The organism is Faecalimonas canis, assembly GCF_054601575.1.
In genome coordinates, this window is the sequence record NZ_BAAHSI010000004.1 from 1 (window position 1) to 57,671 (window position 57,671).

The following is a 57,671-nucleotide window of genomic DNA, read 5'->3' on the forward strand; positions in this document are numbered from 1 at the left end:
GTAGATACAGCAGCGAAGGCTCTCCAAGAAGCGATGGAAGAATTGCGGAAGAAACCGGCAAAAGTTCCGGAGGAAGAAAGCGGAACAACAAAACCCGACGGCAGTACAAATATAAATCCGGATAGTAATACGAATGTGAAACCGGATAAAAATCAGCCTGTAAAAACAGGAGATGCACAGATGCCGTTTGTATTTGTTCTTGCAATGATGGCTTCAGCAGCAGGAGTTTTTGTGATAAAACGTAGAAGAAAAGAAGATGAATAGAGATTAATATAAAAACAGGGACTTGAAGCCCCTGTTTTTATATTGGAAGAAAATATATTGTATTCATCTGTGGAAACTCAAGTCTAACCGAATCACGATTTTTTTAAAGAAACATATAATACAGTAGATAAAGTGTGAAGGGAAGAGGAGTAATGGATTATAAATTACCTTATTATATGGCGTACCCAATGCCTTTTGAATATGACGATGAAAGAAAAGAAAGGCAGGATATGGAATATATGAAAAGTCTATATCCAAATGCAGTAAAAAGGATACTTCCGTTTGTGGAAGATGAGTGTGAGAGAATGGAATATGAGGGAAGTATGATTTATGATGAATATCCCGATATGCTTGGCATACGTTTGATGTGCAATCGCATTTGTGAACGGGTGAAAGCAATGGATAGGAGAGAGGATATTGAAGACGAGTTAGAAATGCAGCAGAAAAGACAAAATAATCGGGGAAATATTAGAGATATAGTAGAAGTTTTATTGTTAAATGAACTGATGAAGAGAAGAAATGAACATCGAAGACGCAGAAGAAGGTTTTATTGATATGGACGATTGGTATGCAGTGTGCTAGAATAAAAAAGACAGTAAGCGATAGAATTATGGAGATTACTGTCGAATTTCTTTTTTTATTCATTTTGAAAAAGATTTTACAAATAAAGATTTTGTGTTATAATAAAAACATACTATGCTTAAAATTAGAAAAGAACTAGAAGAGAAGAAAATTAACATAGAAACAGGAATAAATATCCAGTAATCGAGGTGCAATATGGAGCAATATATTATAAAGGGAGGAACACCGCTGGTTGGGGAGGTACAAATCGGTGGTGCTAAAAATGCAGCGCTCGCAATACTTGCGGCTGCAATTATGACAGATGAAACAGTAACAATTGATAATTTACCTGATGTAAACGATATTAACGTATTGTTGGAAGCAATGTCAGGAATAGGTGCAACAATCCAAAGAATCGACCGTCATACAGTGAAGATTAACGGTAGTGGAGTAAGAGATTTCAGTATTGAATATGATTATATTAAGAAGATTCGTGCATCTTACTATCTCTTAGGAGCATTATTAGGTAAATATAATAAGGCAGAGGTTGCCCTTCCGGGTGGTTGTAATATCGGAAGCAGACCGATAGATCAACATTTGAAAGGATTTAAGGCAATTGGAGCCGATGTTATTATTGAGCATGGGAAGATTATTGCTGAGGCAGAACAGTTGAAAGGAACACATCTTTACTTTGACGTGGTAAGTGTGGGAGCGACAATTAATGTGATGATGGCAGCAGCGATGGCTGAGGGAACAACAATTATGGAAAATGTGGCGAAAGAACCTCATGTAGTAGATGTTGCAAACTTTTTGAACAGTATGGGTGCGAATATTAGAGGTGCAGGGACGGATGTGATTAAAATTAAAGGGGTTCCGAAACTTCACAAGACGGAATATTCTATTATTCCGGATCAGATAGAAGCGGGAACATTTATGATGGCAGCGGCAGCGACAAGAGGAGATGTCACGGTTATGAATGTTATTCCGAAACATTTGGAGGCAACTACGGCAAAATTAGTAGAAATCGGTTGTGAAGTGGAAGAGTTTGACGATGCAGTTCGTGTTGTTTCAAAGGGAAGACTGAAACATACACAGGTGAAAACATTGCCATATCCGGGATTTCCTACAGATATGCAGCCACAAATGGGAGTGACATTGGCATTATGTTCAGGGACAAGTACGATTACAGAAAGTATTTTTGAAAATCGTTTTAAATATTTAGATGAACTGGCGAGAATGGGTGCAAATATTAAAGTAGAAGGTAATTCGGCGACAATTGAAGGTGTAGAGAAATTCTCGGGAGCAAGAGTGAGTGCACCGGATTTAAGAGCGGGAGCGGCGCTTTGTATAGCAGGACTTGCAGCGGAAGGAATTACAATTGTAGACGATATTGTTTACATTGAAAGAGGATATGAAAGATTTGAGGAGAAATTAAGAAGTCTTGGCGGTGTAATTGAAAGAGTTGCAAGTGAAAAAGAAATTCAAAAATTCAAATTTAAAGTAGGGTAGAAAGTTAGGGAGATACTTCATAGTATCTTCCTTTTGTTATTATGCACAAAAAATATGCGGAGTATAAAATAAAATTGGTTTTTTTATCGAATATCTGCTATAATGAAGAAAATATTGCGAAAGTGAGAAAAATAATGAAAAGAAAAAAAAATTGGCTCAAATTAGGTGTTTTAGTATCGATAATAAGCATTTCGATTTCAACTGTACCTTATCAAAAACAGGTGCAGGCAAAGACAGAATATGTATATGCACAGAAGAAAGAAACTCAAAAAGTCTCTGCAAAGGAATATAATACAATTGCATTAGACTTTGTTACTTCATTAAAACCTGAAGATTTTCAAACTTGGGATCAGTCACTTGGCGAGATGACGGAGAAAGAGGCGGCTGAAATCAAAACATTTTTGGAAACAACAGTTATCAAAGATGAGAAAGACGATTACCGGAAAGCAAAGAAAATTTATGAATGGATTACCAAAAATATTCGTTATGCAAGACCACAGGATCCAAATGTAGGATTGCGACCATATGACGTATTTAAGTATAAAGTGGCTGTCTGCGGAGGGTACTCAAACCTTTATAAAGCGATGCTGAACCTTGTGGGAATTCCGGCAATCTTAGTTACAGGAGATACAACATCGGGAGCGCATGCGTGGAATATGGTCTATACTGACGGAAAATGGTTTTTCTCAGATAGTACATGGGGAACTTCCGATCCCAAAAACTTTGATTATGGGTTAGAAGAATTTTCTAAAAGCCATACATCCGTTGATTTACAAGGAGTATCTGCTGTTGATGAGAATGGAGTTATTTTAGGATTTCATAAAGGACTTGCAGTTTTGGGGATAACAGGAGGAGAGAAGACGATTACTGTTCCGGAGAAGTTCAATGGAATGGATGTGACCTCTGTCTCTGAGTCAGTATTCTCAAGCAAATATGGAATGGAACATCTTGTTGTAACAGAAAAAGTAAATAATATAGAAGATGTAAATCAGTCAACGACATTGAAAAGTATAACTGTGGCTAAGGAAAATCAAAACTATACATCTAAAGACGGAGTGTTATTTACAAAAGATTTGTCTAAAATTTTAATTTATCCATATCAGAAAGAGGATATAAGTTTTGTTATTCCAAAAGAAGTGCAGCACTATGATGAGAAAGAAACTTTTCAAAATCCATATGTAAAGGAACTTTTGGTGGAAGAAGGAAATACAAAATTTTCTTCTTATGATGGAGCAGTTTATAATACGGATCAAACTATACTGTTTACAGTTCCGGAAGGAAAAGAAAAAATTTATGTGGCAGGGACAGTAAAACTGGATAATATTGCTTTGAATGGAAAGAAAAATTTAAAAGAAATTGTGTTAGAAGATGGTATTACCAATATTCCTTCGTATGCATTGAATGGTTGTGGTAGTCTTACTAAAATTTATATCCCGAAATCTGTAGAAGAGATTATGCAGGACTCTTTTACAGGAGTAAATATGGGAGGACTTACAATTCTCGGTGAGAAAGGAAGCGCAGCAGAAAAATTTGCGAAGGAACATCAAATTCGATTTATAGATGTCAGAGAAATTGAAATTAAGATAGAAGAAACAAAAGAGTTAATTCAGAAGGCAAAAGAGTATGACGATTCTTCCGTATATACAGAAGAAAGTATAAAAGTACTTCGTGATGCGATTGATGAGGCAGAACAGATAGTAGGACAGAGTGATGTGACGGTTGAACAGTTGAATAAGGCAATTGAAAATCTGAACAGTGCTATCACAAACATGGAAAAGATAAAAGAAGAGCCGGAAGAACCGGATGTGCCGGTTGTTCCTGAAGCGGTAATTGCCAAGAAGAAAGAGGCAAAGGAATTGGTTGTGAAAGCAAAAACATATGACAATCTGACAATATACACAGAGGAGAGCGTGAAAGAACTTCGCAGTGCAATACGCAGTGTGGAAGACTTACTTGAAAAAGATAATGTGACAGTAGAAGAGTTGGAAGAAGCAATGGACAACTTAAATTCTGTTATTGACGGTATGAAAAAACTGGAAGAACCAAAGAAACCTGAAGATACTGAAGAGCCGAAGAAACCGGAAAACCCTTCAAAAGAAGAAACATCGGAGCAAGCCAGTTCAGAAGTTCCAAAGACATCAGATGTATCAACACCGGCAACGGCAGGGCTGGGAGCAATGCTCAGTATGGCAGTTATTGCATTTTTGCAGAGAAGAAAGAAATAATTAAAAGTTGCTATATTTGAAGGAGAGGAAAAGTAAATGAAAAAGAAAAGAGTGATGGCACTCTTGCTTGCAGCCACATTGACTATGGGAAACATATCTTCTATAAACACAGTGCAGGCGGCAGGCGGAGAAACTGTACAAACGCAGGAATTTTCAGAAAAACGAGGAGTAGAAACAAACCTTGCACTAAACCGTCCCGCAAGAGCATCAAAGTATTTAGAGGCGACAGATGGAAATCCTGCAAGATTACCGAATCTTGCATTTGACGGAAAAGGAGATAATACAACAACCGATGGATTGAATAGCCGCTGGCAGAGTGGAGATGATGATACATTTACAGAACAGTGGATAGAAGTGGATTTAGGAAATTCGGCAAAAGTATCCGATGTGACAGTGAAATTTTTTGCAAAATTATATGGAAGTTTTGTTATTGAAACTTCAGACAATAATGGAAGTAATGCGAAGTGGACAGAAGTTGGAAAGTTAGATATTCCTTCAGGTAACGATGCAAATATTACAAGAAAAGTAGATCTGACGAAAAATGGACAGCCTACAGAAGTTTCAAGATATATTCGTCTTCGTTTTACTTCTGCTAATCAGAATGCGGCGAAAAGAAGTATCGGTGTTTATGAATGTGAAGTGCATGGAGAATTAGATAGTCCTGATAAACCGAATACAGTGACGGGAAATATTGCCAGAGGGAAAAAAGTAACTGCATCAGGTGTAGAGGCAGAAGCACCACAGTTTAAACCGGAATTGGCTGTAGATGGAGATAAAACAACAGATACATCAAGGTGGTCTGCACCGAAAATGAAAAATGGAACAACTGCGAACCAAAATCAGACAATGCAATGGTTTGAAATTAACCTTGGAAATGAAGTGACAGATATTACAAGTATTGATTTAACGTTCTTTAAAAAAGTATTTGCAACAGATTTTGTGATTAAGACAAAAGAGAATAAAAATGATGCTTGGAGAGAGCCTGTCGCAACGTTTAAATGTGACCCTTCAAGTGATGCTAAGGAAGAAAATAAAAAAGTAAGTATTACAATTGTAAAAAATCTGAAGAAATATGTACGTTTTGAATTTAATAAGGTAAATACAAGTGCGGGAGGAAACAGTGTTTCAGTACGAGAAATTGAAATTAACGGAACGCAGGTGCAAGTGCCATCTACACCGGAATCCGCACAGGAAGTTATGGATACGGTAAAAGGCTTAGATGCAATTACGACAGATATGACAGAAGTGCCGCTTCCTGCTGTTTCGGAAGGATATGAAATTCGTGTAGTTGGAAGTGAATTTCCACAGGTTATTACAGAGGATGGGAAAATTACAAACTATAATATTTACGATTACAATAACATGGAAATTATGTTGGAGGTTGTAAATAAGGAAGATGAAAATGACAAGGCACAGAAAACGTTCCAAGTATCTGTACCAAAAAAGACACAGAAACATACGAATCTTTTTCCACAGGTAGCCAAACAAAATGCAGAACCGAAAGTTATTCCAAGTATTCAAGAATGGTACGGTTACAATGGTGATGTGAAATTAGGGGAAGATTCCCGCATTATTGTAAAAGATAATGCAAACTTAAATGTTAATAAGATTGCAAAACAGTTCCAAAAAGATATGAAAGAAATCACAGGAATGGAACTTGCTATTTCCAATGAACACAGTGGAGATGCAAACGACATTGTTATTGAATCGATGAAGGAAGATACCTATTGCCTCGGTGAAGAAGGATATTTATTGCGTGCAGATGATAATGGAATTCATATTATGGCAAACGGCTACAACGGTTGTCTATACGGTGCGATAACATTAGAACAGGTATTATATACGCAAAAAGGAGAGTTTACTTTCCCGAAAGGTGTGGCTAGAGATTTTTCAAAATATGAAGTGCGTGGTGTTATGATTGATATTGCTAGAACACCATACCGTATGGATGCGTTGGAAGATATTGTAAAAGCATTGTCATTCTATAAAATTAATGAAGTGCAATTCCATTTAAATGATAACCGTCATGTGCCGGGAGATAAAGATAGGGATAAATATGAGCATTGGAAAGATGTGGAGGGTATGTTCCGTCTGGAAAGCGATACATTTCCAGGGTTAGAAACAACTCCGAAAAAAGATGAGTATTATAATGAAGTGTATGGAGGCGCTCCACAATATTCAAAAGAGGAATATAAAAATCTGCAGAAAATGGCTATGGATTATGGGATTAACCCGATTTCCGAGATTGATGCACCGGGACATTCACTCCTTTTTACAAAATATGTGAAGAACAATTTGGATGAACTCAAGAAAAAGGTTCCGGGAATTACAACAAACATTAATGCAGATAAAGATTGGGAACTTTTGGCAATGACAGGTCCGAAAAAGGATTCTGCGTTTGCGTTTATGGATGCGTTGTTTGATGAATATTTAGATGAAAATGTATTTTTAGGAGATACAGTCAACATAGGTGCGGATGAATACTGGAACATAACGAATGAAGAAAGAAAAGGTGTACAGGAATATATCCGACAGACAGCGGACAATGTTAAAAAGCATAACAAAAAAGTGCGTATGTGGGGTTCAACAAAACAATTTTTTGCAAATCAAGAAGATAAAGCAAAGGAATATAACGATATTGAAATTGATTTTTGGTCAAACTCTTGGGAAAATGCACAGAATCGAATTAAACAAGGATACAAAGTTGTAAATGTAGACTCTTTCCACTTATACGGAAATCCGGGTCGAGATAAAAGAGATGTGGTTAATGTAGAACATATTTTTAATAATTGGAATCCAACCATCATGACGGGAAGCAATGACGTAAAAAAATCTGAACCAAATCTTCTCGGTGCCAAAACTGCTCTTTGGGCAGACATTAGTGATATGGGGGTTACGGAAAGAGATAATTTTGAACGTATTTTACGTCAGGCAGCCGTACTCAGTGAAAAAACATGGGGTGGAACAGATGCAACACAGACATTTGAAGATTATAGTTTTAAATATGAAAGATTACAACAGGGACCGGGCGTGTCTTTAGGAGGAGATATAAAGAGCGAAACAGGACTTGTTTTAGACTATGATTTTGAAAATGTAAAAGACGGAAAAGTGTATGATGCCAGTGGAAATGCTTATAATGGAAAAATTATAGGAGCAAAAGTAGAAAAAGAAGACGGAAAAACATGGTTAAAATTAGATGGAAACGGAAAAGTGGAAACAGGACTTCGCTCAGTAGATTACCCATATACAGTGCAATTTGATTTGAAACTTCCGAAAGATGCAGCAGGTCAAAAGGATATTTGTCTTTTTGATGGAAGAGATGGACGCCTGACTGTAAAAGAAAAAGGAAATTTAGGATTAAATCGTTCTTACTTTAATCAGGACTTTGGATTTAAACTTCCAAAAGGGGAAGATGTACAGTTGACGGTTGTAGGTACACAACAGGTAACGAAGTTATATGTAAATGGAAAGTTTTCTAAGGCGTTACTGAGAACTTCCAATTCAGAAACAGATTATGCACATCTTCTTTCTACATTTGTATTCCCTCTTTCTACAATCGGGGAAGGACTAAATGGTAAAATTGCAGATATTAAAGTGTATAACAAAGCGTTGTCACCTGAGAAAATTGACGAGATTTCAAAAGGAAATGCTGTAAAAGAATTGAATGTATCACAGGCAACAGCAGTAGCGGGAACAGCACAACACAAAGGAGACACAGGTCAGGACGTAGACTGGAAAAAACTACGTGTGGGTTGGAAAGCGATTGACGGTGATGGAAATACATTAGACGGGAAGCATGATACAACAGTTAGTGAAAAAGATTCTTATTTTGAAGGTGCTTATGCAGACAGTTCTTTTGCAGTGGATATGTTAAAAGAACAACGGATAAGTAAACTTGTATTGCAATGGGACAGAGCACCTCAGAGTTTCAAGATTCAAACATCAATAGACGGAACAACGTGGACAGATGTGAAGACGCTTACAGGAGAGAGTGTAAATACAATTGTATTTGAAATGCCGTTAAACACACGTTATCTGAAGATGCAGGGAGTAAGTCTTCGTAATAATGAAACATTTAAGTTAAGAGAGTTTGAGGCATATGAGTCTGTAGACAAAATAGAGTTGGGCAAACTGGTAAAGGATGCAGAGAAAAAACTTGCAGAACTTGGTGTGACATTTGCTGACAGAAAAGGCTATGATGCTTTGGTTGAGGCATATGCGGAAGGAAAATCTTTATATAAAAATGCTCTTGCAGAACAAGAAAATGTAAAGGCAGCAGAAGAATTATTGGCAGATGCTTTGACAAATATTCCTGAAAAAGAAGAAAAAGTAACAGTTACATTTGATGTCGATGGAGAAGAAACATCAGTAGAACTGGAAAAAGGTAAGGTGTTAGGTGACAATTTGCCGGAAAATCCAGTAAAAGAAGGATTTACATTCAAAGGCTGGAATACGGAAAAAGACGGTACAGGGGTAGAAGTGACGGCAGACACGGTTGTCGGAGGAAATATGACAGTGTATGCAGTATTTGAAAAAAATTCTGAACCAACTGATCCGGAAAATCCAGACAAGCCAGATCCGGAAAATCCAGATAAGCCGGATTCGGAAAAACCGGTCAAACCAGACCAAAATAAACCTTCAGGAGAGAAACCGACAGTGAAACCGGATGAACAGAAGCCTGTTAAAACAGGAGATACACAGTCACCGGTATGGTATTTGGGACTTATGGCGGCAGCAGGCGCTGTTGTAATTAGCAGAAGAAAGAAAAAAGAAGACTAAAATTCTTCTAAAAATACAGGTTGACGTAACCTGTAAGTAGTGTTATGATAGTCAGCGTAACAAACATATGTATTATATAGAAACTTTCTCTTATTCAGAGTGGTGGAGGTAAAAGGACTGATGAAGCCACGGCAACCCCTTGTTACAGACAGGAAGGTGCCAACCTGAGCGAGTAATCGAACAATAAGAGGATTGATTTATAAAAATATAAACAGTCCACTTTTGTGGGCTGTTTTTTTGCGGAAAAATGTAAAAATGCGATGCTCCGCGAAGAAATCCCGAAAAGAGAAAGTAAAAAAGAAAGGAAATGGAAATGGAAAGATTATTATTTACATCAGAATCGGTAACAGAAGGACATCCGGATAAGATTTGTGATCAAATTTCAGATGCTGTTTTGGACGCATTAATGGAACAAGATCCAAACAGCCGTGTAGCCTGCGAAACAGCAATCACAACAGGGCTTGTTTTAGTTATGGGAGAAATTACAACAAATGCCTATGTAGATATTCAGAAAATTGTAAGAGAAACAATTAACGAAATCGGTTATAATCGTGGAAAATACGGATTTGATGCGTATACTTGCGGTGTTATTACAGCGATTGATGAACAGTCATCAGATATTGCAATGGGTGTTGATAAAGCATTGGAAGCAAAAGAAAATAAAATGACAGATGAAGAAATCGAAGCAATCGGTGCAGGCGATCAGGGAATGATGTTCGGATATGCGTCAAACGAAACAGAAGAACTTATGCCATATCCAATTTCATTAGCTCATAAAATGGCATTACAGTTGACAAAAATCCGTAAAGACGGAACACTCACATATTTACGTCCGGACGGAAAAACACAGGTTTCCGTAGAATATAATGAAGAAGGAAAGCCGGAAAGATTAGACGCAGTCGTGCTTTCTACACAGCATGATCCGGATGTAACACAGGAACAGATTCATGAAGACATCAAAAAACACGTATTTGATGTAATTCTTCCGAAAGAAATGATTGATGAAAACACAAAATTCTTCATCAATCCTACAGGACGTTTTGTAATTGGCGGACCACACGGTGATAGCGGTGTTACAGGACGTAAAATTATCGTAGACACTTATGGCGGAATGGCTCGTCATGGCGGCGGAGCATTCTCGGGAAAAGACTGTACAAAAGTAGACCGTTCAGCAGCATACGCAGCACGTTATGTAGCGAAAAACATTGTTGCAGCAGGAATTGCAGATAAATGTGAAATTCAGTTATCATATGCAATTGGAGTTGCACAGCCGACTTCAATCATGGTAGATACATTTGGAACAGGGAAACTTTCAGAAGAAAAATTAGTAGAAATTATCAGAGAAAACTTCGATTTAAGACCGGCAGGAATTATTAAAATGTTAGACTTACGCCGTCCGATTTATAAACAGACAGCAGCGTACGGACATTTTGGTCGTAATGACTTAGACTTGCCATGGGAAAAATTAGATAAAGTAGAAGACTTGAAAAAATATTTATAAATGTGTCGAAACTGTGAAAGGGGACGTAGTAAAATTAGAAAATACTACGTCCCCTTTCACAGTTTATAAGAATTTTATAAATGTTTATAAGCGTTTTGGTGTAGAACGGAAAATACCATGATATAATGTACACGCAAGCCTTGAGGTCAGGGCAAGGAAAACGAAAGGGAGTGTCCGTTTGAAGTTAAAAACGAGATTAATTACAGCATTTGTAACGGTCAGTGTTTTACCGATTTTGTTGACGGCAATTATTATTTTTGGACTGAGCCAGTACCAGATTAATGCAATAGAGGAGAACTACGGAATTACAGGGACAACGTACAAGAATTTTTCCAATTCGGTGCAGGTGATGAACAGTCTGACAGAGAAACCGTATCACGAGTTGAAGGAGGTTGCTTCGGAAAATCCGGGCAAACTAGATGATATTACTTATTTGGAAGAGATAAATGAGAAACTTCTTTCTAAAAATTCATATCTTATTGTAAGACATAATAAGAAAATCATTTATATCGGCGGGGATGCCGAGAAAGCAAAGCAAATGATTTATCAACTGCCGGAGTATGGGGAACATGATTCTACATCTGAAAACGGAGTGTACTATGGGAATGCACAATCTTTAGTGAAACAGATTGATTTTAAGCAGTCAGATGATACGTTGGGGAGTGTTTTTCTTGTGACGGATGTAAGTGATGTGATTCCTGAAGTACGTCAATTGATTACCGATACTTTGCTAGCGATTATTATTATTTTGGTTGTGACAGCCGCTCTGCTTATTTTCTGGATTTATAAAGGGGTAACAGGACCACTTGGGAAAATGCAGAAAGCAGCAAAGAATATTAAAGAGGGAAATCTTGAGTTTCAGTTAGAAGCAGAAACGGATGATGAGTTGGGACAACTTTGTCAGGATTTTGAGGATATGCGGAAACGTTTAAAAACAAATGCAGAAGAGAAACTTCAGTATGATAAGGAAGGGAAAGAGTTGATTAGCAATATTTCTCATGATTTAAAGACTCCGGTTACAGCGATTAAGGGGTATGCGGAGGGAATTATGGATGGTGTTGCTGATACGCCTGAAAAGATGGATAAATACATCCGTACGATTTATAATAAGGCGAATGAAATGGATAGGCTTATTAATGAATTGACTTTTTATTCAAAGATAGATACGAACCGCATACCATATAATTTTAATACAATTTCAGTGAATGATTATTTTGATGATTGTGCTGAAGATTTATCGCTGGAATTGGAATCAAAAGGAATAACTTTTGGGTATTCTAATTATGTGGAAGGCGAACAGAAAATTATTGCCGATGCGGAGCAGTTGAAAAGAGTTATTAATAATATTGTAACAAATTCAATTAAGTATATGGACAAAGAACATGGGCATATTAATCTTCGAGTGAAGGATGTTGGAGATTTTATCCAAGTGGAACTCGAAGATAATGGAAAAGGAATTTCTTCCAAGGATTTGCCGAATATTTTTGACAGATTTTACCGAACGGATGCATCACGAAATTCTTCTAAAGGAGGAAGCGGAATAGGGCTTTCCATTGTGAAGAAAATTGTGGAAGAGCATGGAGGTAAAATTTGGGCGACAAGTAAGGAAGGAACAGGAACAGTCATGTATTTTGTTATTAGAAAATATCAGGAGGTACCGATAAATGAATAGAATTTTGATTGTGGAAGATGAGGAAGCAATTGCTGACTTGGAGAAAGATTATTTGGAATTAAGTGGATTTGAAGTGGAAGTGGCAAACGACGGTGAAATCGGATTGACGAAGGCGCTTGGCGAAGATTACAATTTGATTATTTTGGATTTGATGCTTCCGGGTGTAGACGGATTTGAGATTTGTCGTCAGGTTCGCAGTGAGAAAAATACGCCTATTATTATGATTTCTGCAAAGAAGGATGATATTGATAAAATAAGAGGACTGGGACTTGGGGCTGATGATTATATGACAAAACCATTTAGTCCAAGTGAACTTGTTGCAAGAGTGAAAGCGCATCTTGCACGATATGAGCGCCTTATCGGAAGCACGATGGAAGAAAATAAAGTGATTGAGATAAGAGGACTTAAAATAGATACAACAGCAAGACGCGTGTGGGTAAATGGGGAAGAAAAAACATTTACGACAAAAGAATTTGATTTGCTTACATTTTTGGCAAGTCATCCGAACCATGTTTATACGAAAGATCAGTTGTTCAGTGAGATTTGGGATATGGAATCTATTGGGGATATTGCAACAGTAACGGTTCATATTAAAAAGATAAGGGAGAAAATAGAATTTGACACATCAAAACCGCAATATATAGAAACAATTTGGGGTGTTGGCTATCGCTTCAAAGTGTAGTATACTAATCAAAGCAAATACATTATGTATTTGCTTTGACTATGTAGAAATTTGTTAGAATGAGGGGAATGGCTTGTGAAGGAACGAAAGAAAAGTATAAGATTTAGTACAATGCAGTTGATTGCAGCCGGATTTTTAGGCACCATCCTTTTAGGTGGTGTCTTATTGTATTTACCGGTGTGTAATACAAAACCGATTCAATTTACGGATGCACTGTTTACGGCAACGTCAGCTGTATGCGTGACGGGACTTGTGACGATTGTGCCGGCAACACAGTTTACGGTGTTGGGTAAAGGGATTCTCCTTGTATTGATTCAGATTGGAGGATTAGGAGTTATCGCCTGTACATTTTCATTCTTTTTGATTTTGAAAAAGAAGATTACGCTGAGGGAACGTATCATTATTCAGGAAACTTATAATATGGATACATTGAGTGGTCTTGTAAAGTTTTTGATTAAAATTATTAAAGGAACTTTTATAGTGGAGGGAGTAGGAGTAGTATTGTTTTCTCTTCAGTTTGTGCGGGAGTACGGATTTGTGGAAGGGGTGTGTTATTCGATTTTTCATTCCGTTTCTGCTTTTTGTAATGCAGGCATTGATATTTTAGGGAATGGAAGTTTTACAAAATATGCTGCTAATCCTCTTATTAACTTTACAACGATGTCATTAATCATTGTCGGCGGTATTGGTTTTACCGTTTGGGGTGATGTGTTGAAAAATGTATTTGAAGATTTTGGAAAAGAAGGGTATTCTGTTAAAAAAATATTTACTAAGTTGACATTACATTCTAAAATTGCCATTAGCATGACGATTGCACTGATTCTACTTGGTACGGTCAGTTTCTTTGTGTTGGAATATGCAAATCCCGAAACATTTGGAAATATGACACTCGGGGAGAAAATAATGGCATCCGGATTTCATTCAGTTTCAACGAGAACGGCCGGATTTGCCACTGTTTCGCAGTCGGGACTGACAAACGGTTCGAAACTGATTACCTGTCTTTTGATGTTTGTGGGAGGTTCTCCGGCAGGTACGGCGGGCGGTGTAAAGACGACAACAGTTGCTATGCTTATATTAACGTGTCGCTCTGTTATTAAGGGAGGAAGAGATACGGAATGTTTCGGACGAAGAATTGTGGAAGATAATATCCGAACGGGACTGGCAGTTATTTTTCTTTCGATGGGATTTCTTATCACAGGAACGGTTATTGTTTCGGTGTTAGAACCTAATGTGGAATTTATGCGTATTTTATACGAAACAACATCGGCAATGGGAACGGTAGGGTTAAGTGCGGATTTGACGCCACAACTGGAAACGGCAAGCAAATATGTTATTATGATGTTAATGTATATCGGACGAATCGGACCGGTGACGATGGCGCTAATTTTTGGCAAAGGACATACAAAAGATAGGGTAAGAGAATTACCGGAAAAACGTATTTTGGTAGGATAGGAGAGAAGAAAAATGGGAAGACAATATGCAGTGTTTGGATTAGGGAATTTTGGAAAAAGCGTGGCTCTTTCTTTGGAACGGCTTGGCTGTGAAGTTCTTGTAGTGGACAAATCGATGGAGAAAATTCAGGAAATTTCCGATGAAGTATCTTATGCAATGCGTGCGGATATTGAGGAAGCAGAGGTGATGGAAACAATTGGTGCTAGAAATTTGGATGGGGCAGTTGTGGCACTTTCTGAAAATCTTGAGGCAAGTATCGTTGCGACTATTATGGCAAAAGAAACAGGAATACCATATGTTATTGCAAAAGCGCAGACAGAATTGCAGGGAAGAATTTTGAAAAAGGTCGGAGCAGATGTAATTGTTTATCCGGAAAAAGAAATGGGGATTCGTATTGCAAGAGGAATCGTAGCGACAAATTTTGCGGAATGGATTGATTTATCTCCTGAATACAGTTTGGTAGAGTGGAAAATACCGGCAAAATGGGCAGGAAAAACTTTGTTGGAACTGCGTATTCGAGAAAGAAAAGGTATTAATGTTGTTGGAATTATTCAAGACGGTAATGTTAATCTTTCTTTTGAACCGACAGAACCTTTGCCGGAAGATGGAATTATTATTCTGATTGGCTCAAATAAAGTATTGCAAAAATTGAAAGAGGAGTAGAAAAATGATAACAAGCACAGGCAATGCACAGGTGAAAGAATTGTTACAATTACAAAAGAAAAGTAAGGCGAGAAATGAGAGGAATGTTTTCATTGTAGAGGGCATAAAAATGTTTTCAGAAGCACCTCGAAATCGTATTGAAAAAGTGTTTATATCTGAAACACTATTTAATAGGAAGAAACAGGAATTAAATTTGGATGGATTAAAGGTGGAAATTCTGTCGGATAAAGTCTTTTCGCACGTTTCCGATACAAAAACTCCTCAAGGAATTTTGTGCATTGTAAGGCAAAAAAAGACAAAATTGGAAGGAATTTTCGCACAAAATCCAGCACATCTGATGATTTTAGACAATTTACAGGATCCGGGGAATTTGGGGACAATTGTCAGAACAGCAGAAGGGGCCGGGGTGAGTGGAATTATTTTAAGCAAAGATTGTGTAGATATTTATAATCCGAAAACAATTCGTTCTACGATGGGATCGATTTATCGAATGCCGTTTTTATATGTGGAAGATTTGGAAAATACAATTGATGAAGTGAAAAAACAAGATATAAAAGTATATGCTGCACATCTACAGGGAAAAAATAATTATGATGAGGAAAATTATAAGATAGGCTGTGCTTTTTTGATTGGAAATGAGGGTAACGGACTGCGTGATGAAATAGCCGAAAAGGCTGATATTTGGGTGAAAATTCAGATGCAGGGGCAAGTAGAATCATTGAATGCGGCAATCGCTTCATCCATATTGATGTTTGAAGTCTGTAGACAGCGAAGATAAATTTTTTAAGACATAGGGGTTGACAAGTAAATCTTTTAGTGTTAGTATGCTCCAAGACGGATTTGTAACAAATTTGTAACAAATCGTAATCAAAACGCATTATTTGGGTATAATAATATTAACAAATCAAACCAGATAATGACTCAGGAGGTTATATATGAAACGAGAGATTATGAAAGTGACTGTATGTCTTTTACTTACAACCTGTCTTACTGTGCCGGCTGTATTTACAAGTGAAGCGGCAGATGCACAATCAGAAACTCAGGGGATTGTAGAACTATTGGGAGATAAACCGGTGTTAGATGATATTACTGCAAATTTACCGGCAGCAGCATCTGTTGCGGTAGAAACACAGGAATTTAATCAGAAAGCATTGGTAAATACAGACGGAGAAATGTCAGTCTATGCAACGGCAGATGAGAACGGTACAGTTTCAGGGAAAGTATACCGCAACACTGTTGTGCATATTGAAGAAGCAGGAGATACATGGTCTAAAGTTTCTTCAGGGGATGTAGTAGGATATATAAAAAATGATAATCTTGTTCTTGGAACAAAAGCGGTGGAGAGAGCAAAAACTGTATGCCCTGCAAAAGCAACAGTAAACGGAAAAGAATATACTGTTGTAGATACAGACGGAAAACAGTTGACATTAAAAGGAACAGGCAACGAACAGATTACTGTAGCCGCAGCTGATGTAAAAGTAACAAGAAATACACAGAACGGAAAAACAATGCAGCAGATTGCGGAAGAGGAAGCAAAAAAGAAAGCCGAGGAAGAAGCGAAGAGAAAAGCGGAAGAAGAGGCAAAAAGAAAGAAAGCGGAAGCAGCCGCTGCGGCCGCTTCACAGAAAAGAAATGCTCCGATGTCTGTATCGACAAGTGATAGAGATTTGATGGCAGCGATTATTTATTGCGAAGCAGGTGCAGAGCCATATCAGGGAAAAGTTGCAGTTGGTGCTGTTATTATGAACCGTGTGAGAAGCGGAAGATTCCCAAATACAATTTCAGGAGTTATTTATCAACGAGGACAATTTGGACCGGCGATTACAGGAAAATTGGGACGTGTACTTGCAGCAGGAAAAGCAACAGCAGAATGTTATAGAGCGGCAGATGCAGCGTTGGCAGGAGAAAATCCTATTGGAAATCGTTTATATTTTGGAAATGGAAATACAGGATATAAAATTGGAAGTCATTACTTCCACTAAGAAGACAAGAGAGGTTAGTTTGAAACTAACCTCTTTTTATGTTGACAAAAGTGAAAATGCCGGATAAAAGAGAATCGGCAAAAATTGGTTTGCATAATTGTGTTGTAATTATGGAAAAACATAAAGGGATATTTGAAGTTTTTAAGGACGATAGTACATTTTCTATAAGACTTGCTTTTCCGATAATCAAAACATAATAGTTATTATTTTTCTTGAAAAGCAAAATAGAATATAGTAAAATAAATAAACAAAAACAGTATTTTCAGAAAACAAGGAGGGGTTTTTATGTACTACGGAAGTGGTGGAATTGGAATGGGCGCAATTGTAGGGATTGTTCTGTTAGTTCTAATCATACTGATATTGATTTCCTGTATCAAGGTTGTTACACAGGCACAGGCGCTCGTTGTGGAAAGATTAGGAGCTTATCAGGCGACATGGGGCGTAGGTTTACATTTTAAAATACCGATTATTGAGCGTGTGGCAAGAAAAGTAGACTTAAAAGAGCAGGTGGCAGATTTTCCGCCACAGCCTGTTATTACAAAAGATAATGTCACAATGCGTATTGATACGGTTGTATTTTACCAGATTACAGACCCGAAACTTTTCTGTTATGGGGTAGCCAATCCTTTAATGGCGATTGAAAATCTGACAGCGACAACACTTCGTAATATTATCGGTGATTTGGAATTAGACGAAACACTGACTTCAAGAGAAACGATTAATGCGAAGATGCGTGCCTCTCTCGATGTAGCAACTGACCCTTGGGGAATTAAAGTAAATAGGGTAGAGTTGAAAAATATTATTCCTCCTGCTGCTATTCAGGATGCAATGGAAAAACAGATGAAGGCAGAACGAGAAAGACGTGAAGCTATTCTCCGTGCGGAAGGTGAGAAAAAATCTACAATTCTCGTTGCAGAAGGTAATAAGGCATCTGCAATTCTTGACGCCGAGGCAGAAAAACAGGCTGCAATTTTAAGAGCCGAGGCAGAAAAAGAAAAAATGATTAAAGAGGCTGAAGGTCAGGCAGAGGCAATTCTTAAAGTACAGCAGGCGAATGCAGACGGTATCCGTTTCTTGAAAGAGGCCGGAGCAGATGAAGCCGTATTAACGATGAAGAGTCTTGAAGCGTTTGCGAAAGCAGCGGATGGAAAAGCGACTAAGATTATTATTCCGTCAGAAATTCAAAGCGTTGCGGGTTTGGTAAAATCCGTGACAGAAATCGGTACAGATAAATAAGAAGACAGGAGAAAGGGGTATGTTCATCATATCCCTTTTTTAGACGTGAGGAGGTGGAGGATGAAATCAGTAATTGATTTGGAAAAAGAATATGCGTTGATGTTAGATGGCGGTGGTGCGAGAGGTGCTTATCAGATTGGAGCATGGAAAGCACTGCGGGAGTCAGGCGTAAAAATTAATGCGGTGGCGGGTACGTCCGTTGGAGCGTTGAATGGAGCGTTTATCTGTATGGATGATGTGGAAAAGGCGGAGAAGGTCTGGAGTGAAATTACATTTTCAAAAGTAATGGATGTGGATGATATGTGGATGGAGTGTCTGTTCAGAAAGGAAAATCCACTGACGGAAGTATTGAGAGAATTGTGGAAAACATTGGCAGACGGCGGTGTTGACGTGACTCCTCTTCGGAGATTGATTCATGAAAATGTTGATGAAAGAAAGATACGGGAGTCAGGGATAGAGTTTTGCATTATGACTTTTTCCGTGTCGGATATGAAGGAATTGGATTTGAGCATAGAAGATATTCCGGAGGGAATGTTGGAGGATTTTCTGCTGGCGAGCGCCTATCTTGTTGGATTTAAGAATGAAAAACTTCATGGTAAGACATATATTGACGGCGGGGTAATTAATAATGTGCCAATGGGAGCACTTGTAGACAGAGGATATGAAAATATTATTCAAATTCGGATTTTCGGTCCGGGTCGTGAACCCAAAGTGCATATTACGGATGAAATGAATGTCTATCGAGTTGCCCCTCACGTTAAACTTGGAAGTATCATTGAGTTTCATCCGAAAAGAAGCAGGCAGAATATGCAAATCGGATATTATGATGCAAAGAGAATGATTTACGGATTAAAAGGACGGATTTACTATATTGAACAAACAGGTGAAGAGTGCTATTATAATACGAGGATTTCCCGTTTGTCAGAAAAGGAGCGTATCGAAACGGCATTTGCATTGAGAATGCCGGTAGGGTATACGGAGGAAGAACTGTATCTGACGATGTTGGAAGCCTGTGCGAAACTTCTGCACGTTCAAAAGTATAGGATTTATACAGAAAGGGAGTTATATGCACAAGTTTGCAGGCGGTATGAACAGATGAAAGAAAAGAAAGAATTTCCGAGATTTGTTTCAGCGTTTGTGAGAATAGGAAGGGATTATGTGACAGACTTAATGGAAACGAATACGAAATGGGCGGGAAGTACCGTCTATTCTTATGATGAGATAGATTCCACAAATGCGGAGGCTTTACGTCTTGCAAAAGAGGGGGAAAAACACGGTACACTTGTTACCGCAAAGAAGCAGTATGCCGGACGGGGAAGGCGAGGAAGAACATGGGAGTCTGAAGATACGGATAATATTTATATGTCCCTTTTGTTAAGACCGAAGTTTTTGGCGGAAAAAGCCCCGATGCTTACTCTCGTCATGGCGTATAGTGTTGCGAAAGTATTGCGTGAGCAGGAAGAATTGGATGTGAAAATTAAATGGCCAAATGATTTGGTTATCGGGAAAAAGAAGATTTGCGGAATTCTTACTGAGATGAAAATGGAGGAAAGAGAGATTGCTTCGGTGATAATCGGTGTAGGAATAAACGTCAATATGGAAAACTTTCCCAAAGAACTGAGAGATAAGGCGACCTCATTAAAAAAAGAGTCAGGGAGAGAATTTTGCTGTACTGACTTAATCGTAAGGATGATGGAGTCTTTTGAAGAGAATTATAATCGTTTTGTGGAGATGGGAGATTTATCCTTTATACAGGAAGAATATAATGAAATGCTAGTGAACTGTGGAAAGCAGGTGCGAATTTTAGAGCCGAATAATGAATATGAAGCGTTTGCCCTAGGCATTAATGAAGAGGGAGAATTGCTTGTGGAGAGAGAGAACGGAGAAATTGACAGAGTTTTCTCGGGAGAAGTTTCAGTGAGAGGAATGTATGAATATGTATAGAGAAGAAAAAACGGTATTATGTGCGTCAAACGCATACGAAAAGAAATATTATTTTAATCCGGATTTTGATGCACTGCCGGACAGTATTAAAGATGAATTAAAAATTATGTGTGTATTATACACGGAAGAAATCGGTGGTATTCTTGCGTTAGAGTATGAAGAGGACGGAACGCTTGTTTTTGAAGTGTCCTCAGAAGAAAACGATTTTCTTTATGATGATATTGGAAGCAGATTGAAAATTAAAGAATTACAGAGAACAAAAGAAGATATGCTTCGTTCTCTTGAACTGTACTATAAAGTATTTTTCTTAGGAGAGGAAATCGGAGAATAATGCTGAAGATAGGAAATGTAGAACTGGAAAATCCATATATTTTAGCCCCGATGGCAGGGGTGACTGACTTGCCTTTTCGGTTGCTTTGTAAAGAACAGGGAGCAGGACTTCTCTGTATGGAAATGGTGAGTGCAAAGGCAATTCAGTACAAAAATAGAAATACACAGGCGCTTTTGGAAATTCATCCTGAAGAGAAGCCGGTTTCTCTTCAGTTATTCGGTTCAGACCCCGATGTAATGAGCGAGGTAGCAAAAAGTATTGAAGAGTTGCCATTTGCAATTTTGGATATTAACATGGGGTGTCCTGTACCTAAAATTGTAAAAAACGGAGAAGGCTCTGCGCTTATGAATAATCCGAAACTGGTGGAACAGATTGTAACAAAAGTATCGAGAGCCATTCAGAAACCGGTTACCGTTAAAATCCGTAAAGGATTTAACGATGAGTCGGTCAATGCAGTAGAGATTGCAAAAATCATTGAGGCGAGCGGTGGAGCTGCAGTTGCGGTTCATGGGAGAACACGGGAACAGTATTATTCAGGAAAGGCGGATTGGGATATTATCCGTCAGGTAAAAGAGGCGGTTTCTATTCCTGTTATAGCAAATGGGGATGTGACTTGCGGACAGGATGCGGTTGAGATTAAAAAGCAGACGAACTGTGACGGCATTATGATTGGAAGAGGAGCGCAGGGGAATCCATGGATTTTTTCCGAATTACTTCACTACGAAAAGTATGGGGAGATGCCGAAACGCCCTGACGTACAGGAAGTAAAAAGAACAATGTTAAGACACGCAGAACTGCAGATGAAGTATAAAGGCGATTATCTTGGCATCCGTGAGATGCGTAAACATATTGCATGGTACACAACCGGAATGAAAAATTCTGCAAAGTTAAGAGATGATATTAACCGTGTGGAAAGTTTCGAGGAATTGAAGACATTGTTAGATGAGAGATTAACGGATTAGTAAAAGTAAATAAAAAATATCCTATAAATTATGTGATATAATTTGTATAGGATATTTTTTTTGTATAAATTTTCTTATAGATAAAATTTGCTGTAAGTATTATAATAAAAATCAAGGCAAAAACAAGTTCGGATTAGATGTTTTGCACAAATACTTTTGCTATGAATTAGGGAGGAAAAAGAATGAAGAAGAGAAGAAGAGTTTTGGCGCTGTTGCTTGCAACTACTTTGGCATTTGGCAGTATGCCTGCAGTTTTAGCAAATCAAGGGGTCAAACCTCAGGACAGTACGACAAAAGAACAGCCATTTTGGGTGGGAACAGGTGGAAGTGAGAAATTCCGTATTCCGTGTTTAGTGTCATTGGATGACGGAACATTGGTAGCAGGCTGTGATGCCAGATGGACTACACATATGGATGGCGGCGGATTGGACACAATTGTGTCTTATTCTAAAGATAATGGGGGAACATGGAACTATACGTTTGCAAATTATCTTGGAGATAATGGAAATGTACATAACACAAATTCAACGGCATTCATTGATCCGGCAATGGCAACAGACGGCAAGAGAGTATATATGATTGCCGATTTATATCCGGCAGGATATGCGTTGAACGGTGCAAAAAAACAGCCTGTAGCAAATAAGAGCCATGATGAAAAGGGAAATATCCTTTTGGCGAGTAAAGAGGGCTGGAGTGATGTATGGTGTGCGGAGCGAACAAAACAGACAAACTATACATATCGTTTAGTAAAAAATGAAGGACAGGAAGGTAAATTATCTTATTCTATTCAGGATGCAAGTGGAAATATTGTAGAAGGTTATACAGTTGATGAATATTTTAATGTAAAAGGTGAAAATGTGGATACGAATCTTTTTGAAGCAGAGTCACCGTTTCAAGTATGGCCTACGGATTATCTTTATATGACAACGTCGGACGACGGTGGAAAAACATGGTCCTCTCCTTCCATCTTGAATTTGAGAAAACCTAACGAGCAGTCGCTTCTTGTCGGTCCGGGACGAGGAATGGTCACTTCAACAGGAAGAGTTGTATTTACTGCGTATGAATTTACAGGTGGAGATAAGAACAGTGTTGCAATTTACTCTGATGATAAAGGAAAAACTTGGAAACGTGGCCAGTCTGTAGCAGGTACAAGTTCTGAAGCGGTTATCACCGAGGCAGACGGCAGCTTATATATGTTTACACGCCATGGTGGGTATTATGTATCAACCGACTGGGGAGAAACATGGTCTGAACAGAAAAGAATGGGGATAACTTATAACTTAGGCTGTCAGTTGACGGCGGTAACTTATCCACAGAAAATTGATGGAAAGACAGCCATTCTTTTTGCAGCGCCTTCTAGCACAAGCAGTCGTTCGGCTGGAAAGATTTTCGTAGGTTTAGTACAAGATGACGGTACATTAAAATGGGCATATGAATATAGTATTAACGGTTCGGAATACTATGCCTATTCGTGTTTAACCGTATTGCCTGACGGAACGGTAGGTTTATTATATGAAAATGGTGCAACAGAAATTAAATATATCAATTTGAGTATTGAAGATATTGCCAAAGGCGGAGCAATCGGAAATATTTGGTGTACGGATGATGCGGGAAAAAGCGTATCGGAAGTTACAATGAAATCTAATGAAAGCAAAACATTTACAGTAAATGGGGTAAAAGATAATGCAGAAGTCACTGTAGAGTCAGATAATAAAAAAGCAGTGACAGCCACATATGAAAACGGTAGATTAAAATTAACTTCTCCATATGTAAAAGGATTGGAACAGGCAGTTGTCACTGTGAAATCAGAAGGGGCAAGTACAAAAATCCGTATAAATGTAACAGACAGTGAAAAATATGAGATTGTAAATTTGCGTGTGGGAGATACAAAAACATATACGGACAAAACAGGAAATTACAGTGATAGTAAACTGGAAGGATTAGACAGAAATGTTGCCGAAGTTACAGTAGAAGGGGAAGACCCGAAAAAAGTGGAAACGATAGTCAAAGCAAAACTTGCTACGGCAAACGGAAAATTTGACGGACAGGAAAAAGAATTAGACAGTTGCTTATTTACATTTAATGCAGTAAGCGGACAGAATAATACATATACGGTTTCTGCAAAAGCAGGAGATACTACAGTATATTTAAGTCACAAAGTTTCGACTGTAAAATGTCCGTGCAGCACAACAAGTTCTAATATTTTATTAGAACAGCAGGGTGAAGGTAAATTTGCATTGAAAGATACTACATCAGGAACGGCAGGACAATATTTATATTTCCATAAAGGAGATACAAGCAAATTACATTTTGACAGACAGAATAATGTAGATGATAATTGTAAATTTGAATTATATAAAAAAGCGGTGGGCGAACAGTCTGATATTTCGGGATACAAGAAAGTAGTCCGGTTGTCAGAAGTAAAAAACGGTGAACAGTATCTTATCGCTTCTAAAACAGCGGACGGAGTGTTCTATGTACTTAATCCGGCAAATACGACAAAAGTTTCTGACCATGTAGCAAAAGTGCTTAAAAAAGAAGTGGAAATCAAACCGGAAGCAGAAATTCAGTTAGGGACAAATGTCCAGTTTAGCGGTGAGAAAAAGAAAATCAGCAGTAGTCTGTTTACATTTGACAAAAAAGATAATGGAAAATTTGTGATTTTTGCAACAACGGCAAAAGGAGAAAAGGTATACCTTACTCCGAAGACAGCGTTAACGGCAAATACACCTCTCACCAAAACGAGTGCAGATATTACAGTGACAAAAAATGCTGACGGCACATTTAGTTTCCAACAGGACGGAGCAGGTAATAATGGAGGATATTTATACTTCCATAAAGAAGTCGGAAAATTACACTTTGACAGAAACGGGCAGATGCACGATAATTGTAAATTCGAGATTTATAAAGCATCTGCAAACGCAAAAGACAGCGAAATTGTCGGATATGTAAAAGTAAAAGATACGTCAGAACTTACAGATAACGGACAATATCTGATTGCTTCAAAAGCATCAGATAACAAAAACTATCTGCTCAATCCTTCATTTGAAACAGACAAATACAGTTATGTTGCAAAAGTAACCGGAGAAATGTACGAGGGAGAAACTACACAAGCAAAAACTGAAATTACAGTTAAAGGTGTGTTGGAAGGAAAGACGGAAGTTACTATCGGTAAAACGACATATTACATTATTGTAAAAAATGATGTGAAAGAAGTAAATTTACAAGTAGGAGAAAATGTAAATATTACAGGTAAAGTGATAAAAGAAGAAGGCGATACAACAAGTATTACAAAAGTAGAAAAGAATGATATGCCTCCTTACAAAGCAATTTCAAAATTGGAGGAAGGGGTATACCTGTTTGGAAACAGCACACATATTATGTTGAATACACCAAGTACAGTATCCGGAACTCCGAGCGGATTGGGTATGAAAGTAGCCAACTTCAATACAGGAGAATACAAAGACTCTCTTTGGACACTTGAAAAAGTGGAAAATGGTTACACGATGAAAGATGTCAACGGAAAATATGTAAATATTGAAAACCAAAACGTAACATTAAAAGATACACCGCAGACATTGACAGTGACAGAAAGAGGTAAAGGTGGATTTGCAGTTTCTTATAATGGAAAATATTTAAACAACTGGGCACAGGAAAATAACAAAGTTGCCGCATATGCAGGTGATGATAATGCATGGAGTTTCTACAAAGCATCTGTAGGAAATGTTGTTACAGGAAAAAATCCTGGTACGGTAACATTAGTTACAGAGGGAACAACATACAAGATTACAGTTACGCAAGACCCTGAAACTTGTGAACATACATGGGGTGACTGGGAAGTAACAACAAAGGCAACTTGTACAGAAGAAGGAGAAGAAACGAGAGTGTGCAGCAGATGCCAAACAACAGAAATGAGAAAGATGGAAGCGTTAGGACATCAGTTTGGTGAGTGGAAAGTAGTGAAAGAACCTACTGAAACAGAAGACGGATACAAAGAAAGAGTATGCGAACGCTGTGAGGTGAAAGAAACAAAAGTGCTTTCTGCAACAGGAGAAAACGATAATAACAATAATGGCGGAAGCGACAACAACGGTAATACCGGAAACGGTGGAAGTCACAACAATGGCAACACCGGAAACAGCGGTAATCAAAATCAGAAACCGGTAAAAACAGGAGATGTGTCAGAACCGCTTGCAACTGCTTTAGGAATGGCAGGATGCCTTGGTGTAATCATTGCAATTCTTCGCAGAAAATCAGGTAAATAAAAATTTGGGGGATACATAGTTTATCCCCCGTTTTTATATGTTTTATCGAGTCCGAACAATCTTGACAATCCCTTGTTTCTAGAGTATAATACAGAAATTGTCAAAGTATATTCAAATGAAGAAATACATGAAAAATTTCATGAAAAAATAAAATGGTAAATCAAGGGAGGCAGTTAAGATGGCAGACAAAAAGACTATTCTTACTTACGCTGGATTAAAGAAACTTGAAGATGAATTAGAAAATTTAAAAGTTGTAAAACGTAAAGAAGTAGCGGGAAAGATTAAAGAAGCAAGAGAACAAGGTGACTTATCGGAAAATGCAGAGTACGACGCAGCAAAAGACGAGCAGAGAGATATTGAAGCACGTATCGAAGAATTAGAAAAGATTTTGAAAAATGCAGAAGTTGTTGTAGAAGATGAAGTAGACTTGGACAAAATCAGCATTGGATGTACAGTTACAGTATACGATAATGAATTTGAAGAAGAAATGGAATTTAAAATCGTAGGTTCTACAGAGGCGAACAGCCTTGAAGGGAAAATTTCCAACGAATCACCTGTAGGAAAAGCATTAATCGGAAGAAAAGTAGATGATGTCGTAGAAGTGGAAACACAGGCAGGCGTTATGGAATACAAAGTGTTAAAAATTGAAAGGTCAATTTAATTAAAGGAGTGGGAAAAGTGGCAGAACAAAAGAATGCACAGGAACAGGATCTTAACCAGTTAAGAAAAGTACGCCGTGAAAAATTGGCAGACTTACAGGAAAACGGAAAAAATCCGTTCCTTATTACAAAATATGATGTAACTCATCATAGTATGGAAATTAAAGATAATTTTGAAGAAATGGAAGGAAAAGATGTTTCTATCGCAGGACGTATTATGTCCAAACGTGTTATGGGAAAAGCATCTTTCTGTAATGTTCAGGATTTACAGGGAAATATCCAGTCTTACGTTGCAAGAGATAACGTAGGAGAAGAAGCATACAAAGACTTCAAGAAAATGGACATCGGAGATATTGTAGGTATTAAAGGTGATGTATTCCGTACAAAAATGGGTGAAATCTCTATTCACGCACATGAAGTAACTTTATTATCAAAGAGTCTTCAGATTCTTCCGGAAAAATTCCACGGTTTAACAAACACAGATTTGCGTTACCGCCAGAGATATGTGGATTTAATTATGAATCCGGATGTAAAAGATACATTTATTAAACGTTCTAAAATTATCAGTGCCATTAGAAAATATTTAGACGGACAGGGATTTATGGAAGTAGAAACTCCAATCTTAGTTTCAAATGCAGGCGGAGCAGCGGCAAGACCGTTTGAAACACACTTCAATGCATTGAGCGAGGATTTCAAACTTCGTATTTCTTTAGAGTTATACTTAAAAAGACTTATTGTCGGCGGAATGGAACGTGTTTATGAAATCGGGCGTGTATTCCGTAACGAAGGATTAGATACAAGACATAATCCTGAGTTTACATTAATGGAATTATATCAGGCATATACAGACTACAATGGAATGATGGATTTGACAGAAAATCTTTATCGTTATGTAGCGCAGGAAGTTCTTGGAACAACGAAAATCTGTTACAACGGTGTTGAGATGGATTTGGGAAAACCGTTTGAAAGAATTACAATGGTAGATGCTGTTAAGAAGTATGCGGGTGTTGACTGGAACGAAGTTCATACATTGAAAGAGGCCAGAGCATTAGCGAAAGAACATAAAGTGGAATACGAAGAACGTCACAAAAAAGGCGATATTCTTGCATTATTCTTTGAAGAATTTGCAGAGGAACATTTAATCCAGCCTACATTTGTTATGGATCATCCGATTGAAATTTCACCATTAACAAAGAAAAAACCGGAAAATCCGGAATATACAGAACGTTTTGAGTTCTTTATGAACGGTTGGGAAATGGCAAACGCTTACTCAGAATTAAATGACCCAATCGACCAGAGAGAGCGTTTTAAAGCACAGGAAGAATTACTTGCACAGGGTGATGAAGAAGCAAACACAACAGATGAAGACTTTATGAATGCTTTGGAAATCGGTATGCCACCAACAGGCGGTATCGGTTTTGGAATTGACAGAATGTGTATGTTACTTACAGATTCGGCAGCGATTAGAGATGTATTGTTATTCCCAACAATGAAGTCACAGGGCGCTGCGAAGAACGAAGCAAACAATGCAACACAGGTAAAAACAGAAGAAAAACCAGCAGAAAAAATTGATTTTTCTAATGTGAAGATTGAACCGCTTTTTGAAGAAACAGTTGACTTTGATACTTTTAGCAAGTCAGATTTTCGTGCAGTAAAAATTGAAGCATGTGAGGCAGTTCCAAAAAGTAAGAAGTTATTGAAGTTCACTTTGAATGACGGAACAGACCGCAAACGCACGATTTTAAGCGGTATTCACGAATATTATGAACCGGAAACACTGGTCGGAAAAACAGCGATTGCTATTGTTAATTTACCACCAAGAAAGATGATGGGAATTGATTCTGAGGGTATGCTGATTTCAGCAGTACATGAGGAAGATGGTAGAGAGGGATTAAATCTACTGATGGTAGATGATAGAATTCCAGCAGGTGCAAAGTTGTACTAATCAAGGTAAAAACAAAATGAAAAAATGATTTTTGTACCAATCTTGTACCGATTTTGTACCAATAATGAGAACAGATTTAAAACTTTATAAAGAGATATGAAAAGATAGGCTCATGGAATGTATTTTCCATGAGCCTGTTTGCGTTATTTACTAGATTCAAAACCAAAAGAATTTGTAGATAAAGAATAGAGGATTTTTGCATGATCCTGATGTGTAGAATCAAGAAAAATTTGTTCGGAATTCTTATCAACTCCTCTTTTCGGAAGAAAGTTGTAAAAATGACTTCTGATATCAGGTGGTATATATGTGATTTGGAAATTGGAGTCAATATCGCAATAATGTTTTAATAATTCTTCCATGTTATTACTTATAACAAAATTTCTTTTCGGAAGAGAAAAATCTAGACTTTTTTTAGTATCGAGCAAGTCTTTTTTTAAGATAGAGCGAAATTCTGATAAATCAGATAAATCATATGAACCATATTTGCTAATTTCATTTGGAGTAAACAATGCCCAATCTGCAGTAATTAGAGGATAGTAACAATTTATATATTCTCTGAGATTTTCTATGCTAATAATATTATCGGGTAGTGAATGAATGATGTAATTCCAAAGGTCAGTAATTAAGGGGATGACGATATTATTTATGTGCATTAAAAATTTTTCTGCAAGAGAAAGACCGTATGCTATTTTTGCATTTTCAGTAGAAAAATCATCTGTCATTTTTGTAATTACTGATGATGCTGAAATATTAAGGTAGCGAGTCTGACATAATTCTCCCATACAAATTGCATCACAGGCATATTTAAGAAGAAAATGTCTGTTATATACAAGAGGATTGTTTTTTAAAAGTTTCATGATATTCAACAGTATGTTTCCTTCGAGATCCTTGTAAGTGCGAGCGTTTGGAAGAGATTCGCAATTATTTATAGTTGTAAGTAATTGTAATAGTCCGTAGCAGGTTTGAAATGAGTAACTGCACTCTACGGGATACGAAAATAGTAATTTATCAGCATTTATCTTTGCTATATTTAGATAGTCGTTATAATCTGAAAAAATACTAGCGTACTTAGGGAATAATGGATTTCCTTTAGTTTGGCTTTTGTCAAAGTAATGAACACTTTTGCTGGAAAAAATGAAGTCTGCCCATAAATTCAAATATGGAGGAACATGAAAAAAGTGAGCGGATTTTTTGTTATTTTCTTTAGGTGGTAATTTACCTAATACAGAAAATAAAAGTTTTTTTGAATAACTGTTTTCGTTTAAATTGTCAAAAGCTTTATAACGCTGAGAATATAAGGCGCGATATTGTATAGAATTATCGTGCTTTTTTAATTGAATATCCTCTGTTTTGGTGGAGTTCATGTAGTCTAAATTGCCAAAATACCCATTTTGAAATAAAAAATGATGTTTAGAATTCATTTTATAATCAGAAGTTTTGTCTTGATGAATATTTTTAAGCAGATTATAGAAAGTTTGGATAATACAATGGTGCAATAAAGAAAGGCGAATTAAATTACAGGAACCGGAACGATAAGATTTTTGCTTATCCATTAGAAGAGGACCTTCTCCAAAAAAAGAATTGGTAAAAGTATTTGGGTTTAGATATTGAGTATAGTAATGGGAATATCTAAAAATAGTTGTAAAGATATCGTCGAACAGGGCTGTTAAGTGTTCTGAAGAGGGATTTTCAAGGTGTTCTTTGTATGAAGCCTTAGATTGTATAATCTTAAGTAGAGGCTCAGGTTGTATGAAATAGAAGTATTGTAAGCGGTAGTAGATGTCTGTGAAGTTATCACTGTTCATGAAATGAACCCTCCTTTTAAAAGATGATTTACAAAATATCTAAATATATAAATATAATAGCATAAAATAATAATTATGTAAAAGAAAAAATGATATATATTAAATTTAATGTGAAAGATAATTTACAAAAAATGGAATATAATGTAAATATAACACAAAAGGAGGAACAATATCATGAAACCATTCACGATTGAAGTAGCAACAGAAAATAATATGCTAGAAACATCTTTTGAGGGGAAAGGAAGCGATAAAAAGAGAAAAATGGTAAAGCCATTTGTGGTTGATGAAGAAGTTGAAAAAAAGGAGGAAAATTCAATTTCAAAAATCAGACCTTTTACCATTGTTTCAGATGAGGCGGTGGAGATGGCAAATTTGCTTGTGCCAACAGAAAATCCTTTGAACCGCTTTGTCGCAAGTGCTTTTGAGGAATATATTCAAACAGAAGGAAAACTGCCGGAGTTACCACAAGTTAGTGAAAAAGCAAAGAAGTTGAAAGGTTTTAACTTTGAAATTGCATTGAAAAAGAAGATTTATTATGTGTGGGACACCAGTCAGGGAGAGAAGACAGAGCTGCTATATGGTGTCAAAGTCAGCATTTTGAAAGGTAATGGCGTGCGACAAGAGTATGAGGCAGAAGTCAGCAGTGAAAAGATTAAGGAATGTGGTTGGCTAACAAAGGCGACTCATTCTTTGGCAGATATACCTAAGGGAAAAGATGAAAAAATAAAGTATGAAAGGATGATACAGAAATGTATAGAGGAGGAGTTTGTAGAGGAAGAGATAATGTATCAAAGAGCCGGATGGAGAAACATTCCACAGTATGGTTGGAAATATGTTTACCACAGCGGAATAATCGGCGGAACATGCAATGTTCATACGAAGGGGAAAAGTTATAAACTGCTGTTACGGAAGGAATATGTTGGAACAAAAGAAGTCTTTGATATGGCTATGGAAATGGCGAATATTTGTAAGAACCGACGCTCAAGTTTATCATTACTTCTATTTGTTCATGCGGGTTGGATGACTACACTTTTTAAAGAGGCAGGTCACCGAATTGATTTTTCGTTTATGATTGCTGCACCGACCAACAGCAGGAAAACAAGCTTAGTGACCGCAGTTGGAAAGTTGTTCGATAGAGAAGAATTAAAGGCAGATGCAGAATTTGCGACTGCTACGGGGTGTGGTATTGAAAAAACTTTAGGTTTGTATCAGGATGGTTCAGTAATCATAGATGATTTCAAGCCTGGGGCTAATCCTGCCGAACAGAGAGAAATCGAAAAAAAGTTAGATCTTCTTCTTCGCTATTATGGTGATGGAGTGCAGAAAAAAAGAATGTTAGAATTTTCGCCGAATGCAGAAAAGATCTTCTTTCCTATTGCCGGAAACTGCATTATAACGGGTGAATATCCGCCTAATCTTGTTGAATCGTCGTTGACACGTTTGTTTTTGACGGAAATCACAGTAGATGATGTTGACAATGAAAAGTTGCAGATATTTCAAGAGAGCAGATGGATTTTATCTACGCATGCTTATGATTTTTTGAATTGGTTGACTGAGCGGTTTGATGTTTGTGTTCAAGAAATTCAAAAGAAATATACGGCATTTCGGGATGTTCACAGGTGTGCAGTAGGAAGATTTGCGGGAATGTATGCAACAATGCGAATGGTTGCGGAAATTCTTTGTATGTATGCAGAAGAGCGTGGTTTTTGGAATGTATCGGAAGCAGCACATTTTCTTTGTTGTGTAGAAGAGTCTGTTTTAACAGAATTGAATATTATGGGAGAACGGTTGAGAAAACGAGATAAAGCAACGCAGGTTCTTCTTATCCTAAAAACTGCAATAGATAATAATAGAATTGCCCCTGTTTTATTAAATGCCGAAAGTTGCAGGGAAAAAGTAGAAGTTTACGAGAATGAAGATTTTTACTTTATTAGCACAAAATATCTTCGGCTGATAATTGAAGAGGAGATGAAAGGATTTCCTGACACTCCGAAAATTATCAATTCAGACGAAATGATTGCCTTATTGGATAGAAAAGGTGCACTGGATATTCTTGAGAAAGACGGTCATAGAATTGCATCAAGAAAACTTCCTATTCAGAGAGGGAATGCTTGCCGATATTTATATATCAAAAAATCAGTGCTTGAAAGCTTAGAGGAAAATTGATAAAACCATCAAACCGCCTAAACCGTTTGATTTTATGAAGAAAAGGAATCAATTTTAACAAAAATAGATGGTTTAGACGGCATAAAAGATTTGAAAAATAGCGAGGAGGAAAAAGTATGCGATTAGAAGTTCCGATTTGGGAAAAATCAACATTGAGTCTAGAGGAAGCGGCTGCTTATACAGGCATTGGCATTCAGAAGCTTCGTGATATTAGTTCAGATGAACGGTGCGAATTTGTTCTATGGAATGGATCAAAAAGGATGTTTAAACGAAAAAAGCTGGAAGAATACTTAGACGGTATGTATTCAATTTAAGTTAGAAATCGCCCTTGGAAGAAATTAAACTCTAAGGGCGAAAAGACAAGAAAGGAGATTTTTATGGCAAAGTCAGGTAAAAGATTTGACAGTAAACATAGATTGTTACGTCAAGGAGAGGGAGAACGGGCAGATGGGTATTATATATATCGCTGGACAGCAAAAAATGGAAAGCGACATTGTATCACTGCTAGGAGTTTAGAAGAATTGAGAAAAAAAGAAGAAGAACTGATAAAAGATAAATCAGATGGAATACGATCTGAGAGTAAAAATACCACAGTCAATGACATCTATGACCTATGGAAAAATATGAAAAGAGGGTTAAAGGATAATACATTGCAAAACTATTGTTATATGTATCAAATGTTTGTTGAGCCGGATTTGGGAAAGATGAAAATACAGACATTAAAGAAATCTGATGTGAAAAGATTTTACAACAAACTGGTGGAAGAAAGAAACTTGAAAATAACTACGGTAGATGGTATCCATACAGTTCTTCATCAGGTATTAACAGTGGCAGTAGAAGATGGATATTTGAGATTAAATGTTTCGGACAATGTGTTGAAAGAGTTGAAGCAGGTACATAATTTAGAAACAGAAAAAAAGAAGGCTTTGACAATTCCAGAGCAGGAGTTGTTTTTGAAATTTATTAAATCTGAAGGCACACAGTATTATCATTGGTATCCTATTTTTGCTGTTATGCTTGGAACGGGAATGAGAGTAGGGGAAGTGACTGGACTAAGGTGGTGTGATATTGACTTAGAAGAAGGGATGATAGATGTAAATCATACATTGGTTTATTATAATCATGCTCAAAATGGGTGTTACTTTAATATTCATACCCCAAAAACAAAGACCGGGAATCGTCAAATTCCTATGCTTGATTATGTAAAGGAAGCGTTTTTATTGGAGAAAAATTTTCAGGAAAAATCAGGTATTAGATGTAGTGCTAGTATTGATGGATTTACAGATTTTATCTTTGTAAACCGCTTTGGAAATGTGCAGCATCAGGGAACTTTAAATAAGGCGTTGCGAAGAATTATGAGAGACTGTAATGAAGAGCAACTGAAGAAAGGAAAAGCAAATCCCGTTTTATTACCGAGATTTAGCTGTCATTCTTTAAGGCATACTTTTGCAACCCGTATGGTGGAACAGAAGGTAAATATCAAGGTGCTTCAGGATGTTTTGGGGCACAAAGATATTAAAACGACGCTGGATATTTATACAGATGTAACGAATGACTTAAAGAAGCAGGAATTTCAGAGAATTATCCAAGGAGAGAATTTGGAAGGGGATAAACCGCCAAACCATGAAAACCAGCAGATATAGAAGACAAAATGTAAGGATTTGCAACTATAATCAGGCGGTTATGGCGGTTTAGCGGTTTAAGAGCCTATTGTTATGGAAAAATACAGAAAGGGATGAAAGAATATGGCAAAAAAATATTTTTATGCACTGGCAGGAATAAATGGAATGGGGGTGTACACAGATTATAGCAGAGTTTTACAAAGTCGACAGTATTTAAAACGGTATAAAATGAAAGGGTTTGCGTCATTTGAAGAGGCGACATATTATGCGAGAACAATGTTCAAAGAATTACAATATGATTATGGGAATCGGATTTGTATTCCGGAAATTCAAATGGTAAATTGGATTTATTTTAGGAAATATATGATGGTAAGACCATTGGAACAGATTTTTACGCCATCAATGTCAAATAAGCAAGGAAAACTGATTAAGCCATTTATCTATGGGGCGTAAATGAGAAGTATTTTATCAATAGTAAGCAGGGCAGAAATTGTAGAAGATTTTGTCCTGCTTCTTTATGTTATGAGAAATAAAAATATTGCAGATTATGAAAAAGTAGCATCCCTGAAAATGTATATAATTTAAAGCGGAATAGGTAGAAAATTAGGAGGCAAAAAATGCAAAAGAAAATAAAAGTAGATAAATATCAAGTATATGAAAAAGGAAGATTATATGAAGTTTTAAAATTTCCTTTCATTAAGCACATGTGGGCGTATGACGATCATCCAGCCGAGGAGATGATGTTTGTGGATGGCTGTAAAGAGGCTTTTGAATGGATGACTTATGCCTGTGCTATTTTGGCAAATAATAAAGACAAAATTATCTATTTTCCATGTAAGCAAGACGGAATAGGAAAATATTATAGCGACTCACATCATTTAGTTATGTGCAGAGCAGAACTTCAATTTAAACGTTCCTTGTGGTTTCGTATCAAGGACAAATTGGATAAGAAACATTATGTGGGAAAATATGTGTTTGTTTATCATCAGAAAAAACTAATGGATTACTATGAATCTGGATGTGGGCATAAATATCCAGTAGAAGAATTTTTGGGAATAAAACAGATTCCTCATTACTTGATGTATTCCAAGAGAAATGTAGAAGAAATTTTAGGAGATACAGTTTTTCTTGTAAGACCACGAGTGGAATGGCTAGATTACCATTACTATATGGTACAAGAACTAGAACAGTATGGAAAAACAGGGTTAGGAGTTACGATTGTATCTATGGGAAATTTACTTACAGAAGAAGATATACAGGCAATGTATGAAGACGTTAAAAGATTTCCTAAATTACATTTATAAGAAATAAAATCGCCGGAAATAGTCAATGGGGAAACTCCATTGGCTGTTTTTTGTGGTTTGGAACTTATATATGTTCCAAGAAAGGGGAAGAAAAGTTATGTACGAAAAAACAAAAGAAATCTATCAGTTTTTATTATCAGAAACGGAGTATTTGAAAGAAGCAGGAAAAGATATTGAAAAGGCGACAGAAGATTTTCTAAAAAAAGGTACGGTCAGTCTAGGTGAAAATGACTATGAAAAAGTTCGAGATGGATTATTTGCAGTAACAAGTCTTGCAGAAGAAACAGGGTTTATTAAAGGTTTTCAGTATGCTGTAATGCTGATGACAGAATGCTATACAGCAAAATAGTTACTGTAAAGCCTTTACAATTTTCAAAATCTGTTCTTTGGTTTGATTGCTGCAAGCGTGCAGTTCATGGAGGATTTCCTGCTCAATAGCAGAAGAAGAATCGTTATATTCTTCAGAAAGAACGTAATCAACGGTAGTATCCAAAGCATTACATATTTGTACCAGTGTAGAAAGAGATACTTTGACACGATTGTTTTCAATATTGCTGATGTGGCTGGTGTTTATGTCAACTGCATTGGCAATATATTCTTGTGTCAGATTTTTAGATAGCCGGATTGTTCTTAACTTCTCTCCTATTCGTTCAAAATTTAATTTATCCATATAACAAACTCCTAACTGATATTTATCTCATTGTAATATTTGTTTAGTTGGAGTATAATTATCTATAAGTATAAAAATATTAGCTATAAAGGAAGAAAGGCATATGATTAAGTGTAGTAAGTGTGGAAATGAAGTCAAAGAAGGTACAAAGTTTTGCTCAAAATGTGGAAATAATATTTTAGAGCAACAAGAAAAAGGGAGTGATGAGATTTCGAGTGAAGAAAAGCAACCCATAAAGAAGTGCGCTAATTGTGGAAATGAAATTGGTGAAGGAACGCTATTTTGTCCGAAGTGTGGTAGTAGGATAACAGCGGACAATAATCAGAAGCAATTCAGCGAGAAAAGCCAGCAGAATACAGATGGTGCTAGTAGAGAAGAATACAAATATACAAGACCTGAAAAAGTAAGATTTTCAGAGCGATGGTTATTGTTAAAACTGTTTATTATATCATTTTTCTTGAATCCCGGGGTAAGCGAAGCATTTGCATCGTTAGCTGATATGGAATATGCAGAAGCATTTGGAGTATTTTTGGTTTCTGGATTACTATTATACTGGTTATATCGAAATTACAGAAACTATGCTGGAAATCCATATATGTTGAAGTTTGGACTTAAAGATGAAACTATTGTAAGCATATCGAAAAAAATAAAAGTTGCTGAAAAAGTAGTAGATTTTATCCTTACGGCAGCATGGATTATTACGGGCATTACTTATATTGGGGATACAGGATTTTTAAGTTTGACTACTTGGGTGGCATTGCCGGCGGCAGAAGTAGGACCATGGGTAATTGTAGCAATTTTGTTGATAGAAGCTGATTATATGATTTTATCACATAGACCATATCAATGGGCAGTTGATAGAGAAATATTTGATGATGTTGATAAAGAAGATTAAATAATGAATTTAAGAGGTGATAGTTGTGTTTTGTGAAAACTGTGGGAAAGAGATAGGCGATAACGATGTATTTTGCCCAAACTGTGGAAAAGCAATAAAAGAGAAGAAGATAATGCAAGAAGAAAAAATATTGACGGAATCAGATGTGAAAAGTGAGAATCCTAATACTGAACCGAAAAAGAAGAAATCAGGAAAAGCAATAGTTGTGCTAGGAATTGTAGCAATCGTCATAATTGTGAGTATTTTTGCAATGAAAATGTTTGGAGGAAACTCTAAGGCAAAAGAAATTGTAGAAAAATTGAAAGATTCTACGATGGTTAGTAAAACAGAGAACGGATACGAATTTGCTTATGGAGATATTTGGACATTGTGCTATACAGAGGAAACAATGTATGTAAAAATGTCAATTCCTTCAATTAGCGAGTATTTTGCAGAAACATTAGTTGGTAGTAATTTAGGAGATGATGGAACATTTAAATATAATTTAAAGACAGAAGAATTAAATATGTACTGCGATACGGAATTGGATGGAGAAAACTTATCAGCTATTACATATAATATCGAAGATGATGAATTTACATTTATTGTAAATGGAGAAAGATATGAAACGGAGAAAGAGTATGCTCAACAGATTAAGGATGATAATATTGCGGTTATATTAAAATCAAATGTAGATGATTTTGTAGATGATTTAAACTATATTAATCTTACCAAAGATGACGTTGCAAATTTAACATACAAGGACATTAAAGCTAATGTGGATGATAAAGAATTGAAAACAGTGAAAAAAGACAAAGAATCAGAAGCACCTGAAAGGGAAGAAACAAAACCGGAACCCGAGGTGGAAACAGAAGCTGAAGAAGAACCGGTAAAAGAACCGCAAGAAGAGTCATCAGAAAGCAATGAAAAGGAGAATGTATTGACAGACCCAATTACAATGGGGTGGGCAGGTACATATAAGGATGATGATTCAGGAGAACGTCTTGTAATCGCTTCTATTGGATATGAATGGTCTTATGTAATGTATACAGCAAGCGGACAAGTTGAACAGAAAGAATCCGGATGCAGTGCGGGCAAAGACTATTTAGAAGGGCAATATTATACATTTTATAAAAATGAAAACGGATTGCTTGGTGTAACATCAGGAGTAGGTCAAGGTTGGGGAAATTATCGTAGAATTAGTGGTACTTCTACACCTGATTTAGAAATCGAAGGTACTTATGAAAATGATACAACGACAATCACAGTATCAGAACAAATGGCAGAGGCAAGCACTGAGTATGTTCCTACGGGGGCAGATATAGCGGCAATCCATGTAAAATATAATAATGGATTGGAAATCGATGGAAGGTTATATACACAAGGAGATGGTGGACTGGCAATCGTAGACAGTATTTCTAAAGAGATATACGGGACTGCTACATTTAAAAATAATCAGGTGGAAGTTACTGGTAGTGGATTTGATGGTATTCTAAAATCTAAGTAAAAGTATCCATTTTCAATTACATATTATAACAGTGAAACAATATTTGACAGAGCAGAATCTTTCGGGGTTCTGCTCTATTTCTATGTGCAAAAAAGGAGGTATCGCATGGGGAAGATTTTGATTGCAATTTTAGGCGTGATTGCAGTAGCAATCGAGGAAATTTCAAAGGAGGATTAAGGAATATGGTTAAAAAGAAATTACAGAGTGTAGAAGAACTGGATCATAACAGAGTTTCAATCATACGGACAATCGCAGTTCGTGAGAAATCGTATTGGAATGAAGGTGTCTGTTTTCACAGTGCATGGGATGCGGCAGAGTTTGCGAAGCCTTTGTTTGAAAATGCAGACAAGGAATATCTGGTGGTGTGCTGTTTGGATGGAAAGGCACAGCCGATCAGCATGGAAGTAGCTGCAATAGGAATAGTAAATCAATGTTTAGTAGGCGTGCGGGAAGTGTTTAAAAATGCTATTTTAAGTAATGCAGTATCCATCATTGTCTTCCATAATCACCCATCAGGAGACTCGCGCCCGAGCAGTAGTGATTTTGATATTAGCCAAAAACTGAGAGAAGCAGGGAAACTGTTAGACATTGAAGTGTTGGATCACATTGTGTTAGGTGATGAGGAGTTCCACAGCATTGCGGATACGCTGAAATGGAAAAGTTGGAAAGATACAGAGAGTAGAATAGCATAAGAAAAAAAGATTGAGAAAATAAGGAGGAAATGATTATGGCAGCAAATGTAGAGAACATGTTTTATGTGAGGGAAACACCTTGGCATGGATTAGGGAAAAGGGTCAATGAGGCATTAAATTCCAAAGAAGCACTGACAGCGGCAGGCTTAGAGTGGAGTGTCATTCAGGAACCGATTTATACGGAAACAAAAGAATTGATTGAAGGATACAAGGCAAATGTCCGAGATACAGACCGTCAGGTACTGGGTGTTGTGACAGACCGCTATAAGATTGTACAGAATCAAGAAGCATTTGCCTTTACAGATGAACTGCTGGGAGAAGGTGTCCGTTATGAAATCGCAGGCAGTTTGCAGGGCGGAAGAAAAGTATGGTTACTGGCACATCTGCCGCATGAGTACATTATTTCCGGCGAGAGAATCAGTCCATATCTAGTATTCTTCAACTCCCATGATGGTTCGGGGGCAATCAAGGCAGCAATCACACCGATTCGGGTCGTATGTCAGAACACATTAAATTTGGCACTGTCTACGGCAAAACGGTCTTGGTCAATGATTCACACTGGAGATATTAAAGGAAAGATGCAGGAAGCAAAAGATACTTTATTTATGGCAGAAAAATATATGGACAGTCTTGGCAAAGAATTTGAAACGCTCCGCAGAAAGAAGCTGACTGACCAGCAAGTATTGGAGTATATTGAAATTTTATTGCCACTGGAGGAAGATTCCACCCCACAGCAGATACGGAATATGAAACGTCTTCGAGAAGATATGAAGATTCGCTATTTTGACGCGCCCGATTTGAAGGATGTAGGGAAAAATGCCTATGCCTTTGTCAATGCGGTCAGTGATTTTGCCACTCATGCAGAGCCATTACGCAGAACAGCAAACTATAAGGAAAATCTGTTTGCAAGAACGGTGGAGGGAAATCCGCTGATTGACAAGGCGTATCAGATGATGAAAGCGGCGTAAGGAGGGAAAAGATGGACGAGGAATTGCGGGAACTATTCTGCCTCAAGATTGGATTGGAAAATGCTCAGTTTAAAAAGAGAATGTTAAAGCAAAGTGCAGAAGTATTGTTTGAGCGAGCATATCAGATTGACACGATGCTTAATTTATATGAATTACTGATGGAAATGAGCCAAAAGATGGAACTGGAAGTATTAAAAACTCTTCTTGTGTTTCCAAATCTTTTGGCTTTTCTTTATGACCGATGGATAAAAGAGGAAGATTCTCATATGGAAGAATTGCAATGTTCTATTGAGAAAAATGTGGAAGAACTTCAGGAGAAGTATCAGAAGGTGAAAAAGGAAGAAATGGAGGAAATCGCAGCATGAAAAAATTAGTACTGACATTGAATTTAGACAAAAAAGAATGGCTTAAATACCGGAAGCAAGGGATTGGAGGTTCTGATGCGGGGGCAGTCTGTGGACTGAACCCATATCGGACAGCCATGCAGGTGTATCAGGATAAGATTTCTGAGGAAACAGAAGAGATTGACAGCGAGGCTATGCGGCAAGGAAGGGAATTTGAGGATTATGTAGCACGAAGATTTACAGAGGCAACTGGGAAAAAGGTCAGACGCGCCAATGCAATGTTTTATCACGAAAAATATCCTTTTATGCTTGCTGATGTAGACCGCATGGTTGTAGGAGAAAATGCAGGATTGGAGTGCAAAACAGCAAGTCCTTATATGGCAGATAAGTGGGAAGATGGAAAAATTCCACTTTCCTACCAAATCCAGTGCTGTCACTACATGGCGGTTTGCGGTGCAGAGGCATGGTATATCGCAGTTTTAATTTATGGGAAAGAATTTAAGTATTACCGGATAGAGCGTGATGAGGAAATGATTGCAGATTTAATTCGGATAGAACAAAATTTTTGGGAGGAACATGTGTTAAAAAGACAGATGCCAAGCCCTGACGGCTCTAAACTTGCGGACAGTGTCATTGCAGAATATTATAAACAGACTATTGCAGAAACCATTCCTTTGACGGGATTTAACGAAAAAATCAAGAGACGTCAGGAACTCTCGGAGATTATCGGGAAGATGGATACGGAGAAACGGCAGATTGAACAAGAGTTGAAACTGTATCTTGGAGAGGCAGAGATTGCAGAAAATGAACAGTACCGAGTGTCATGGAAAGCAGTGCAAAGTAACCGTTTAGATGAGAAGCGCTTAAAAGAAGAACAGCCGGAAATCTACGAAAAGTATAAGAAATCGGTGTTGAGCCGAAGATTTACGGTAAAAGCAGCGTAAGAAAGGAAAGAGAAATGAAACATGATTATGTAAAAATTTGTTTGGTTTTCATGGTATTGATTTTACTGATTTTGATTTTTAGACCACAGATTGTAGAGTTTTTAGCAATGCTGTTTGGGAGATTTTTAGAAAAAAGGTAATGAGAGAAAAAGAACGATTCTCAAAAATAGAGGAGGAAATAAAAGATGGCAGGAATAAAAGAAGAATTAGCCAAAAAGGCTGAAGGTACAAAGGGTGAAACAAAATTGACAAAGTCCATGAGCATTGCAGACTTAATTAAAGCTATGGAACCGGAAATTAAAAAGGCGTTACCGGAAGTTATTACGCCGGAGAGGTTTACGAGAATGGCATTGTCTGCTTTAAATACGACACCGAAATTAAGGGAGTGTACGCAGATGAGTTTTCTTGCGGCACTTATGAATGCAGCGCAGCTTGGACTAGAACCGAATACCCCGTTAGGGCAGGCATATTTGATCCCTTATAATAATAAGGGAACGATGGAGTGTCAGTTTCAGATTGGATATAAAGGGCTGATTGATTTAAGTTACCGAAATCCGCAGATGCAGATTATTAGCGCGCAGGCGGTTTATGAAAATGATGATTTTTCTTATGAATTGGGATTGAATCCGAAACTGGAACATTGCCCGACTTTAGGAGAGCGGGGAGAGGTCCGTTTGTTTTATGGGTTCTTTAAGCTCGTGAATGGAGGATTTGGCTTTGAGGTAATGAGTAAAACTGCAATGGATGAATATGCGAAGGAATATTCAAAAGCATTTGATTCGTCCTTTAGTCCGTGGAAGAGTAACTATATTGGCATGGCAAAGAAAACCGTTATCAAACAGGCGTTGAAATATGCACCATTGAAGACCGATTTTCGGAAAGCACTGTCAAATGATGAAACCATCAAAAAGGAACTGTCAGACGATATGAGCGAAATTCATGGCGAAGAAATTTGGGACGCAGAATATAGCGAAGAAATAGCGTAAAAAGAGATAAGATATAAATAAAAGGAGAAGTGGATTATGGATTACAATACATTTGTAGAAAAGATGAGAGAACAGGTACAAGAGTATTTAGGAAAGGATTATGAAGTACAGATTACTACAAATCCGAAACTTAACGGAACAGAAAAAACAGGTCTTTCTATCAGCAGAACGCAGGAACCGCAGCAAGTGGTTCCTGTTATTTATTTGGAGGAATGTTTTGATAGATATTTGCAGGAGGGAAAATTTGCAGAGTATGTGGAAGAAATATGTGTAGTATATAAGCATCAGAAAGAGAACGAGGAAAAAATCATGGCAGAGTTAGAAAGCATTGAAAATATGAACAGTTGGGAAAAGATTAAAAATAAGATATATCCGGTGATTGTGTCAGCGAAAGAAAATGAGAATTTGAAAGGGAAATATTTCTATCAGGAATATTTGGATTTTTTTGTCCTTTATGTTATTCGTGTTACGGAAGTGGGAATTGGAAGTATCAAGATTACAAAACAGATGGTAAAATCATGGAAGGTCAGTGAGTATGAAATTCATTATCAGGCAGTTGAAAATTTGAAGACGGATGGCTATCGGGTAAGAAGTCTTAACAGCGTAGTCAAAGAAAATCTTTTGGGAATTACAGAAGATAATGAAGAGGAAATAGAGGAATCAGAACCGATGTATGTGCTGACAAATCAAATAAAATATTTTGGTGCTGCCGGAATCTTTCTGTGTGCCGAGATGTTTCAAGAAATAGTGGGAAAACAGAACTTTTATATTTTACCATCCAGTGTCCATGAACTGATTTTAGTTGCAGATCGTGGGGAATACGAGATAGAAGCATTAAGTGCTATGGTAAAAGAGGTAAATGAAGAGCAGTTGACAGCCGATGAAATACTTTCTGATCACGCATATTATTTTGAATGGAAAACAAAGCAGATATACACAGATAAAGAGAGAGCTATGGATTTGCCGACTGCAAATCTCGCTTTAAAACAAATGCGTTGTCAGAATTGTGTTTCCCTCACAGAGCATGCAGGAATATGGCATTGTGATGAAATGCAGAAGCCAGTAGAAGAAATAGAATGCTGTCCGGAAGGAGTGGAAATACCGGAAAGGAATATGTAGAGTGGAGAAAAACAAATAATTGTAGGTGAATGAGAAATAAGGATAGGAAAAGAAACGAAAATCGGTTATAATATGAAGTAATTAGGAAGGTTGACTGGAGTGAATAAGTATGGACAAATATTTGAAACGGAATGCGTATGAGCGATTGCTTTTGTGGAAAAAAAGCGAACATCATGCAACACTAGAAGTTTCAGGGGCACGTCAGGTTGGAAAGACCTATATTGTAAATAAATTTGCAGATGAACAGTATCGGCGTAAGATATATATTAATCTTCTTGATTTTACAGGAGAATTATTTTTGGAACGATACAAAGAACTGCGCAATGAAATTCTGCATGGATTGCAATGTGTAAATCCAGTATATGAGTTGATTAAAAGAGCTTATCCCGATTTTGTTGATTCTTCAGATACCGTAGTGATTATTGATGAAATACAAGAGTCAGCAGATATTTATAACAGAATTCGTGAATTTACTAGAGAATTAAAAAGTGATTTCATTATTACGGGAAGCTACTTAGGGCGCATTTTGAATAAGGAGTTTAAATATTCAGCAGGGGATTTGGATTCCTTAGAAATTCATACATTGGATTTTGAAGAATTTTTGAAGGCTTGTGGAGAAGAAACTCTGTATAAAGAATTAGACCTTTATGGAGGCAGTACAGAAGAGGAATATCAAAAACTATCGGAATTATACGAAGTTTATACACAGATTGGAGGTTATCCGGCAGTAGTTTTGAGATATTTAGATTCTCATTCTATTGAACAGGCAAATGGGGAATTATTAAAAATCATTAAATTATTCACGAATGAAAGTAAGCGTTATTTTGAGGATATTTTAGACCATGAGGTATACGATAACATTTTTTCAGGAGTTGCAAGAGTTCTTGTAAAAGAGAAAAAGGGGTTTGAAAAGGACAGCTTTAGTGAAGAATTACAGAGTATTGTAGTAAAGGACTACTCTAGTAATATCAGCAAGGCATCTGTAAACAGAGCGATAGACTGGCTATATAGTTCGGGAATTATAGGATTTGCAGGGAAAATAAAAGATTGCAATATCTTAGATTTTAAAGCAAAATCAAGATGCTACTTTATGGATATTGGATTGACAAGTTATTTCCTGAAACATATCGGTTGTAATGAGGGCGATATTGCAGGGATTGTGAATGAGAACTTTGTATATCTTGATTTGAAAAAACGTCTGGTTCCTCCCGCAGAGATTGCTTTGGAAACACCTGCTTTTGCAACATTGGGGCAGGGAGAGATTGACTTTTATGTAAAATCTCTGAAAACACAGAAAACCTACGCCATAGAAGTAAAAGCAGGAAAAAAGAACAGTAAGACAGTCCAAATGATTTTGGAAAAAGAGAAGGCGGATTATGTGCTCTATGCGAAAGGCAATACACATGGCGGAATAAAGGATAATGTTCATACGATACCAATTTATGGTATTGGAAAGTATGGCTTTTAATAAAATAAAGAGAGGTAATAAAAGAATGAGTGTGCAGACAGATTGTGAAATATTATCTGTTCAAGCAATGGAAGCGTATGCTCGCAAGTACCATATTTCGGGAAATAGTGTGGTTGAATTGTTTCATGAAAATCAGGTTTTTGAGAAGATGATGATACAACATGAATATCTCCATCAGATAAGTTTTGAAGAGGTATTAGAGTATGTAGAGAAAATTATCATGGAAGGTTCAAAAGAACTGGTGGTTTATCATGGAAGCTGCTATGAATTTGAAAATATAGATCTTAACAAATCTCATAATAGAAGGGATTTCGGAAAAGGTTTTTATACTACAATTTTGCAATCACAGTCAAAAGAATGGGGATACAGGCTTTCATTAAGAGAAAAAAAGAAGAAGTATTTTGTATACGAATACTTATTTGAAGAGAACTGTGCATTAAATGTGAAAAGATTTGATGCTTTGAGTGAGGAATGGCTGGAATTCATTAAAGAGAACCGAAGTAAAGGCGGATTGCAGCATAATTATGATGTGGTGATTGGACCGGTTGCAGACGATAATACAATGGAAACTGTTCAGTTATATATAGCAAATATTTTAACAGCAGCAGAAGCAGTAGAAAGGCTGCGATATAACAAAGTGAATAATCAGGTGTCATTTCATACAGAGAAGGCATTGCAGTATTTGCAGTTGGTAAGGAGGAGTTCTTATGTCAGAAATGATATATAGTTTTAATGGAAAAGACATCACCATGAATGTTTGTATACAGATTAGAGATGTATTAAAATTGTTGCAACAACATTTTCATATTAGTTTTGAGGAAGCCGCATTGAAATTTTATAAGTCCGAAACATATAAGACATTGCAGGAAACAGAAAATGGGTTGTGGGCAGAGTCGGCAGAATATATAGCCGATAGATATTATGAAGAAATTTCGCCTATTGTATTGGAGAATTGATAAGTGAGGTGCTATATCTATGACAACAAGAGAGTTAGTGAGTCAATATGTTGAATTACTCTGTAAAATATACGGAAGACATTTGAAGACAGTTATATTGTATGGTTCTTATGCAAGGGGCGATTATACAAAGGACTCGGATATAGATATTATGGTGCTTTTGGATTTAAGTGATATAGACATTAAAAAGTATCGTCATGAGTTATCTAGTGTAACCTATGATTTTAATATGGATTATGATGTAGATATTAAGCCGATAGCAAAAAATCAAGAGCATTTTAATAAGTGGGTAGAAGTGTATCCGTTTTATTCAAACGTGGCGAGTGAGGGGGTAAAGTTATTTGACGCAGCATAATGAAAAAGGTACAAGGCGAGATTTGGTTTTATATAGGTTGGAAGTTGCTAAAAGTGATATAAAATCAGCAAAAATTCTTTTAGATGCAGGAGAATGCAGGGGAGCGAATAATAGAGCCTATTATGGAATTTATCATGCTATTTCAGCTATTCATGCTTTAGATGGAAACGCATATAAGAGACATAAAGATGCCCTTGCAAATTTTAATAAAAGTTATATCAAGACAGAAATCTTTCCAAGAACTTTGGGAAGAAAGATTGCTGAGGCTGAAGAAATACGACATGCCAGCGATTATGATGATTTCTATATAGCGACTAGAGAAGAAGCAGAGGAACAAATTGATACAGCAGTAGAATTGGTTGAAAAAATAGAAGAATACGTCTTGAAAGAGATAGGATAATTGTTTTGTACCAATCTTGTACCGATTTTGTACCATTCGTAAAATACCTACGGAGATTTTTGGAGAGTAAAAGACTTTGTGGATATTAGAAGATACGGATATATATAGTAATAGAGACTTATAGAACCATGACAAAATAATATATTATTATTCCCAACAATGAAGTCACAGGGCGCTGCAAAGAACGAAGCAAACAACGCTGCACAGTCAACTCCAGTAGCTGCAAAAGTAGTTGTTCCAGTAGAAGAAACAGCTGCACCAGCGAAGGTTGAGATTGATTTCTCTAATGTAGAAGTAGAACCATTATTCGAAGATATGGTTGATTTCGATACATTTAGCAAGTCAGATTTCCGTGCTGTAAAGGTAAAAGAATGTGAAGCAGTTCCAAAATCTAAGAAGCTTCTGAAGTTCGTATTAGACGACGGAAGTGGCGTAGATCGTGTGATTTTAAGCGGAATTCACGATTACTATGAGCCAGAATTCTTAGTAGGAAAGACATTACTTGCAATCACAAACCTTCCACCACGTAAGATGATGGGAATTGATTCTTGTGGTATGATCATCTCTGCTACACACCTTGTGGAAGGAAGAGAAGGACTGAACGTTCTGATCCTTGATGATCATATTCCAGCAGGAGCAAAACTGTACTAAGAGCAAGAAATTTTAAGCTATATTTTAAACAGAAAAACAGGTTACTACACCACATTTACACCAAATTTTTTAAAAGTCTAAGAGAAGGACTCTGCAAAAGAACGGTGTAAAAGAAAACTAGTAATAAAAGAAACAGTTGAGTGTACCAAAAAAGTTGGTGCACCCAGCTGTTTTTTGTTTCTTAAAAATATTTAAATATCAAAAATGGAAGTAATCAGTGTTGTAGTTGGTTATTTTTTATTCTATATCGCACATCAACAATTCAAAAATTTTTATATATTTCCCAGCAGACCCTGTAAAAATGCCTCTCAGCATTTCGTTATATAGAAGGATATTTAATAATATCAATCTTTGTACATTGACAATTGAATAGCTTTTGAATATGAGGATACCTGAACTGAATATGCATTTAGCTTGTTTTTTAAAGCATGCATCAAAATTAAGGAAATTAATTTTCAGTTAATTGTTTTTTGAACTATAACACATATCACAATTCTAAAATTTTTATAAATTTCTAAGACTTTTTTGTAAAAATGCCTTTTAGCGATCTGTTATATAGAAGGGTATTTAATATATCAATCTTTGCACATTGATAATTGAATAGCTTTTGAATATGAAGATACCTGAATTGAATATGCATGCGGCGTGTCTGTTCAGAGCATACAATCCTAAAAGAAGAGGGTTAGGGAACGGAAATATTTGAAAGCGTAATAAAAGGATTTATTAACTGCGAAAGAGATAGATTAATAAAAACTATATGTGTAGGTGATGAAGTGCAAAAAACTATATCTACACTTGATTTTTTTGATACAGAATTGAAAGGAACGATATTTATGACAAGATTAACGAAGTATGAGAAGGAAACGATTATTCTTACAAATGAGGAAGATGATTTTTGGAATGTGTTCACTTATAACAAACGATTGCAACGTAAGTTTATTATTTTTACTGAGACACATCCAGAAAGTTGTCGATTCAAGAGCCGGAACAATGAGGGGGGAATGACATTTGAGATAGACAAAGGTAGACTTTCTATAAGATTGACGGCACCGTATTCAGAGGAAAGAAGAAAAGAAGCAAGTAAATATGCGAAAAAGTATGGATTAAATAATAATGGTCATGGCAGATAAAAACGTGGGTGATTGTATTGTATTTGTTCCACGAAAATTGTATAATTTAAAACGGAGGAATTACTTATGAATAAAGAAAACAAAACCTATTCAATGAGTATTCGAGTGTCAAAAGATGAACTAGAAAAATTAAAACAAGCAGCTCGAATAGAAGCGTATTCATCTTATAGCGAGTTTGTAAGAAGAACAGCACTTTTAGAAGCATCTCATGTACTTGCAACTCAAAACAAACGGGAAAATAATAATGAAGGAGAATAAAAATGCCTAAAATCATTGATTTATTTGCAGGATTGGGAGGAATACGTTTAGGTTTCAAAGAAGCTATGGATATCCTAGGTTTAGAAACAGAATGTGTTTTTTCTTCAGAAATTAAGCCATATGCAATTAAGGCATACAAAGGCTTTTATGGAGAAAATGAGATTATTAATGGAGATATTACTCAGGTCAAAGTGGAAGAAATTCCAGATTTTGATTTTTTACTTGCTGGGTTTCCATGTCAGCCTTTTAGTTCTGCAGGAACGAGAAAAGGTTTTAAAGATACGAGAGGAACTATGTTCTTTGAAATTGAAAGAATTCTTAAAGGAAAGATAGATGCAGGACATCCAGCAATGGGATTTCTTTTGGAAAATGTTGAAGGCTTGATTAACCATGATGGTGGTGAAACATTAAAAACAATTATCAATCATTTGGAAGCTTTGGGATATATGGTTTCTTATAGGTTATTAGATTCAAAATTTTTTGGTTTACCACAAAGTCGTAAAAGAGTGTATATTGTTGGAACACTTACTGATAAAATCAGTCTAGATAATTTTCAAGAAAGCATTAAAACATTAGATAGTGTGTTAGAAAAAGGACTACCTACGATTAATTCTGACTTTACAAAAAAATTATTGACATACTATACTCCAGATCAAGTTAAAGGAAAGTCCATCAAAGATAAAAGAGGTGGAAAAAACAATATACATTCTTGGGATATAGATCTAAAAGGAGTTACAACACCCGAAGAAAAGAAATTTTTAGGACTTTTATTAAAAGAAAGAAGAAAGAAACACTGGGCAGAAGAAATAGGAATTGCTTGGATGGACGGGATGCCCTTGACAGAACAGCAAATTCAAACATTTTTTAATATTCCAAACTTACACGAAATGCTAATACATCTTCATGAAATGGGATATTTAGCATATGAACATCCTAAGAAACAGATACAAAAAGAAGATGGCACAAAAGCTAGAATTCCAGATACAACATTACCTAAAGGATATAATATTGTTGCAGGAAAACTTTCTTTCGAATTTTCCAAAATTTTAAGCCCTAGTGAAATGGCCCCAACCTTAGTTGCTATGGATGTTTCAAAACTTGGGGTAGTTGATGGAGATGGAATAAGAAGATTATCTATAAGGGAATGTCAAAGATTGTGTGGTTATCCAGATAATTATTCCCTTGATAACGTAAGTGAGTCAGAGGCATTTGATTTGCTAGGAAATACAGTATGTGTTCCAGTAATCAAAGAAATTTCATTACGACTAGGTGAAATATATAAAAAACAAAAGTAAAGGGGGAGGACACAATGAGATTAACAGCTCAAGAAATATACGATAAATTATTACATGAAGATGCAATTTTAACATTGGAAGGTCAAATTAAATTTTACTTGGGAGATGTTAATATAATTGTCAAACAAAAAGATGTTGTTGGAAATATCATGCAAGAATGGTTGCAGGGATGGATGGATTATAACGGAATAGAATATGCTCCAGATACTAATTCACAGATGCCACCAGACTTTTATCTCAATCCAGATGATAAAACAATCAATTTACTAGAAGTTAAAGCGTTTAATCGATCTAGTAGTCCGGGATTTGATATTGCAGATTTTAGAATGTATGCTTCTGAAATTTTAGAAAAACCATATATGTTGGATGTGGATTATTTGATTTTTGGATATGATATGAGCCCAGAAGGTGTTGTTACTATCAAAGATGTGTGGTTAAAAAAGGTATGGGAAATTACTCGCCGTATGGAAAATTATCCAATTAATCTTCAGGTAAAAGATGGTGTTATCCATAAGATTCGTCCAGGAGTTTGGTATTCTCAAAAAGTAAAAGATTATAAAATGTTTGAATCGATAGAAGATTTTATTTGTGCTATCGAGGAAACAACATTTAAAGAGCCAAAATTGAGAGATAGTGTGGCTTCAACATGGCTTTCAAAATTTAATAGAGCATATAAAGCTAGGTATGGAAGAGAATTAAATATACCAAGATGGAATGATATTAAGGATAAGTATGATGTTGGTGTTATAAGAAGATATGAAAAAGCAATGTCAACTTTGACGGAAAAGGAAGAAGCTTTAAATAAAAGCAATGAACGAGTATTGAAGTGGGTACAAAAATTGTCTGAAGCAAGAACTGAAAAGCAAAAACTGAATGCAGAAGAAGGGTTAAAAAAAGCAAACGTAGCATCAGAAAGAGCAAAAAATAATGTGGAAGAAGCAAAAAAACGAGTAGAGGAATACGCTCAATTACTTCATAATAATGACTAATTAATAAATTTTTTATTTGAAATAAATGGGGTGATGTTTGAAGTAATGAGTGTAATCAAAACTATAATTGAGAAAATGAAAATTAAGGAAATATGTGCAGTATTGTTTATTTCAGGAATTATAATCACATTTATGCCCCCAAATTATGCAGAAAAATTAGGGATAAATGTGTTTCGAGAAACTTATCAAAGTTATATTAGTATTGGAATAATTATAATTTCAGCATTTTATATTTTTTGCCTTATTACATGGATAGTTGAACGTATACAAGCGGAACTATTCGGACCAGTAAGAATAGGAAAAAAATATTTAAAGAATGTAATGTCTACTGATGAAATGATGTTCTTGATTGAAAAGTTTTATGATTCAGAACAGAATGTTTTTCGTAATACAGCAGGCATTGAAATAAGTGATGGTAGAGGAGCAGGGTTGAAAAATAACTATGTTATTTATCGTTCTTCTAATGTCAGTCAATGGTATCAATTTGCATATAATTTACAACCATGGGCATATAAATTTTTGAATAAAAATTTGAAAAATGGAAATATTATCATAAATGGAAGAAATGTATCTTTTCGACTCAGATAAGTAAGCCAAAGGCGATCAACTGTAATATTCAGCTGGTCGCTTTTGTTTTGCTCATTTGCAAAACTTTCTGATTGGTGCACAAATCAGAAAAACAGCGAAAGTCGATGTGATTGATTGCTGGACAGAATCAAGAACTTTGAATTTTGCTGAGCGGGTGTACAGAGGGATGCAATCCCTTTGTGCCAGAGGTGCAGGAAGTGGCGAACATTCTGCTAGGGTCAAGGGACAAAGTCCCTGGCAGGTTAAGGGCGGCAGCCATTGCCCAGTTAAGAGACGTTTCGTCACTTAGTACTGGGTATTTCCTGACGATAAAGGCAGGATTTAGGGCAGCTTCGCTGCAGTTCTCTGCGAGAACAAAAAGAAAGGAGACGACAAAATGAAACTAACTAGACATAATGGAAGAACTGGAAAGAATGGTGTTTATAATCCTAAGCACAATGATAGACAGTTCGATATTGATAATAGTGATCATATTGATCTGGAACGAGTTAAAAGAAATGTATATTGGGATTGTTATAATGGTATCAGATCTGCTTCAGTACCAGGAAAAGAGGATGAGATTGTCGATTCCTTTGAAGAAGTAGAACAACTTTTTTATAAGATTCATTATCAAGACTATGTGGAAGGACAGAATGCAAGAAATTTAAAAAATCATCATCCTGAAAGAAACAGAACAACAGATGATATTAGGACTCATAAGAAAACATGTCCGGAAGAAACCATTTATCAGATTGGAACAAAAGATGACTATGTTGATCCAGATGTGTTGTTGACTATCGTAACAGAATTTATTACAGAACTTAGTGATCGTTTTGGAGAACATTTTCATTTATTGAACTGGTCCTTGCATTTGGATGAATCCACTCCACACATTCATGAACGCCATGTTTTTGATTGTAAGAATGCTTATGGAGAAATATTTCCCCAACAGGAAAAAGCACTTGAAACATTAGGTTTTGAATTGCCAAATTCAGAAAAGAAGGCTGGTAGATTTAACAATAGGAAAATGGTTTTTGATGCTACTTGCAGAATACTTCTTTTTGATATTTGTAAAAAGCACGGATTAGAGTTAGAAGAAGAACCAAGTTATGGTGGAAGGGAATATCTTGAAAAGCAAGATTATATTCGAATGAAGCAGAAAAAGGATATTGCATCTTTGGAAGAATCAATTCAGAGTCAAATAGAAGTGGTTAATCAGAAAAAATATGAGATCTTTGAACAAGAGGTTCAGTACAAAGAAAACAGCATAAAGATTATTGATCAAGAGAAAAAGCTCAAAGCACAGTCAGTAGAATTTTTTGATAATGCGGAGCGAATTCTTCAGCAAGACGAAACATTGAAACAGCTTGAATTTAAAATTGAGGATGTAGAAAAACTGATAGATGATGTTACGGATGAGGTTTATGAAAAAGCGGTGGAAAGAATTGCAGATGAAATTGAGATTGCTACTAGGAAAGAGGATATTAAATTGGTGGAGGATAGTAAGAAATGGGTTTTAAGCCCAGAGAGAAAGGCATCTAAAAGAGAAAAACAGTATGCTCTTGATCGTTTAGATGGAGTAGTTAAAAAGATTGAGTATGCAATTACGAAGACGATTTCGAAAATGAAAAACAGATTATTGAAACCGGAAAACAAAAATATCATGGTTCAAGAAATAAAAAAAGAAGTAAAACCATCTATATTAAAAAAATTATCTGAGAAGAAAGCAAGTATAACAAGAAATGGAGAAACTGGAAAATTGAATAAAGAATCCTCATTAGATAATGAGCGATAAGAGCATTTTGGGAATTCCGTTGGGAGAAACAGAGTGCTCTTTTTTGATTGGAGGGATTATGGGATTATTTGATGAAGTGAAAGAAAATGTGACAGTTCGGCAGGCGGCTGAATTTTATGGATTTAAGATAACAAAATCAGGGCTGATCAGTTGCATTTTTCATAATGACAAAACACCAAGCATGAAAGTAGATAGAAGATATTATTGTTTTGGTTGTGGAGTGACTGGTGATGTGATAGATTTTACAGCACAGCTTTTTGGACTTTCCTTAAAAGAGGCTGCATTAAAATTAGCAGATGATTTCGGGATTCAAATATCTAGAGTAGACAGAAGAAAAATAAAAAACCCAAGGAAGATTTTGAAGAGCAAATCAGAAAAAAATTTAGTGAAATCAGAAGAACAAGAGTATATAGAATGTGTTCGTGCGATGCTGGATTACCATATATTGTTGCGAAAATGGAAAAAAGAATTTGTACCTAAATCGCCGGAAGAGAAGTGGGATGAAAAATTTGTAGAGGCGTTGAAATATCTGACCATTGTTGAATATTACTTAGATTTTTTATTATTCGGAGAAGAGGAAGAAAAAGTGCAAGTTGTTGAAATGATTAAGAAGGAGGTTGAAAAGATTGATAGAAGATGCAGAAAAAATGGATGAAAATAAAAAGAAGGATACTTTGAAACGGATGGGCGAGATGGCAGATCTAAATGCAATCAGACAAATTAAGGAATGTTTATTGAAAAATGAAAAGGGAGATATCAAAGGAACGGTTCAAAATTATATGATGATTTTTCGAGATGATCCATTGATTAAAGGTTGTCTTCGATATAATCGGTTGTCTGAAAGAGTCGATATATCGAGGAAACTTTGGTGGGATGAAGATTGGGAGATTCTGACCGACAATGCGATTGATCAGTTTTATCTATATTTTGAAGTGTACTATGGATTAGGAAATGAAAAAAATTTGTATAAGGCATTGCAAATTGAAGCTGCAAACAGAGCGTATCATCCGATTTGCGAATATCTAGAAACATTAAAATGGGATGGAGAAGAAAGAATCCGATATGTACTGAAAAAATATATGGGGGCAGATGATTCAGACTATGTATATGAAGTATTAAAACACTTTATGATGGAGGCTTTATTGCGAGTGTTTTATCCGGGAATAAAAGCGGATGAAATGCTTTGTCTTGTGGGACAACAAGGCGCAGGAAAATCCACGTTCTTTCGTTTTTTATCGTTGAAAGACAATTGGTTTTCGGATGACTTAAGAGATTTGGGCGATAAGAAAGTATTTGAATCAATTAGGGGGCATTGGATTATAGAAATGTCTGAAATGATTGCTGCTATCAGTGCAAAAAGTAACGAAGAAATAAAATCATTTTTGAGCCGGCAAAAGGATACATATAGAACTGCCTATGCACGTTTTGAAAAAGATCGAAAAAGGCAATGTGTATTCGCTGGATCTACGAATACATATCAGTTTATTCCGTTTGATAGAACTGGTGCAAGAAGGTTTCTTCCAATCATGATTGATGCTTCAAAAGCAGAGAAACATATTTTAGATGATGAAGAAGAAGCCAGAGCATATTTTAATCAATTGTGGGCAGAAGCAATGATTATTTATCACAGTGAAGAAAACAAAGGTAATCTTCTGAAATTCACAAAAGAAATGCAAAAGGAAATTGATGAGTATCGGAAACAGTTTATGCAAGAGGACACTTTGGCAGGAACAATCCAAGGGTGGCTTGATAATTATAAAGGAAATTATGTATGTTCTATTCAGATTTGGAGTGAGGCTTTTAATCACGGGGATCGTGAGCCTAAGAAGTATGAGACAAATGAAATTTGTCAAATCATGGATACTCAGATTATTGGATGGAAGCGAGGTGGTTATCATAGATTTACCTCAGAAGGGTATGGCAGACAACGCTGCTGGACTCGAAAAAGTGAAGAGATAGAAGGTGGCAACGAAATTGGCGAAGATGGATTTAGAGAGCTTTCGGCAACAGAACAAATGGAACTTCCGTTCCATTAGCCCGACAAGAGAAAGGAAATCTTCCTGATAATACAGCTGTTTTATTCAAAAAACGAACTTTGTTGCCAGTTTTGATGACATATGAAAATGTTGATTTTACTGGTTATTTATACTGTTTTTTAAGATGGCAACAAAGAACATTAAAAAATAAAATAAGAAAGAAGATAATGTATTGATTTTCGGTATGAAAGAAATAAAAAGTTTTGAAATAGTTTGTTGCCAGGAGCTTGATGAGATAAAAGCTCCTGAAAAACAAGTTCCTCTCTCTGTCGGGGAAATTAGGAAAAATAAGTCTATAAAAAAGGAAGGAAGATGCCTATGGTAAAAGAAGTTCCTATTTGGGAAAAGAGTAATTTAACTCTTGAGGAAGCAGCTGCATATTCTGGTATCGGAATTAACAAGCTCCGTAAAATGACGGATGAGCAGAATTGCCAGTTTGTTTTATGGAATGGAACAAAGCGGTTGATTAAACGTAAAAAATTAGATGAATATACGGAAACAGCATATTCTATATAAATTATTGGTGTAAAAAATGAATGATTAGGCGTAGAAAAGGGACTTTGCAAGCGTTATAATAAGTTTGCAGAGTCCTTTTCTTTGTATAGAAAAGGAGAAAAGAATGCAAAAAAGAAAAGATCATAAAGGGAGAGTGTTGAAAGACGGAGAAACCTATCGAAAAAATGATGGACTTTATATGTATCGTTGGATTGGTGGAGATAAAAAAAGACATGCGGTATATTGTTCTACATTAGAAGGCTTGCGTGAAAAAGAAAAAGAAATTCAGAATGATCTGCGGGATGGGATTCAACAAGGAAGCTCGAACATTACATTGAATGATGTCTATAAAATGTGGAAAAATGATAAGGTGGGATTAAAGCAAACTACTCGCAATAATTATATTTATATGTATGAGCATTTTGTTATGAATGATTTTGGAAACAGAAAGATAAAGGAAATCCGAAAATCAGATGTGAGAAGATACTATAATGGCATTGTGGATTCTAAGAAAATGTCAGTTGCAACATTGGAGAGTATTCATACGGTGCTTCATCAAGTATTTATATTAGCGGTTGAAGATGGTTATATTAGGATAAATCCTAGCGACTTAGTTTTAGGAGATGTGAAACGATCACATAACTTTGAAACACCTAAACGTCATGCTCTTACAATTCCGCAGCAAGAAGCTTTTGTTTCCTATATAAATAAAAGCGAAAAATATAAACATTGGCTTCCATTGTTTACATTCTTCTTGGGAACAGGATGTCGTGTATCAGAGGTGGTTGGGTTACGTTGGGAAGATGTTCATATGGATGAGAATTATATTGAAATTAATCACAATATGGTGTACTACCAGAGAGATAAAGGCAGGTGCTATTTTTCAGTAACATCACCAAAAACTACTGCAGGATACCGAATTATTCCAATGTTGCCAGAAGTAAAACAGGCAATTTTGAATGAGAAAAAGTATCAAGAGGAAGTAGGATTAACTTGTCAGGCATCAATTGATGGATATACAGATTTTATTTTCTTGAACAGAAATGGTTTTGCACATAATCCTCAGACAATCAATAGAACAATCAAACGTATAACTTTGGCATATAATGAAGAAGAAATAGAAAGAGCAGAAAGAGAACGTAGAGCACCAGTTTTACTGCCTAACTTTTCTTGCCATAATTTGCGACATACATTTGCTACAAGGTATTGTGAGAATGAAACAAACCTTAAAGTAATTCAGGAAATTATGGGACATAAAGATATCGCAACAACGATGGAAATTTATGCGGAAGCAACAAAAGAGGCGAAAGTTAAATCATTTGAAGATTTATGCGGTAAGATTAAAATTTCATAATAAGGGACGCACACCAACAACTGCACCACTTTTACACCAAATTGGTGGTAACTTGTAATAAAAGTTGTAGAGTTATATAAAAATGTAGATTATTAGAAGCTTGAAGAATAGAGAAGCGTAGAGGCAAATAGATATATATAAAATCTCGCTGCAAGCTCCCAACAATGAAGTCACAGGGCGCTGCTAAGAACGAAGCAAACAATGCTGCACAGGCAACTCCAGTAGCTGCAAAAGTAGTTGTTCCAGTAGAAGAAACAGCTGTCCCAGCGAAGGTTGAGATTGATTTCTC

At 36.4% G+C, this 57,671-nt stretch carries 52 protein-coding genes, 2 pseudogenes and 1 riboswitch (1 of these 55 running past the window's edge); of the genes and pseudogenes, 52 read left to right on the top strand and 2 right to left on the bottom strand.

Annotation, left to right across the window (positions count from 1 at the left end):
- The 19 genes from ACYPXO_RS00755 to lysS form a co-directional block, all read left to right on the top strand.
- The coding region (locus tag ACYPXO_RS00755; RefSeq protein ID WP_459638834.1) for an LPXTG cell wall anchor domain-containing protein at positions 1–264 on the top strand (264 nt) is incomplete at its 5' end.
- Between the two features lie 152 nt (positions 265–416).
- Entirely contained in the window at positions 417–818 is a 402-nt protein-coding gene (locus ACYPXO_RS00760) for a hypothetical protein (RefSeq protein ID WP_459638835.1), read from the top strand.
- Between the two features lie 223 nt (positions 819–1,041).
- Positions 1,042–2,334, top strand: a complete 1,293-nt coding sequence (locus ACYPXO_RS00765; protein WP_459638836.1) for a UDP-N-acetylglucosamine 1-carboxyvinyltransferase — start codon at positions 1,042–1,044, stop codon at positions 2,332–2,334.
- A 134-nt stretch (positions 2,335–2,468) separates the two neighbouring features.
- Entirely contained in the window at positions 2,469–4,559 is a 2,091-nt protein-coding gene (locus ACYPXO_RS00770) for a transglutaminase domain-containing protein (protein WP_459638837.1), read from the top strand.
- 36 nt (positions 4,560–4,595) lie between these two features.
- Entirely contained in the window at positions 4,596–9,338 is a 4,743-nt protein-coding gene (locus tag ACYPXO_RS00775) for a discoidin domain-containing protein (protein ID WP_459638838.1), read from the top strand.
- Between the two features lie 87 nt (positions 9,339–9,425).
- Positions 9,426–9,528: riboswitch (SAM riboswitch) on the top strand.
- 123 nt (positions 9,529–9,651) lie between these two features.
- Entirely contained in the window at positions 9,652–10,839 is a 1,188-nt protein-coding gene (metK, locus tag ACYPXO_RS00780) for a methionine adenosyltransferase (protein ID WP_459638839.1), read from the top strand.
- Positions 10,840–11,017: 178 nt separating this feature from the next.
- Positions 11,018–12,511 (top strand): sensor histidine kinase, encoded by a 1,494-nt coding sequence (locus tag ACYPXO_RS00785; protein WP_459638840.1) that lies wholly within the window; start codon positions 11,018–11,020, stop codon positions 12,509–12,511.
- Positions 12,504–13,193 carry a response regulator transcription factor gene (locus ACYPXO_RS00790; RefSeq protein ID WP_459638841.1) on the top strand — a complete coding sequence of 230 codons (690 nt, stop codon included), beginning with the start codon at positions 12,504–12,506 and terminating at the stop codon, positions 13,191–13,193. Before ACYPXO_RS00785 ends, ACYPXO_RS00790 begins: the two co-directional genes overlap by 8 nt.
- A 75-nt stretch (positions 13,194–13,268) precedes the next feature.
- Complete coding sequence (locus tag ACYPXO_RS00795; protein ID WP_459638842.1) at positions 13,269–14,645, top strand: TrkH family potassium uptake protein; 1,377 nt, start codon at positions 13,269–13,271, stop codon at positions 14,643–14,645.
- Between the two features lie 12 nt (positions 14,646–14,657).
- Entirely contained in the window at positions 14,658–15,308 is a 651-nt protein-coding gene (locus tag ACYPXO_RS00800; protein ID WP_459638843.1) for a potassium channel family protein, read from the top strand.
- Between the two features lie 4 nt (positions 15,309–15,312).
- On the top strand, positions 15,313–16,086 hold the full coding sequence (locus tag ACYPXO_RS00805; RefSeq protein WP_459638844.1) for a TrmH family RNA methyltransferase: 774 nt from the start codon (positions 15,313–15,315) through the stop codon (positions 16,084–16,086).
- 157 nt (positions 16,087–16,243) lie between these two features.
- Positions 16,244–17,290, top strand: coding sequence for a cell wall hydrolase (locus tag ACYPXO_RS00810; protein WP_459638845.1), 1,047 nt, complete (start codon positions 16,244–16,246; stop codon positions 17,288–17,290).
- A gap of 285 nt (positions 17,291–17,575) precedes the next feature.
- Positions 17,576–18,526, top strand: coding sequence for an SPFH domain-containing protein (locus ACYPXO_RS00815; RefSeq protein ID WP_459638846.1), 951 nt, complete (start codon positions 17,576–17,578; stop codon positions 18,524–18,526).
- Positions 18,527–18,586: 60 nt separating this feature from the next.
- Positions 18,587–20,470, top strand: coding sequence for a biotin--[acetyl-CoA-carboxylase] ligase (locus ACYPXO_RS00820; RefSeq protein WP_459638847.1), 1,884 nt, complete (start codon positions 18,587–18,589; stop codon positions 20,468–20,470).
- The gene (locus ACYPXO_RS00825; RefSeq protein WP_459638848.1) at positions 20,457–20,801 is read left to right on the top strand and encodes a DUF6145 family protein; all 345 of its coding nucleotides are present in this window, start codon (positions 20,457–20,459) and stop codon (positions 20,799–20,801) included. The genes ACYPXO_RS00820 and ACYPXO_RS00825 overlap by 14 nt, the downstream gene beginning before the upstream one ends.
- The gene (gene dusB / locus ACYPXO_RS00830) at positions 20,801–21,763 is read left to right on the top strand and encodes a tRNA dihydrouridine synthase DusB (RefSeq protein ID WP_459638849.1); all 963 of its coding nucleotides are present in this window, start codon (positions 20,801–20,803) and stop codon (positions 21,761–21,763) included. Before ACYPXO_RS00825 ends, dusB begins: the two co-directional genes overlap by 1 nt.
- Before the next feature lie 182 nt (positions 21,764–21,945).
- On the top strand, positions 21,946–26,028 hold the full coding sequence (locus ACYPXO_RS00835) for an exo-alpha-sialidase (RefSeq protein WP_459638850.1): 4,083 nt from the start codon (positions 21,946–21,948) through the stop codon (positions 26,026–26,028).
- Positions 26,029–26,206: 178 nt separating this feature from the next.
- On the top strand, positions 26,207–26,689 hold the full coding sequence (gene greA / locus ACYPXO_RS00840) for a transcription elongation factor GreA (RefSeq protein ID WP_459638851.1): 483 nt from the start codon (positions 26,207–26,209) through the stop codon (positions 26,687–26,689).
- Between the two features lie 17 nt (positions 26,690–26,706).
- Complete coding sequence (gene lysS / locus ACYPXO_RS00845; protein ID WP_459638852.1) at positions 26,707–28,632, top strand: lysine--tRNA ligase; 1,926 nt, start codon at positions 26,707–26,709, stop codon at positions 28,630–28,632.
- Positions 28,633–28,775: 143 nt separating this feature from the next.
- On the opposite strand, the gene ACYPXO_RS00850 is transcribed toward lysS, so the two are convergent.
- The gene (locus ACYPXO_RS00850; protein ID WP_297777618.1) at positions 28,776–30,437 is read right to left on the bottom strand and encodes a hypothetical protein; all 1,662 of its coding nucleotides are present in this window, start codon (positions 30,435–30,437) and stop codon (positions 28,776–28,778) included.
- Positions 30,438–30,611: 174 nt separating this feature from the next.
- On the opposite strand from ACYPXO_RS00850, the gene ACYPXO_RS00855 reads away from it, so the two are divergent.
- The 7 genes from ACYPXO_RS00855 (at position 30,612) to ACYPXO_RS00885 (ending at position 35,878) form a co-directional block, all read left to right on the top strand.
- Positions 30,612–32,603, top strand: coding sequence for a hypothetical protein (locus tag ACYPXO_RS00855; RefSeq protein WP_297777616.1), 1,992 nt, complete (start codon positions 30,612–30,614; stop codon positions 32,601–32,603).
- Positions 32,604–32,719: 116 nt separating this feature from the next.
- Complete coding sequence (locus tag ACYPXO_RS00860) at positions 32,720–32,917, top strand: excisionase (protein ID WP_297777614.1); 198 nt, start codon at positions 32,720–32,722, stop codon at positions 32,915–32,917.
- A gap of 63 nt (positions 32,918–32,980) precedes the next feature.
- Entirely contained in the window at positions 32,981–34,246 is a 1,266-nt protein-coding gene (locus tag ACYPXO_RS00865) for a tyrosine-type recombinase/integrase (protein ID WP_297777612.1), read from the top strand.
- Positions 34,247–34,348: 102 nt separating this feature from the next.
- Positions 34,349–34,678 carry a hypothetical protein gene (locus tag ACYPXO_RS00870; RefSeq protein WP_297777611.1) on the top strand — a complete coding sequence of 110 codons (330 nt, stop codon included), beginning with the start codon at positions 34,349–34,351 and terminating at the stop codon, positions 34,676–34,678.
- On the top strand, positions 34,679–34,810 hold the full coding sequence (locus ACYPXO_RS00875) for a hypothetical protein (protein WP_297777610.1): 132 nt from the start codon (positions 34,679–34,681) through the stop codon (positions 34,808–34,810).
- A gap of 32 nt (positions 34,811–34,842) precedes the next feature.
- Positions 34,843–35,529, top strand: a complete 687-nt coding sequence (locus ACYPXO_RS00880; protein ID WP_297777608.1) for a hypothetical protein — start codon at positions 34,843–34,845, stop codon at positions 35,527–35,529.
- Positions 35,530–35,626: 97 nt separating this feature from the next.
- Positions 35,627–35,878 carry a hypothetical protein gene (locus ACYPXO_RS00885; RefSeq protein WP_297777605.1) on the top strand — a complete coding sequence of 84 codons (252 nt, stop codon included), beginning with the start codon at positions 35,627–35,629 and terminating at the stop codon, positions 35,876–35,878.
- Here the strand turns inward: ACYPXO_RS00885 and ACYPXO_RS00890 are convergent, their stop codons facing one another.
- Positions 35,879–36,199: a helix-turn-helix domain-containing protein gene (locus ACYPXO_RS00890; protein ID WP_459638853.1), complete on the bottom strand. Its 321-nt coding sequence runs from the start codon at positions 36,197–36,199 to the stop codon at positions 35,879–35,881.
- A 103-nt stretch (positions 36,200–36,302) separates the two neighbouring features.
- Here ACYPXO_RS00890 and ACYPXO_RS00895 point away from each other — a divergent pair, with 103 nt between their 5' ends.
- The 26 genes and pseudogenes from ACYPXO_RS00895 to ACYPXO_RS01020 all read left to right on the top strand — a co-directional run.
- Positions 36,303–37,094, top strand: a complete 792-nt coding sequence (locus tag ACYPXO_RS00895; protein WP_459638854.1) for a zinc-ribbon domain-containing protein — start codon at positions 36,303–36,305, stop codon at positions 37,092–37,094.
- Positions 37,095–37,119: 25 nt separating this feature from the next.
- Entirely contained in the window at positions 37,120–38,580 is a 1,461-nt protein-coding gene (locus ACYPXO_RS00900; protein ID WP_459638855.1) for a zinc ribbon domain-containing protein, read from the top strand.
- 182 nt (positions 38,581–38,762) lie between these two features.
- Complete coding sequence (locus ACYPXO_RS00905; RefSeq protein ID WP_459638856.1) at positions 38,763–39,272, top strand: JAB domain-containing protein; 510 nt, start codon at positions 38,763–38,765, stop codon at positions 39,270–39,272.
- 35 nt (positions 39,273–39,307) lie between these two features.
- Positions 39,308–40,240: a DUF932 domain-containing protein gene (locus tag ACYPXO_RS00910; protein ID WP_459638857.1), complete on the top strand. Its 933-nt coding sequence runs from the start codon at positions 39,308–39,310 to the stop codon at positions 40,238–40,240.
- Positions 40,241–40,251: 11 nt separating this feature from the next.
- Positions 40,252–40,605 (top strand): DUF3848 domain-containing protein, encoded by a 354-nt coding sequence (locus ACYPXO_RS00915; RefSeq protein ID WP_459638858.1) that lies wholly within the window; start codon positions 40,252–40,254, stop codon positions 40,603–40,605.
- Positions 40,602–41,528 (top strand): YqaJ viral recombinase family nuclease, encoded by a 927-nt coding sequence (locus ACYPXO_RS00920; RefSeq protein ID WP_459638859.1) that lies wholly within the window; start codon positions 40,602–40,604, stop codon positions 41,526–41,528. Before ACYPXO_RS00915 ends, ACYPXO_RS00920 begins: the two co-directional genes overlap by 4 nt.
- A gap of 14 nt (positions 41,529–41,542) precedes the next feature.
- Positions 41,543–41,668 (top strand): hypothetical protein, encoded by a 126-nt coding sequence (locus tag ACYPXO_RS00925; protein WP_459638860.1) that lies wholly within the window; start codon positions 41,543–41,545, stop codon positions 41,666–41,668.
- 45 nt (positions 41,669–41,713) lie between these two features.
- The gene (locus tag ACYPXO_RS00930; protein ID WP_459638861.1) at positions 41,714–42,514 is read left to right on the top strand and encodes a recombinase RecT; all 801 of its coding nucleotides are present in this window, start codon (positions 41,714–41,716) and stop codon (positions 42,512–42,514) included.
- 36 nt (positions 42,515–42,550) lie between these two features.
- Positions 42,551–43,633 (top strand): DUF5688 family protein, encoded by a 1,083-nt coding sequence (locus tag ACYPXO_RS00935; RefSeq protein ID WP_459638862.1) that lies wholly within the window; start codon positions 42,551–42,553, stop codon positions 43,631–43,633.
- Between the two features lie 109 nt (positions 43,634–43,742).
- The gene (locus tag ACYPXO_RS00940; RefSeq protein ID WP_459638863.1) at positions 43,743–45,101 is read left to right on the top strand and encodes an ATP-binding protein; all 1,359 of its coding nucleotides are present in this window, start codon (positions 43,743–43,745) and stop codon (positions 45,099–45,101) included.
- A 25-nt stretch (positions 45,102–45,126) separates the two neighbouring features.
- Positions 45,127–45,828 (top strand): DUF3990 domain-containing protein, encoded by a 702-nt coding sequence (locus ACYPXO_RS00945; protein ID WP_459638864.1) that lies wholly within the window; start codon positions 45,127–45,129, stop codon positions 45,826–45,828.
- On the top strand, positions 45,809–46,057 hold the full coding sequence (locus ACYPXO_RS00950) for a hypothetical protein (RefSeq protein ID WP_459638865.1): 249 nt from the start codon (positions 45,809–45,811) through the stop codon (positions 46,055–46,057). The genes ACYPXO_RS00945 and ACYPXO_RS00950 overlap by 20 nt, the downstream gene beginning before the upstream one ends.
- Before the next feature lie 19 nt (positions 46,058–46,076).
- Complete coding sequence (locus ACYPXO_RS00955) at positions 46,077–46,412, top strand: nucleotidyltransferase domain-containing protein (RefSeq protein WP_459638866.1); 336 nt, start codon at positions 46,077–46,079, stop codon at positions 46,410–46,412.
- Positions 46,399–46,812, top strand: a complete 414-nt coding sequence (locus ACYPXO_RS00960; RefSeq protein WP_459638867.1) for a HEPN domain-containing protein — start codon at positions 46,399–46,401, stop codon at positions 46,810–46,812. The genes ACYPXO_RS00955 and ACYPXO_RS00960 overlap by 14 nt, the downstream gene beginning before the upstream one ends.
- Positions 46,813–46,950: 138 nt before the next feature.
- Positions 46,951–47,463 (top strand): annotated as a pseudogene (locus ACYPXO_RS00965) (lysine--tRNA ligase); the annotation flags it as partial.
- 833 nt (positions 47,464–48,296) lie between these two features.
- Positions 48,297–48,593 (top strand): molecular chaperone, encoded by a 297-nt coding sequence (locus tag ACYPXO_RS00970; protein WP_459638868.1) that lies wholly within the window; start codon positions 48,297–48,299, stop codon positions 48,591–48,593.
- 66 nt (positions 48,594–48,659) lie between these two features.
- A complete protein-coding gene (locus ACYPXO_RS00975) occupies positions 48,660–48,851 on the top strand; it encodes a type II toxin -antitoxin system TacA 1-like antitoxin (RefSeq protein WP_459638869.1) in 192 nt (63 codons plus the stop codon).
- Positions 48,852–48,853: 2 nt separating this feature from the next.
- On the top strand, positions 48,854–50,146 hold the full coding sequence (dcm, locus tag ACYPXO_RS00980) for a DNA (cytosine-5-)-methyltransferase (RefSeq protein ID WP_459638870.1): 1,293 nt from the start codon (positions 48,854–48,856) through the stop codon (positions 50,144–50,146).
- Between the two features lie 14 nt (positions 50,147–50,160).
- Positions 50,161–51,135 carry an NgoBV family restriction endonuclease gene (locus ACYPXO_RS00985; protein ID WP_459638871.1) on the top strand — a complete coding sequence of 325 codons (975 nt, stop codon included), beginning with the start codon at positions 50,161–50,163 and terminating at the stop codon, positions 51,133–51,135.
- A 33-nt stretch (positions 51,136–51,168) separates the two neighbouring features.
- Positions 51,169–51,723, top strand: coding sequence for a super-infection exclusion protein B (locus ACYPXO_RS00990; protein WP_459638872.1), 555 nt, complete (start codon positions 51,169–51,171; stop codon positions 51,721–51,723).
- Positions 51,724–52,099: 376 nt separating this feature from the next.
- Positions 52,100–53,497, top strand: coding sequence for a serine/arginine repetitive matrix protein 2 (locus ACYPXO_RS00995; protein WP_459638873.1), 1,398 nt, complete (start codon positions 52,100–52,102; stop codon positions 53,495–53,497).
- A 58-nt stretch (positions 53,498–53,555) separates the two neighbouring features.
- Positions 53,556–54,152 (top strand): CHC2 zinc finger domain-containing protein, encoded by a 597-nt coding sequence (locus ACYPXO_RS01000; protein WP_459638874.1) that lies wholly within the window; start codon positions 53,556–53,558, stop codon positions 54,150–54,152.
- On the top strand, positions 54,124–55,533 hold the full coding sequence (locus tag ACYPXO_RS01005) for a virulence-associated E family protein (RefSeq protein ID WP_459638875.1): 1,410 nt from the start codon (positions 54,124–54,126) through the stop codon (positions 55,531–55,533). The genes ACYPXO_RS01000 and ACYPXO_RS01005 overlap by 29 nt, the downstream gene beginning before the upstream one ends.
- A 318-nt stretch (positions 55,534–55,851) precedes the next feature.
- Positions 55,852–56,049, top strand: coding sequence for an excisionase (locus ACYPXO_RS01010; RefSeq protein WP_116441541.1), 198 nt, complete (start codon positions 55,852–55,854; stop codon positions 56,047–56,049).
- 103 nt (positions 56,050–56,152) lie between these two features.
- On the top strand, positions 56,153–57,382 hold the full coding sequence (locus ACYPXO_RS01015; protein WP_173858637.1) for a tyrosine-type recombinase/integrase: 1,230 nt from the start codon (positions 56,153–56,155) through the stop codon (positions 57,380–57,382).
- 158 nt (positions 57,383–57,540) lie between these two features.
- Positions 57,541–57,671, top strand: a pseudogene (locus ACYPXO_RS01020) (lysine--tRNA ligase) (its annotated part continues 367 nt past the right edge of the window); the annotation flags it as partial.

Coding starts and splice junctions, on each gene's coding strand:
- metK (WP_459638839.1), top strand. CDS start 9,652: ATGGAAAGATTATTATTTACATCAGAATCGGTAACAGAAGGACATCCG.
- ACYPXO_RS00995 (WP_459638873.1), top strand. CDS start 52,100: ATGAAACTAACTAGACATAATGGAAGAACTGGAAAGAATGGTGTTTAT.
- ACYPXO_RS00910 (WP_459638857.1), top strand. CDS start 39,308: ATGGCAGCAAATGTAGAGAACATGTTTTATGTGAGGGAAACACCTTGG.
- ACYPXO_RS01000 (WP_459638874.1), top strand. CDS start 53,556: ATGGGATTATTTGATGAAGTGAAAGAAAATGTGACAGTTCGGCAGGCG.
- ACYPXO_RS00915 (WP_459638858.1), top strand. CDS start 40,252: ATGGACGAGGAATTGCGGGAACTATTCTGCCTCAAGATTGGATTGGAA.
- ACYPXO_RS00790 (WP_459638841.1), top strand. CDS start 12,504: ATGAATAGAATTTTGATTGTGGAAGATGAGGAAGCAATTGCTGACTTG.
- ACYPXO_RS00975 (WP_459638869.1), top strand. CDS start 48,660: ATGAATAAAGAAAACAAAACCTATTCAATGAGTATTCGAGTGTCAAAA.
- dcm (WP_459638870.1), top strand. CDS start 48,854: ATGCCTAAAATCATTGATTTATTTGCAGGATTGGGAGGAATACGTTTA.
- ACYPXO_RS01010 (WP_116441541.1), top strand. CDS start 55,852: ATGGTAAAAGAAGTTCCTATTTGGGAAAAGAGTAATTTAACTCTTGAG.
- greA (WP_459638851.1), top strand. CDS start 26,207: ATGGCAGACAAAAAGACTATTCTTACTTACGCTGGATTAAAGAAACTT.
- ACYPXO_RS00765 (WP_459638836.1), top strand. CDS start 1,042: ATGGAGCAATATATTATAAAGGGAGGAACACCGCTGGTTGGGGAGGTA.
- ACYPXO_RS00820 (WP_459638847.1), top strand. CDS start 18,587: ATGAAATCAGTAATTGATTTGGAAAAAGAATATGCGTTGATGTTAGAT.
- ACYPXO_RS00880 (WP_297777608.1), top strand. CDS start 34,843: ATGCAAAAGAAAATAAAAGTAGATAAATATCAAGTATATGAAAAAGGA.
- ACYPXO_RS00860 (WP_297777614.1), top strand. CDS start 32,720: ATGCGATTAGAAGTTCCGATTTGGGAAAAATCAACATTGAGTCTAGAG.
- ACYPXO_RS00990 (WP_459638872.1), top strand. CDS start 51,169: ATGTTTGAAGTAATGAGTGTAATCAAAACTATAATTGAGAAAATGAAA.
- ACYPXO_RS00770 (WP_459638837.1), top strand. CDS start 2,469: ATGAAAAGAAAAAAAAATTGGCTCAAATTAGGTGTTTTAGTATCGATA.
- dusB (WP_459638849.1), top strand. CDS start 20,801: ATGCTGAAGATAGGAAATGTAGAACTGGAAAATCCATATATTTTAGCC.
- ACYPXO_RS00920 (WP_459638859.1), top strand. CDS start 40,602: ATGAAAAAATTAGTACTGACATTGAATTTAGACAAAAAAGAATGGCTT.
- ACYPXO_RS01015 (WP_173858637.1), top strand. CDS start 56,153: ATGCAAAAAAGAAAAGATCATAAAGGGAGAGTGTTGAAAGACGGAGAA.
- ACYPXO_RS00905 (WP_459638856.1), top strand. CDS start 38,763: ATGGTTAAAAAGAAATTACAGAGTGTAGAAGAACTGGATCATAACAGA.
- ACYPXO_RS00895 (WP_459638854.1), top strand. CDS start 36,303: ATGATTAAGTGTAGTAAGTGTGGAAATGAAGTCAAAGAAGGTACAAAG.
- ACYPXO_RS00985 (WP_459638871.1), top strand. CDS start 50,161: ATGAGATTAACAGCTCAAGAAATATACGATAAATTATTACATGAAGAT.
- ACYPXO_RS00855 (WP_297777616.1), top strand. CDS start 30,612: ATGAAACCATTCACGATTGAAGTAGCAACAGAAAATAATATGCTAGAA.
- ACYPXO_RS00805 (WP_459638844.1), top strand. CDS start 15,313: ATGATAACAAGCACAGGCAATGCACAGGTGAAAGAATTGTTACAATTA.
- ACYPXO_RS00800 (WP_459638843.1), top strand. CDS start 14,658: ATGGGAAGACAATATGCAGTGTTTGGATTAGGGAATTTTGGAAAAAGC.
- ACYPXO_RS00930 (WP_459638861.1), top strand. CDS start 41,714: ATGGCAGGAATAAAAGAAGAATTAGCCAAAAAGGCTGAAGGTACAAAG.
- ACYPXO_RS00835 (WP_459638850.1), top strand. CDS start 21,946: ATGAAGAAGAGAAGAAGAGTTTTGGCGCTGTTGCTTGCAACTACTTTG.
- ACYPXO_RS00810 (WP_459638845.1), top strand. CDS start 16,244: ATGAAACGAGAGATTATGAAAGTGACTGTATGTCTTTTACTTACAACC.
- ACYPXO_RS00875 (WP_297777610.1), top strand. CDS start 34,679: ATGAGAAGTATTTTATCAATAGTAAGCAGGGCAGAAATTGTAGAAGAT.
- ACYPXO_RS00825 (WP_459638848.1), top strand. CDS start 20,457: ATGAATATGTATAGAGAAGAAAAAACGGTATTATGTGCGTCAAACGCA.
- ACYPXO_RS00940 (WP_459638863.1), top strand. CDS start 43,743: ATGGACAAATATTTGAAACGGAATGCGTATGAGCGATTGCTTTTGTGG.
- ACYPXO_RS00760 (WP_459638835.1), top strand. CDS start 417: ATGGATTATAAATTACCTTATTATATGGCGTACCCAATGCCTTTTGAA.
- ACYPXO_RS00885 (WP_297777605.1), top strand. CDS start 35,627: ATGTACGAAAAAACAAAAGAAATCTATCAGTTTTTATTATCAGAAACG.
- ACYPXO_RS00950 (WP_459638865.1), top strand. CDS start 45,809: ATGTCAGAAATGATATATAGTTTTAATGGAAAAGACATCACCATGAAT.
- ACYPXO_RS00935 (WP_459638862.1), top strand. CDS start 42,551: ATGGATTACAATACATTTGTAGAAAAGATGAGAGAACAGGTACAAGAG.
- ACYPXO_RS00945 (WP_459638864.1), top strand. CDS start 45,127: ATGAGTGTGCAGACAGATTGTGAAATATTATCTGTTCAAGCAATGGAA.
- ACYPXO_RS00850 (WP_297777618.1), bottom strand. CDS start 30,437: ATGAACAGTGATAACTTCACAGACATCTACTACCGCTTACAATACTTC.
- ACYPXO_RS00925 (WP_459638860.1), top strand. CDS start 41,543: ATGAAACATGATTATGTAAAAATTTGTTTGGTTTTCATGGTATTGATT.
- ACYPXO_RS00870 (WP_297777611.1), top strand. CDS start 34,349: ATGGCAAAAAAATATTTTTATGCACTGGCAGGAATAAATGGAATGGGG.
- ACYPXO_RS00775 (WP_459638838.1), top strand. CDS start 4,596: ATGAAAAAGAAAAGAGTGATGGCACTCTTGCTTGCAGCCACATTGACT.
- ACYPXO_RS00865 (WP_297777612.1), top strand. CDS start 32,981: ATGGCAAAGTCAGGTAAAAGATTTGACAGTAAACATAGATTGTTACGT.
- ACYPXO_RS00815 (WP_459638846.1), top strand. CDS start 17,576: ATGTACTACGGAAGTGGTGGAATTGGAATGGGCGCAATTGTAGGGATT.
- ACYPXO_RS00955 (WP_459638866.1), top strand. CDS start 46,077: ATGACAACAAGAGAGTTAGTGAGTCAATATGTTGAATTACTCTGTAAA.
- ACYPXO_RS00890 (WP_459638853.1), bottom strand. CDS start 36,199: ATGGATAAATTAAATTTTGAACGAATAGGAGAGAAGTTAAGAACAATC.
- ACYPXO_RS00970 (WP_459638868.1), top strand. CDS start 48,297: ATGACAAGATTAACGAAGTATGAGAAGGAAACGATTATTCTTACAAAT.